At 65.1% G+C, this 42,390-nt stretch carries 40 protein-coding genes and 1 tRNA gene; 20 read left to right on the forward strand and 21 right to left on the reverse strand.

What is annotated here, in order from left to right:
* Positions 1–801 (forward strand): transaldolase family protein (locus tag Q0L30_RS19130; RefSeq protein ID WP_296659790.1); only part of this gene is annotated, 801 nt, incomplete at its 5' end.
* A gap of 324 nt (positions 802–1,125) precedes the next feature.
* Positions 1,126–1,557, forward strand: coding sequence for a VOC family protein (locus tag Q0L30_RS19135; protein ID WP_296659792.1), 432 nt, complete (start codon positions 1,126–1,128; stop codon positions 1,555–1,557).
* 21 nt (positions 1,558–1,578) lie between these two features.
* Here the strand turns inward: Q0L30_RS19135 and Q0L30_RS19140 are convergent, their stop codons facing one another.
* The 5 genes from Q0L30_RS19140 to Q0L30_RS19160 all read right to left on the reverse strand — a co-directional run bounded on the left by Q0L30_RS19140 (position 1,579) and on the right by Q0L30_RS19160 (position 6,581).
* On the reverse strand, positions 1,579–2,775 hold the full coding sequence (locus Q0L30_RS19140; RefSeq protein WP_296659795.1) for an FUSC family protein: 1,197 nt from the start codon (positions 2,773–2,775) through the stop codon (positions 1,579–1,581).
* Between the two features lie 148 nt (positions 2,776–2,923).
* The gene (gene mctP, locus Q0L30_RS19145) at positions 2,924–4,474 is read right to left on the reverse strand and encodes a monocarboxylate uptake permease MctP (protein WP_296659799.1); all 1,551 of its coding nucleotides are present in this window, start codon (positions 4,472–4,474) and stop codon (positions 2,924–2,926) included.
* Complete coding sequence (locus Q0L30_RS19150; protein WP_296659802.1) at positions 4,471–4,707, reverse strand: DUF3311 domain-containing protein; 237 nt, start codon at positions 4,705–4,707, stop codon at positions 4,471–4,473. Before Q0L30_RS19150 ends, mctP begins: the two co-directional genes overlap by 4 nt.
* 330 nt (positions 4,708–5,037) lie before the next feature.
* Entirely contained in the window at positions 5,038–6,015 is a 978-nt protein-coding gene (locus Q0L30_RS19155; RefSeq protein ID WP_296659804.1) for a spermidine synthase, read from the reverse strand.
* Between the two features lie 365 nt (positions 6,016–6,380).
* The gene (locus Q0L30_RS19160; RefSeq protein ID WP_296659807.1) at positions 6,381–6,581 is read right to left on the reverse strand and encodes a DUF3562 domain-containing protein; all 201 of its coding nucleotides are present in this window, start codon (positions 6,579–6,581) and stop codon (positions 6,381–6,383) included.
* Between the two features lie 306 nt (positions 6,582–6,887).
* Here Q0L30_RS19160 and Q0L30_RS19165 point away from each other — a divergent pair, with 306 nt between their 5' ends.
* The gene (locus Q0L30_RS19165; RefSeq protein ID WP_293033809.1) at positions 6,888–7,103 is read left to right on the forward strand and encodes a DUF3079 domain-containing protein; all 216 of its coding nucleotides are present in this window, start codon (positions 6,888–6,890) and stop codon (positions 7,101–7,103) included.
* Between the two features lie 123 nt (positions 7,104–7,226).
* Here Q0L30_RS19165 and Q0L30_RS19170 read toward each other — a convergent pair whose 3' ends face one another.
* Positions 7,227–7,847, reverse strand: coding sequence for a hypothetical protein (locus Q0L30_RS19170; protein ID WP_296659811.1), 621 nt, complete (start codon positions 7,845–7,847; stop codon positions 7,227–7,229).
* A 594-nt stretch (positions 7,848–8,441) separates the two neighbouring features.
* On the opposite strand from Q0L30_RS19170, the gene Q0L30_RS19175 reads away from it, so the two are divergent.
* Positions 8,442–8,720 carry a YlcI/YnfO family protein gene (locus Q0L30_RS19175; protein WP_296659814.1) on the forward strand — a complete coding sequence of 93 codons (279 nt, stop codon included), beginning with the start codon at positions 8,442–8,444 and terminating at the stop codon, positions 8,718–8,720.
* The gene (locus Q0L30_RS19180) at positions 8,717–9,025 is read left to right on the forward strand and encodes a type II toxin-antitoxin system RelE/ParE family toxin (RefSeq protein WP_296659817.1); all 309 of its coding nucleotides are present in this window, start codon (positions 8,717–8,719) and stop codon (positions 9,023–9,025) included. Before Q0L30_RS19175 ends, Q0L30_RS19180 begins: the two co-directional genes overlap by 4 nt.
* Before the next feature lie 84 nt (positions 9,026–9,109).
* Here Q0L30_RS19180 and Q0L30_RS19185 read toward each other — a convergent pair whose 3' ends face one another.
* From Q0L30_RS19185 to Q0L30_RS19200, 4 genes are all read right to left on the reverse strand, one after another.
* Positions 9,110–9,610, reverse strand: a complete 501-nt coding sequence (locus Q0L30_RS19185) for a DNA-deoxyinosine glycosylase (protein ID WP_296659819.1) — start codon at positions 9,608–9,610, stop codon at positions 9,110–9,112.
* A gap of 18 nt (positions 9,611–9,628) precedes the next feature.
* Entirely contained in the window at positions 9,629–10,300 is a 672-nt protein-coding gene (locus Q0L30_RS19190; protein WP_296659822.1) for a chorismate lyase, read from the reverse strand.
* A 141-nt stretch (positions 10,301–10,441) separates the two neighbouring features.
* Positions 10,442–12,367 (reverse strand): molecular chaperone HtpG, encoded by a 1,926-nt coding sequence (htpG, locus tag Q0L30_RS19195; RefSeq protein ID WP_296659825.1) that lies wholly within the window; start codon positions 12,365–12,367, stop codon positions 10,442–10,444.
* Positions 12,368–12,501: 134 nt separating this feature from the next.
* Entirely contained in the window at positions 12,502–14,010 is a 1,509-nt protein-coding gene (locus Q0L30_RS19200) for a PLP-dependent aminotransferase family protein (RefSeq protein WP_296659828.1), read from the reverse strand.
* 166 nt (positions 14,011–14,176) lie between these two features.
* On the opposite strand from Q0L30_RS19200, the gene Q0L30_RS19205 reads away from it, so the two are divergent.
* The 5 genes from Q0L30_RS19205 to Q0L30_RS19225 all read left to right on the forward strand — a co-directional run bounded on the left by Q0L30_RS19205 (position 14,177) and on the right by Q0L30_RS19225 (position 20,725).
* Positions 14,177–15,085 carry a DMT family transporter gene (locus Q0L30_RS19205; protein WP_296659831.1) on the forward strand — a complete coding sequence of 303 codons (909 nt, stop codon included), beginning with the start codon at positions 14,177–14,179 and terminating at the stop codon, positions 15,083–15,085.
* Positions 15,086–15,243: 158 nt separating this feature from the next.
* Positions 15,244–16,443 carry a PLP-dependent aminotransferase family protein gene (locus Q0L30_RS19210; RefSeq protein WP_296659833.1) on the forward strand — a complete coding sequence of 400 codons (1,200 nt, stop codon included), beginning with the start codon at positions 15,244–15,246 and terminating at the stop codon, positions 16,441–16,443.
* Between the two features lie 76 nt (positions 16,444–16,519).
* Complete coding sequence (locus Q0L30_RS19215; RefSeq protein ID WP_293046278.1) at positions 16,520–16,984, forward strand: RidA family protein; 465 nt, start codon at positions 16,520–16,522, stop codon at positions 16,982–16,984.
* Positions 16,985–17,155: 171 nt separating this feature from the next.
* Positions 17,156–18,034 carry a PhzF family phenazine biosynthesis protein gene (locus Q0L30_RS19220; protein ID WP_296659836.1) on the forward strand — a complete coding sequence of 293 codons (879 nt, stop codon included), beginning with the start codon at positions 17,156–17,158 and terminating at the stop codon, positions 18,032–18,034.
* Between the two features lie 333 nt (positions 18,035–18,367).
* Positions 18,368–20,725: an EAL domain-containing protein gene (locus Q0L30_RS19225; protein ID WP_296659838.1), complete on the forward strand. Its 2,358-nt coding sequence runs from the start codon at positions 18,368–18,370 to the stop codon at positions 20,723–20,725.
* Positions 20,726–20,888: 163 nt separating this feature from the next.
* Here Q0L30_RS19225 and Q0L30_RS19230 read toward each other — a convergent pair whose 3' ends face one another.
* From Q0L30_RS19230 to Q0L30_RS19250, 5 genes are all read right to left on the reverse strand, one after another.
* Positions 20,889–21,347, reverse strand: coding sequence for a CopD family protein (locus Q0L30_RS19230; protein WP_296659841.1), 459 nt, complete (start codon positions 21,345–21,347; stop codon positions 20,889–20,891).
* 186 nt (positions 21,348–21,533) lie between these two features.
* On the reverse strand, positions 21,534–23,849 hold the full coding sequence (gene parC, locus Q0L30_RS19235; RefSeq protein WP_296659845.1) for a DNA topoisomerase IV subunit A: 2,316 nt from the start codon (positions 23,847–23,849) through the stop codon (positions 21,534–21,536).
* 64 nt (positions 23,850–23,913) lie between these two features.
* Positions 23,914–25,899, reverse strand: a complete 1,986-nt coding sequence (locus Q0L30_RS19240) for a DNA topoisomerase IV subunit B (RefSeq protein ID WP_296659848.1) — start codon at positions 25,897–25,899, stop codon at positions 23,914–23,916.
* A 311-nt stretch (positions 25,900–26,210) separates the two neighbouring features.
* Positions 26,211–28,139, reverse strand: coding sequence for an ATP-binding cassette domain-containing protein (locus tag Q0L30_RS19245; protein WP_296659851.1), 1,929 nt, complete (start codon positions 28,137–28,139; stop codon positions 26,211–26,213).
* Between the two features lie 115 nt (positions 28,140–28,254).
* A complete protein-coding gene (locus Q0L30_RS19250) occupies positions 28,255–28,656 on the reverse strand; it encodes a DUF4399 domain-containing protein (RefSeq protein ID WP_296659853.1) in 402 nt (133 codons plus the stop codon).
* Positions 28,657–28,928: 272 nt separating this feature from the next.
* Between Q0L30_RS19250 and Q0L30_RS19255 the strand changes: the two genes are divergently transcribed.
* From Q0L30_RS19255 to Q0L30_RS19295, 9 genes are all read left to right on the forward strand, one after another.
* On the forward strand, positions 28,929–29,111 hold the full coding sequence (locus Q0L30_RS19255) for a rubredoxin (protein WP_296659856.1): 183 nt from the start codon (positions 28,929–28,931) through the stop codon (positions 29,109–29,111).
* A 183-nt stretch (positions 29,112–29,294) separates the two neighbouring features.
* Positions 29,295–29,369 (forward strand) — tRNA-Arg (locus Q0L30_RS19260).
* A gap of 69 nt (positions 29,370–29,438) precedes the next feature.
* Entirely contained in the window at positions 29,439–29,711 is a 273-nt protein-coding gene (locus Q0L30_RS19265) for a hypothetical protein (RefSeq protein WP_296659861.1), read from the forward strand.
* 250 nt (positions 29,712–29,961) lie between these two features.
* The gene (locus Q0L30_RS19270; RefSeq protein ID WP_296659864.1) at positions 29,962–30,225 is read left to right on the forward strand and encodes a hypothetical protein; all 264 of its coding nucleotides are present in this window, start codon (positions 29,962–29,964) and stop codon (positions 30,223–30,225) included.
* A gap of 112 nt (positions 30,226–30,337) precedes the next feature.
* Entirely contained in the window at positions 30,338–31,774 is a 1,437-nt protein-coding gene (gene dcm / locus Q0L30_RS19275; protein WP_296659867.1) for a DNA (cytosine-5-)-methyltransferase, read from the forward strand.
* Positions 31,775–31,867: 93 nt separating this feature from the next.
* Entirely contained in the window at positions 31,868–32,317 is a 450-nt protein-coding gene (locus tag Q0L30_RS19280) for a very short patch repair endonuclease (RefSeq protein WP_296659870.1), read from the forward strand.
* A gap of 170 nt (positions 32,318–32,487) precedes the next feature.
* Entirely contained in the window at positions 32,488–32,991 is a 504-nt protein-coding gene (locus Q0L30_RS19285; RefSeq protein WP_296659872.1) for a YbhB/YbcL family Raf kinase inhibitor-like protein, read from the forward strand.
* 125 nt (positions 32,992–33,116) lie between these two features.
* Positions 33,117–34,532, forward strand: a complete 1,416-nt coding sequence (locus Q0L30_RS19290) for an MFS transporter (RefSeq protein ID WP_296659875.1) — start codon at positions 33,117–33,119, stop codon at positions 34,530–34,532.
* A 227-nt stretch (positions 34,533–34,759) separates the two neighbouring features.
* Complete coding sequence (locus Q0L30_RS19295; protein WP_296659877.1) at positions 34,760–35,317, forward strand: hypothetical protein; 558 nt, start codon at positions 34,760–34,762, stop codon at positions 35,315–35,317.
* 171 nt (positions 35,318–35,488) lie between these two features.
* On the opposite strand, the gene otsA is transcribed toward Q0L30_RS19295, so the two are convergent.
* The 5 genes from otsA to Q0L30_RS19320 form a co-directional block, all read right to left on the reverse strand.
* Positions 35,489–36,913: an alpha,alpha-trehalose-phosphate synthase (UDP-forming) gene (otsA, locus tag Q0L30_RS19300; RefSeq protein ID WP_296659879.1), complete on the reverse strand. Its 1,425-nt coding sequence runs from the start codon at positions 36,911–36,913 to the stop codon at positions 35,489–35,491.
* Between the two features lie 213 nt (positions 36,914–37,126).
* Positions 37,127–37,351, reverse strand: a complete 225-nt coding sequence (locus Q0L30_RS19305; protein ID WP_293034192.1) for a hypothetical protein — start codon at positions 37,349–37,351, stop codon at positions 37,127–37,129.
* 207 nt (positions 37,352–37,558) lie between these two features.
* Entirely contained in the window at positions 37,559–37,810 is a 252-nt protein-coding gene (locus Q0L30_RS19310; protein ID WP_296659895.1) for a hypothetical protein, read from the reverse strand.
* A gap of 134 nt (positions 37,811–37,944) precedes the next feature.
* Entirely contained in the window at positions 37,945–39,348 is a 1,404-nt protein-coding gene (locus tag Q0L30_RS19315) for a sigma-54 dependent transcriptional regulator (protein ID WP_296659883.1), read from the reverse strand.
* 340 nt (positions 39,349–39,688) lie between these two features.
* On the reverse strand, positions 39,689–40,000 hold the full coding sequence (locus Q0L30_RS19320) for a hypothetical protein (RefSeq protein WP_296659887.1): 312 nt from the start codon (positions 39,998–40,000) through the stop codon (positions 39,689–39,691).
* Between the two features lie 447 nt (positions 40,001–40,447).
* Between Q0L30_RS19320 and Q0L30_RS19325 the strand changes: the two genes are divergently transcribed.
* Positions 40,448–41,533, forward strand: a complete 1,086-nt coding sequence (locus Q0L30_RS19325) for a sigma-54-dependent Fis family transcriptional regulator (protein ID WP_296659890.1) — start codon at positions 40,448–40,450, stop codon at positions 41,531–41,533.
* A 150-nt stretch (positions 41,534–41,683) separates the two neighbouring features.
* On the opposite strand, the gene Q0L30_RS19330 is transcribed toward Q0L30_RS19325, so the two are convergent.
* Positions 41,684–42,390: AAA-associated domain-containing protein (locus tag Q0L30_RS19330; protein WP_296659893.1), on the reverse strand; the 707-nt coding region annotated here is incomplete at its 5' end.

Here is a 42,390-nt window from a genome sequence, read left to right on the forward strand (position 1 = left end):
AAAACCGTGCGCGATCACGCGTCCGAATCGGTCGAATCGATCATCGACCATCTGCTGATCGCCTTCGGCACCGAGATCCTCAAGATCATCCCGGGCCGCGTCTCGACCGAAGTCGACGCGCGCCTCTCGTTCGACACGAAGAAGTCGATCGACAAGGCCCATCACATCATCGATCTGTACAAGGCAGCCGGAATCCCGCGCGAGCGCGTGCTGATCAAGCTCGCGTCGACGTGGGAAGGCATTCGTGCCGCCGAAGTGCTGCAGAAAGACGGCATCCGCTGCAACATGACGCTGCTGTTCTCGCTCGCGCAGGCCGCCGCGTGTGCCGAAGCGGGCGCGCAATTGATCTCGCCGTTCGTCTGCCGCATCTACGACTGGTACAAGAAGGCCGCGGGCCCGAACTGGGACGAAGCGAAGGACGGCGGCGCGAACGATCCGGGCGTGCAGTCGGTACGCCGCATCTACGCGTATTACAAGAAGTTCGGCTACAAGACCGAGGTGATGGGCGCGAGCTTCCGCACGACGAGCCAGATCGTCGAACTCGCGGGCTGCGACCTGCTCACGATCAGTCCCGATCTACTGCAAAAGCTCCACGACAGCACGGCAACGGTCGAGCGCAAGCTCTCGCCGGAAGCGTTCAAGGGCATGGAAATCGCGCGCGTGCCGGTGGACGAATCGTCGTTCCGCTTCCTCGTGAACGACGAGGCGATGGCGACCGAAAAACTCGCGGAAGGCATCCGCGCGTTCGCCGCCGACGCTGTGAAGCTCGAAAAGCTGATCGAGGAAGTGCGCGCGCACTAACAAGCCGATTTGCACGGGCCGCGCGCTCCTCTAGCGCGGCCGCTGCGCGATGGGCCTGCCGTAACAAGCCCGTCGCGCCTGTCGCGCCCGTCGTGCCTGTGAGGCCCTTCGTGTGCCCCGCAGCGCCACGGCTCGCGTGGCTGCACACCCCGCGCAACGCCCGTTCCCGGGCGTGTGCACCTCCTTTCGCTGGACCACTCGCTGGACAAAATCCACGCTGGCACGAACCTGCACGCCTAGAATCAGGACAGCGGCGCCCCCTGCCGTGCGATCCGGCCCTGGCTTTGGGCCGGCCAGACGTCCTATCCCACCAGGAAACCGACGATGCTGATCCAGCCCTATCTGTTCTACAACGGCACCTGCGACGAAGCGATCGCGTTCTACCGCGAGGCGCTTGGCGCGAAGGAACTGATGAAGATGCGCTTCAAGGAAGCGCCGCCCGATCCGGCACGCCCGATGCCGCCCGAATTCGCCGAAAAAATCATGCACGCAACGCTCCAGATCGGCGACGCGGAACTCATGATGTCGGACGGCGGCTGCATGACGAAGGAAGAGAAATTCCGGGGCTTCGGCGTTTCGCTGACTGCGCCGGATATCGCGACGGCCGAACGGTATTTCAACGCGCTCGCGAACGGCGGGCAAATAACGATGCCGTTCCAGAAGACCTTCTGGTCGCCGGGATTCGGCATGCTCGCCGACCGCTTCGGCGTGCCCTGGATGATCAGCGCGCCGCCGCTCGAGGCACCCGCCGCCTGATATCGGCCAACGCCGCGCGCCTCACACCATGCGGTGCACCGAGCCGCGCTCGATATTCCAGCGCGGCTCGGTTTCAAGCAACAACGCGCGCAGCAGATCGACCTGCTCCTCCACGCGCAAACCGAGCCAGTACGGCCCCTGCATTTCCGGCGCGAGCCGCACGGCCGATGTCTCGGGCAACGCATCGCCGGGCGCGCGGCGCTCGTCGGTGTGAGCGTGTGACTCCTCGCCATCGAGCGGGCGCAGCGCACGCGCCGCCACCTCGGGATGGCGCCCGCCGCCAAAGCGCAGCGCACGTGCCGTCGCGAGCAGCGACTCCCGCACCCGCGCGCCGCGTCCGGCGAACGCGACCTGAACGATCTGCTGCTCGTAGCGCTCCATGCCCGTCGTCATTATTTCCAGCGCGCTCAGGAGCGACCGGTGCAGCCGCTGGATGGTCTCCAGACGCGCGAGCGGCACATCGATCTCCTTGGCCACCGACGGCATCAGCGCGCGCAACTGCACGAGCCGGTCGTTCATGCGCATGAAGGCCGCCACCAGAATCTCGCTATCGGCAGGTTTGCCGCGCACGACCTGCGTGTAGACGTTCGCGCAATCGCGCAGATTGTCGGCGAGCCGGTAGCGCCACGAATACGTCGCGTGCAGCGGCAGCGCGAACGAGAACGCCAGCGCAATCACGATGCCGACCATCACGTTGAGCGTGCGCCAGAGTCCGGTGTCGATGAGGTTGTCCCCGTGGCCCGCGACGATGCACATCGTGATCGCCGTGAGGAGTGCGACGTAGCCGTATTTGCCGATCGCGTGCCACCCGCAGATGCCCGCCACCACCGACATCAGCACGTACGTCAGCACCGTCGAGTGCGTAAGCGCCTGCAAGCCGATGAGCGCGAGGCCGATGCCCGCGCCGAGCAGCGTGCCGAGCGAGCGCTCGGTCGCCTTCTTGCGGATATTGCCGTGATGCTGGAGCCCGCCGATCACCACGAGCACCGTCACCGATGCCCAGATGCCGTGCGGAATGTGGATGCCGCTCGTCGCGAGGATCGAGGCCATCATCGCGAGGCCCACGCGGATGCCGTGAATCAGGCGCGCGTTGCGGTAACGGTAGAACGGCGAGGCGAGCGCGCGCCAAATGCGCGCGAGCCGCGAGCGGGCGCGGCGCGGCGGCGGTACGGGCGGTATGGAACGAACGGCGGCGGGATTGGATTCGGACTGGGCCATGGCGCGAGCGGAACGTGAAGCGGCAAGGAACCGGACGCTGGTGAGCGCAGCGTCGCAGCGCCATCGTGCACCAGAAAAACGAATGCCCGCAACTATTCGTTGCGGGCATCGGTACCGATCGAGGCTGCTGGCGACAACCAGGCGCAGCTCAGCTTTCGAGCACGTCGAGATAGTCCTCCGGGCGCGTACGGTCCTCACCCTTTTGCATGCCGAACACATGCACGAGCACGGACACGACGACCGCCACCACGAGATTCACGACCAGCGACCACAAGGCCGCGTAGCCCGGGACGGCCATACCGAACAGATGAATCACGAAGATCGAGCTCTCGAGCTTCAGCGAAATGGCCATCGACGTGCCAGTTGCAATGCCCGCGGCCCAGCCGAGCAGCAGGCCACGGTAGTCGAGCTTGCGCGTGTAGAGGCCGAGCACGATGGCCGGCACCGTCTGGATGATCCAGATCCCGCCGAGCAGTTGTAACTGGATCGCGTACTTGAGCGGCAGCCCGATGATGAACGCCACCGCGCCGACCTTGACGATCAGCGAGACGAACTTCGCGACGTTGGTCTCCTGCTCGTTCGTCATCCGGGGGTTGATGAACTCCTTGTGGACGTTACGCGTGTAGAGGTTCGAGGCGGCAATCGACATGATCGCGGCCGGCACGAGCGCGCCGATGCCGATGGCAGCGAACGCCACGCCGACGAACCACGAAGGGAAAAAGTGCAGGAACAGCGCCGGGACCGCGAAGCTCGAACCGAACGCCTTGAAGTACGGCACGAACTCCGGCATGTTCTGCACGCCCGAGGCGAGCGCCATGAAGCCGAGCAGCGCGAGCAGGCCGAGCACGAACGAGTACGCGGGCAGCATCGCCATGTTGCGGCGAATCGAGTTGCCCGACGACGACGAGAGAATCGCCGTGATCGAGTGCGGGTACAGGAACAGCGCGAGCGCCGAACCCACCGCAAGCGTCGCGTAGGCGCTATAGCCGTTCAGGCTTGCCGCGTCCGGCGACTTGAGCAGCAGCTTGGCCGGCGGCACCGCGCCGAAGATGTGGCCAAAACCGCCCATCTGCGCGGGAATCACGATGATCGCCGCGCCGATCGTAATGTAGATGAGCACATCCTTCACGACCGCGATCATCGCCGGCGCGCGCAGACCCGACGTGTACGTGTACGCGGCGAGGATGGCGAACGCGATGATGAGCGGCAGGTCGCCGACGAAGCCCGTCGTATTGAAGCCGAGCGCGCCGATCACGACCTCGATCCCGACAAGCTGCAGCGCGATGTACGGCATGGTCGCGACGATGCCGGTCACGGCGATGGCGAGCGCGAGCATGCGGCTGCCATAGCGCGCGTTCACGAAGTCGGCCGACGTCACGTAACGATGGCGCTTCGCGATGGCCCACAGCTTCGGGAACACGACGAACGCGAACGGATAGATCAGGATCGTGTACGGCAGCGCGAAGAAACCCGTTGCGCCCGCACCGAACACGAGCGCCGGCACGGCGATGAACGTGTACGCCGTGTAGAGATCGCCGCCGAGCAGGAACCAGGTGACGAAGGTGCCGAAGCGGCGTCCGCCGAGGCCCCACTCGTCGAGGTGCGCGAGGTCGCCCTTGCGCCAGTTCGCGGCGAAGAAGCCGAGAATCGTGACGCCGACGAAGAACAGGATGAAGACTACGGTCGCGGTGATGTTCATTGCGTCCTCCCTGCGTCGCCGCGATGGCGGTTCTTCGTCATTTGATAGACGAACGCAGTGATAACCGCACTGATAAACACCCAGATGAGCTGATACCAGTAGAAGAACGGGAAACCCCACAGGGTCGGCTCGACCTTGTTGTACGACGGCACCCAGACCATTGCGATCCAGGGTATCACCAGCAGCCAGAGCCAGTGCTTGCTGCCCGTGGCGCTGTCAGCGTCCTTTGCCATGACGTCTCCTCATTGCTTTTAGTGGTAGCAATACCCGCGCCCCCCGTGGAGCGGCCGACGCCCTGCTCTTCGCTCGGCTGGCAAGGTCATCGAAAGCAAGAAAAAGAGTATCACGTTGCGATATGGGGTCAAGCCGGGGCCGACCCCAATCCCGACGCCGCTGTCAAGCGGCGATGCACGCAGACTGGCCGTTGCCGTTGCCCGCACGCAACCGGTAATAAAAAACCGGCCCGAGGCCGGTTTCATGAAGCTGGGTCGGCATCGCCGGGACGGGCGCGATAGCCGCCCGGCGAAGCGAATCAAAGCAAACCGAAGCGCAGGCGCGCCGGCTCAGATCGAGAACGTCTCGCCCGCCTGACCGCTCGATTCGCGCACCGCCTTCACCCACGCGTGCGCGGGCAGGCCGAGCGTCGTCTCCAGCACGCGCGCGCGCTTTTCCAGCGCCGCATACGTGACCTCGAGCGCGGGGCCCGAGAACGCGAGCGCCACGCGATTACCCTCGTGCACTTCGGGCAGCGCGATCACGCGGCCTTCGAACGCTTCATTCAGGCGCTTCATGTTGCGCACGAAACTTGGATGATCGCCGAAGAGATTGATCGTCGCGATGCCGGCGTTGGTCAGGCACAAGCGCACGGCGCGATAGAACGCCACGCTGTCGAGCACCGGGCCGCGCGCAGTGGCGTCGTAGACGTCGATCTGCATCGCGCCGATCGTGCCGTGATTCGCGCGGTCGTTCACGAAGTCCCACGCATCGAGTTCGCGCACGGTGAGGCGCGCGTCGTCGGACGGGAGTTCGAACATCGTGCGCGCGGCCACCACGACCGCCGGATTCAGCTCGATCGCCTCGACCTTTGCCGGACGCAGAAAGTGATGCGCAAATTTCGTGAGCGCCGCGGCACCGAGGCCGAGTTGCACGATGCGCGCGGGCGTCGCGAGGAACAACAGCCAGGCCATCATCTGCTGGGCGTATTCGAGTTCGATGTGATGCGGCTTGCGCAGGCGCATCGCGCCTTGCACCCACTCGGTACCGAAATGCAGATAGCGCACGCCGCCCTCCTCCGAGAATGTCACGGGCGCGAAACGCGGCTTGCGCGGCGCTTCGATGAGCGGCGCGCGATCGAGATCGTCGTCGGCGCGGCGCGCTCGCGCGGCCAGCTTCGTGGTCTTCGTGGCCTTCGTGGCCCGCGTAGTTTTGGCGCGCGGCGCGATTTCGGCTTCGGCCTCCTGCTCGGCGGCGTCGTTGCGGTCAGTGCTGGTCTGGCTGAAAGCGCGCGCCTCGGCCGAGGCGCGCTTGATAAGAGTCGTCATGTAAAAGATAGCTTACGAAAGAGGCGGTTTCCCGGGCGAACGAGAGCATAGCATTCACGGCCGAATGCACTCCCGAAGTGCTTCAACGGCCTGCAGCCATTTTGGGTACGCTTCGTTGCAAATGATCGAACGGCAAACGCGTAAAGACGGGTTCCCCGCTTCGCTGCGGCGCACAAGCGCCCACGCGAATTGTCGGGACCGTGACGGTTATCGAAGGCATTGCCTTCTTCAACGTCTTCACCGGGTCTTTTGCTTTTAGATCGGCCGGGGAAAGACACAAGACGCGTTCATCGACGATTGAGAACGTGCTATCCAGTCGCCGCCTCGATCACCTGCACCGCTTCTTCCATGTGGGGTGCAGAGACTCAGTGCGGATCGTGTTTCCACCGCCGCAGATTGTCCCGCACGCGACGGGCCACGAGGACCGGAATGTAATCTGTGATTCGGGCGCCTTCGCTATATTCCGCCCAGGTCTCTTCGTACATTCTTGAGACCGTCTCTACGGGGATATCGGTATCACTGGCAATCGACTGGACGATAAATTCGTCAACGTGGTGCGCGGCCATCTTTTTCTCCCGGCAATCGGAGTATCAGGCGCAGGAAATCAACTTACCGACCATGTATTTCCCACTACCTGCCTACATAACACTTTCACCCAAACCGGACCGGACAGCAAAGGGTTGTCCGGCGCCTTGAGGACTATCTCACCGCACGTTGAGCCGCGTCACATGCGTGCTCAACCAACTTGAAAAACGACGGAGAACGTCACCCGCGCGCATCGCGGGCGCGACGTTTTGACATGCATCAATGTCCGGGCGTATGAACGACAATTGTCTCCGTCGCCAATCGTCGAGATTGTTCAGGGACAAATCATGGCAAAGAAGTTTCCGATCCATCCACTACACCCCGAGCGTGTTTGCTGGGGCTGCGATCACTACTGCCAGGCCGACGATATGCGATGCGGCAACGGACAGAGCCGCACGCAACATCCGGTCGAGTTGTTGGGCGACGACTGGTACGAGCAAGGCGACTGGGGCCTCGATGTCGACCCATCGGAAAAGAGTGTGACGCCGGGGAAGATCGGCTGAGGAACCGGCTTGTGTTGAACATCTGGGTGGCGGTGGGCGGCGTAGCTGCCAACGCCGCCCGCGGTTTTCGCGCTGACACGTGAACGTCGGATCTGCCGCAGACACCGACGTTCACACAAACCGTCAAAGCTTCGCGGAATTCGACTGCTGTGCCGTTTTTGGCGCTTCCGGCACGATCGGCTGATTGTGCGTCCAGTTGATGAATCCATTCAGCATCGGGTGAAACAACGGATCATCCAGTCCTGCCATGTTGAAAGCAGTCATGTCGATCAGCAGAACGGTTTTTCCGGTGCTGGCATCGATCGCCTTCAGCGTTCCCTCGAAGTTGTAGCCGCCCTTGAACACCGCATTAGGCTCGACGATAAGGAACGGGCCGATCTCCTTGCTAAGGTTATTGAGTCCGACGAGATCCGACACGTTGGGGACCTTGCTGCCCAGGTTCCGTCCAATAACGATTGCCTGCAAGTCATCCTTTGTCACAACCTTCTTGAAGACGTGCATGTCTTTCAGGGCCGCCACAAAGAAATCTACAAATCGCTGGTTCGGAGTTTCCGCGTCGATCTTTAGATAGACCATCTGGGTGTAAGCCGGATCAAACTTCTCTTCTACGCGAACATCAGCAGCTTTCAATGCAGTGTGGGTTGAATACAAGCCGGATGTTGCATCCGGTTTCTCAACTTGCAGCGTCGTATTGCAACCTGCAAGCAGGCCGGCAAGCAATAGTGCAAAGGCGAAACGAACCACAAATCCTCCTCAAATTATCGATGTCCCCGACGCTATATCGGCAGGGGACGTAAAACCTTAAACCATACAAACCATGCACTGGCTATATGCCACCGATTACGGCGGAGGAGATTCGGAGGATCAATGCCCATTGCATTATTCAGCAGGTACTTCCAAAGCGATCATTCTCTGCACTTCCGATCAAATGGCTGCAACGAAAAGTACTGCGACATTTCGGACAAGATCCCCTTTCAAAAGCTTTCAATATCCGATCAGATCGCCTGCAGCAGCTGCCACCAAATGATTAATTCTTCCGCACAGGAAACAGAGATATGCGCAGGACTGCTTGATGACAAGTGGAAAAGTCGATAATTATCTGCGCACCCACCACCTGCCTTGAGTCCGACCTTCGCTGCCGCCCCACCGTTGAATACACTCGCACTTTGTTAGTGTTTGGGTCAATTTGACATCCGCGCCGCATCCTCAGTGGTCGAGTTTCGAATGCCACTTGTTTTGGCTACGTCGGCGAAACCTCGACCCCACCGAACGGCCGACTTGCCTCAAGACGGTCGGTGGCGGATAATGCATCGCAATTGCGATGCGCCGGGAGACATCATGAAATCTGCCACCTTTCCATCCATCCGGGTCGAGCCGGAGCTACGCGACGCTGCCGAAAGCGTCCTCGGCGAGGGAGAAACGCTTTCAGGCTTCGTCGAGCAATCGATCCGCGAGGGCATCGAGCGGCGTCGCAACCAAAGCGAGTTCATTGCCCGTGGCATCGCATCGCGCGAAGCGGCTAAACGCACCGGCGACTACCTGTCTGCTTCTGAAGTGCTGGAAAATCTGGAACGGCGGCTCGATGCCCTTCGCGCCAGGAAGGCGAAACCTCGATGACGTATAAAGTCCGGTTCACGCGTGCGGCTTCGAATGATCTGGACCGTCTTTATAGCTTCATCGTCGATCGCGACGATGCCGATGTCGAACTCGCTGCGCGCGCACTTGTGGCCATTACTGCCGGCATAGCGACACTTGAATCGTCGCCGTTTACTTGCCGCAAAGCGCATTCGTCCATGCCGTTTCTGCGGGAACTGATCATTCCGTTCGGCGCAACGGGATATGTTGCGCTGTTCGAAATCGACGGCGATCGGACCGTGACAATCCTTGCAGTGCGCCATCAACGCGAAAGCGATTACTACTGAGCCGGAGTTGTTGATACAGGAGGAGCGCTCGAAGCGAAATAGCGCGTTGCGCGCTGAGAAGGGACGTAACCTCGGGCCAGGAAGCTACATCGGCAACCACTGACGCAACACCTCCCACGTGCACAGCTTCGCGTCGTAAGACAGCGACGCGTACGCCGGGCTGCTCGACGGCAACCGGATGAGCCGATATCGATCCGCCGTCTCACCAAGCGCCCGCATCCCGATCTTCTCGGCGGTCCCGCCATTAAAGGCGATGGCGACCAGATTCGGCAAAGTATCGATAAGCGCGATCAAGTCGTTGCTTGCGTGGTCGCGTATGCGGCTGTCGAGGCTCCCAATTCGGCGAGCCTCAGCAACAACATCCCAAAGACCGATGTGATGATCCAGTAGCGCTCGCAACCGCGCTGCATAGTCGAGTTCGATTAGAGGCACGCCGATCGTATCGCCAACCAGATTAAAAAACTTGTTCTGTGGATTCGCATAGTACTGCCCGTGAGCGAGCGAAACCTCACCGGGCAAGCTGCCTAAAATCAGCACGCGCGTCATCTCATCGACGACAGGTGCAAAACACCGCTTGAAAGTCATGGCCCCTCCGGCAACGGCTCAACGCGACGCGGGAAGCTCGCGTTGCGCCGCGTGCGCACGCGAAGCGGTGTGATCGAGGGGGCCGCGTTCGCGTCCCGAGTGCACCACACGGTCGACATGTGCGGCACGCGCAGCATGAGCAAGACGCGCCCACAGCGCGGGCAGCATGCACTCGGTGACGAGCAAAGGCGCGCCGTGCCGCTCGAACACCGAGCGGCGCGCCGCATAAGCATGCGGTACCCATCCAGCTGTCGCATTCGCGGCGAGCGCATGCAGCGCGTGCCGCGCATTCACACGTCGGCTCACGAGCGCCGAGCGCGCCACGCCGCTGTCGCGATAGAGGAGTTCCGCCAGCGGGCGCGTGCGCAGGCTGCGCATCGCGCGCCACGCGCCGTGGCTCGCAGCAAGCGGTGTCGCACTGTGCGCGGCGACGAACGGCACGCCGTCGACCACGAGCACGATCTCGCGCACCCACGCGCTCGCGCGCGGAGCAAGACCCAGTGCCGCGCACTCGTCGGGCCACGGCAGCTCGACGGCCTCGTGGGTCACGCGCACCTCGACGTGTCCGAGCGTGCGCAAATGCGCGGTGAGCGAGCCGCCGCGCGTGAGCCAGTCTTTCTGATCGGCGCTGAAGCCGGGCATGGGCGCGACGCGCCAGTGCGCGTCGGCGGCATCGAATCGGATGGACATGGCGCGCATTATAGGCCGCGAATATCCGGCTTCGTGCAAACGCACGCAAAAGAAAAAACCCCTCGCGGCGCACAGGCCGCAAGGGGTTTAGAAGCACTTACGCCGCGCACGCCACGCAGGCGCGCCACGCGTGCTGCGCCGTCAACCCGCTCGCGCGAGCAGCAGCGTGTTGGTGCGCTTCACGAAGCTCGCGGGATCGTCGAGCGCGCCGCCTTCCGCAAGCAGCGCCTGATCGAAGAGCAGATGGCACCAGTCCGCGAAGTCGGCGTGATCGGCGGCCAACCCCTTCACGAGCGGGTGCTCCGGATTCACCTCCAGAATCGGATGCGATTCGGGCGCCTGCTGGCCCGCCGCCTTCAGCATGCGCTGCAGATAGCCGCTCATTTCGCCCTCGTCGGCCACGAGGCACGACGGCGAATCGGTCAGGCGGAACGTGAGGCGCACGTCCTTCGCCTTGTCCTTGAGCGTCTCCTTCATGCGCTCGACGAGCGGCTTCAACGCTTCGCTCACCTTCTCCTGCTGCTGCTTTTCCTCGTCGTTGAGCGCGCCGAGGTCGAGGTCGCCGCGCGCAACGCTCACGAGCGCCTTGCCGTCGAACTCATTGAGGTACGAGAGCATCCACTCGTCCACGCGGTCCGTGAGCAGCAGCACTTCCACGCCCTTCTTGCGGAACACTTCCAGATGCGGGCTGTTCTTCGCGGCTTGCCAGGTATCGGCGGTGACGTAGTAGATCTTCGTCTGCTCGGGCTTCATGCGCGCCACGTAATCGGCCAGCGAAACGTTCTGCTGGGCCGTGTCGCCGTGCGTCGTCGCGAAACGCAGCAGCTTTGCAATGCGCTCGCGATTCGCGAAGTCCTCGCCGATGCCTTCCTTCAGCACCTGGCCGAATTCCGTCCAGAACGTGGCGAATTTCGCCTTGTCTTCGTCCGTCGTATCGGCGTCCGTCTGCGCCGGATCGGCGGCTTGCGCCATCTCTTCCAGCATGGACAGCACGCGCTTGGTCACGCCGTCGCGAATCGCCTTGACGTCGCGGCTTTCCTGCAGGATTTCACGCGAGACGTTCAGCGGCAGGTCGCTCGAATCGACCACGCCCTTCACGAAGCGCAGATAGGCGGGCAGCAGCTGTTCGGCGTCGTCCATGATGAAGACGCGCTTCACGTAGAGCTTCAGCCCGCCGCGATGCTCGCGGTTCCACATGTCGAACGGCGCATGCGCGGGCACGTACAGCAGTTGCGTGTATTCGCTGCGGCCTTCGACCCGGTTATGCGTCCACGCGAGCGGATTCTGGTGATCGTGCGCGAGATGCTGATAGAACTGCTGATACTGCTCGTCGCCGATCTCGCTCTTCGAACGCGTCCACAACGCGCTCGCCTGGTTGATGGTTTCGAACGCATCCTTCGTGACCATCTCGTTCTTTTCGGCGTCCCATTCTTCCGCTTTCATTTCGATGGGCAGGCCGACGTGATCCGAATACTTCTGGATGATCGTCTTGAGCTTCCACGAGGAGAGCAGCTCGTCCTCGTCTTCGCGCAGATGCAGCGTGATCGTCGTGCCGCGCGATGCGCGCTCGATTGCCTCGACCGAGAATTCGCCCTCGCCCGCGCTTTCCCAGCGCACGGCCTGCGACGCGGGCAGGCCCGCGCGGCGGCTCTCGACGGTGATCTTGTCCGCAACGATGAAACCCGAGTAGAAACCCACGCCGAACTGGCCGATCAGCGCCGCGTCCTTTTGCTGGTCGCCGGACAGCTTGCCGAAGAATTCCTTCGTGCCCGAGCGCGCGATCGTGCCGAGATTCGCGACCACTTCGTCATGGCTCATGCCAATGCCGTTGTCGTCGATCGTGACGGTGCGCGCGGCCTTGTCGTAACCCACGCGGATACGCAGGATCGCATCGTCTTCGTACAGCGCGCTGTTCGCGATCGCCTCGAAGCGCAGCTTGTCGGCCGCGTCCGATGCGTTCGAAATCAGCTCGCGCAGGAAGATCTCCTTGTTGCTGTACAGCGAATGGATCATCAGGTGCAGAAGCTGTTTCACTTCCGCCTGGAAGCTCATCGTTTCTTGAGCCATGTTCGAGGGTCCTTTTTCGTTGCAATGCGGGTGTAAGAGGTTCGGCGCCGCGTACGGCGACGGTGCGCGGCGCGCCGTGCGCAGACTTGGGGACGCACGGCGCGTATTTCAAGGGCCAGCCTCGTGTGCCAGCGTCACGTTCCGGCAGCCGTGCCGCGCCGCGCGACGCGGTCCAGATAGTTCGTCAGGAACGACGAAAGCGCCGGATCGCCGCAGTTCGCGACGTTAAAACGCATCCAGGTGGTCGGCGACTGGTGCGGCGAAAAGAGGCTCCCCGGCGTCAACAGAAAGCCCGCTTCGTGCCCGGCCGCGGTGAGCGCATCGGCGCAGACGCCCGTGTCGGCCCACAGGAACATGCCCGCTCCCGGCGCAGTAAAAAGGCGCATGCCCGTGCGTTCGAGCATGCGCGCGGCCTTGTCGCGCACGCCGTCGAGCCGTGCGCGCAGGCGCTCCACATGGCGCCGGTAATGCCCTTCGGTGAGCACGCGATAGAGCACGCGCTCGTTGAGTTCGGGGCTCGTCATGCCCACCAGCATCTTCTGGTCGCTCACCGCCTGCACGACATCGCGCGCGGCGGCGATGAAACCCACGCGCAGGTTCGGCGCGAGCGTCTTCGAAAAGCTGCCCAGATAGATCACGCGGCGCAACTGATCGAGGCTCGCCAGACGCGTGGCCGGATAGCCTGCCGGACAGAGGTCGCCGTAAATGTCGTCCTCGACGACGATGAAGTCGTACTGCTCCGCGAGCCGCAGGATGCGAAACGCCTGCGCGGCCGTAAGCGAGGTGCCGGTGGGGTTTTGCAGCACCGAGTTGATGACGAGCATCTTCGGCCGCCATGTCGTCACGAGCGACTCCAGCGCGTCGAGATCGGGACCCTCGGGCGTATACGGCATGCCGACGAGCCGCGCGCCTTGCGACGCGAAGCGCCCGAACATCTGGAACCACGCGGGGTCTCCAACCACCACGGTGTCGCCCGGCTGCACGTAGAGGCGCGCGAGCAGATCGATGGCCTGCGTGACGCCCGACACCATCACGATCTGGTCAGGCGTCGCGCCAATCTCGAACTCGGCAAGGCGCGTCTGCAACTGCTGGCGCACGGGCAGGAAACCCTGCGGCGAGCCGAAGCCGAGCATCTGCGCGCCGCTCTGGCGTCCGAGCGAGCGCAGCGCGCCCGCGATCAGTTCGCCGTCGAGCCAGCGCGCGGGCAGATAGCCGAGACCCGGCCCCTTCTCCGGATGCGTCGAAGTCTGGAGCATGTTGCGCAGCAGCCAGACCACGTCGAGGGTGGGCGGCAAAATCGGCTCAAGCGGCTCGCCTGCGTCGGCCGGGCCGTTCACGGCGTTCACGGACTGCGTGCGGCGCTCGATGGCCGTCACGTTGGCGAGCCGCTCGCGCACATAAAAGCCCGAGCCGCGCCGCGAGTCGAGATAGCCCTGCGCGACAAGCCGTTCGTAAGCTTCGACCACCGTGAAGCGCGACACGCCTTTGTCGAGTGCGAGCTTGCGGATCGACGGCATGCGCATGCCGGGGCGGAACACGCGCTCCTCGATGCGGCGGCGGCCCCACTGCACGAGCTGGTCGACGAGCGTGAGCGTAGCCGCGTCGTGCGGCGCCGGAATCTGGTCGAGTGGAACGGAGGACATGGCGGCTCCCAACTGTACCGAACACTATCGGGCCGATTGTACCGTTACTGTCAGACTCCCTACCGGTACATTCGATGTCATGCCTACCGGCAAGGGTCGGGTCTGCGCATCCGGAAACTGTCCGGATCTGCCGATCCAGGCGCTGCCGCTCACCGACACTCGAACAATGAAAGCACGCGAAACCCAGGGCATGCTGCTCGGCCTCCTCGGCGTCATCACCTTCAGCCTCACGCTGCCGATGACGCGCATCGTCGTCGCCGAATTCCATCCGATCCTCAACGGCCTCGGCCGTGCGCTCGCCGCCGCCGTGCCCGCCGCGGTGCTGCTTGCCGTGCGCCGCGAAAAGCGCCCCACGTGGCCGCAGGTGAAAAGCCTCGCCGTCGTGTCGCTCGGCGTGATCGTCGGTTATCCCGTGTTTTCCGCGTGGGCGATGAAGACCGTGCCCGCCTCGCACGGCGCCATCGTCAACGGTTTGCAGCCGCTCGCCGTCGCGATCTACGCCGCGTGGCTCTCCCACGAGCGGCCCTCGAAGGCCTTCTGGCTCAGCGCGCTCACCGGCAGCGCGCTCGTCGTCGCATTCGCGCTGCAGGCGGGCGGCGGCGCGCTCCATGCGGGCGATGCGTGGATGCTCGTGGCAGTCGGCATCGGCGGGCTCGGTTATGCGGAAGGCGCGCGGCTCGCGCGCGAGCTGGGCGGCTGGCAGGTGATCTGCTGGGCGCTCGTGCTGTCCGCGCCGTTCCTCGCGCTGCCGGTCGGCTGGCTCGCCTTCCAGCACCATCTCGCGCACCCCGGTCCGGTCGCGCTCAAGACGTGGCTCGCGTTCGGCTACGTCACGCTGTTCTCGCAGTTCATCGGCTTCTTTGCGTGGTACGCCGGGCTCGCGATGGGCGGCACCGCGCGCGTGGGCCAGGTGCAACTGCTGCAGATTTTCTTCACGATGGCATTCTCGGCGCTGCTGTTCGGCGAGCAGATCGCGCCCGCCGCATGGCTCTACGCGGCGGCCGTCATCGCCACGGTGATGCTCGGCCGCCGCACGGCGATCCGCACCGCGCCGCTGCCCGTACGCGCCGCCTGAGGCATTTCGAGGCTGCGCGTCATCACACAACAGCGCGTGTCTGATTGCACCACACATCGCGCACCACACACTGCGCACCACATATCGCGCACCACATATCGCGCACCCAATATCGCGCCACACGCGTTTTATTCGACAACCCTTTACAGGAGACTTTCATGGATCAAAGCGAACTTCAGGGCGCCCGCGCCTGGCAACTGTCGGAGCGCGCCATCAAGCTCACAAGCTCGGCGATTCGCGAGATCCTGAAGGTCACCGAGCGCCCCGAGGTCATTTCATTCGCGGGCGGCCTGCCCGCACCGTCCACCTTCCCCGCCGAGGCCATGCGCGCCGCGGCCGACCGCATCCTGCGCGACAGTCCCGCCGCCGCGCTCCAGTACAGCGCGACCGAAGGCTATCTGCCGCTGCGCGAATGGGTGGCCGAGCGCTACTCGGTGGGCGGCGCGAAGATCCGTGCATCGCAGGTGCTCATCACGACCGGCTCGCAGCAGGCGCTCGATCTGCTCGGCAAGGTGCTCGTGTCGCCGGGCAGCCCCGTGCTGGTCGAGACGCCCACCTACCTCGGCGCACTCCAGTCGTTTTCGCTTTACGAGCCGCACTACGTGCAGGTGCCGACCGACGACCTCGGTCTCGTGCCCGAGGGTCTCACGCCTGCACTGACCGCAGACGCGCGCCTCCTCTACGCGATTCCGAATTTCCAGAACCCGACCGGCCGACGCCTGCCGCTCGAGCGCCGCGAAGCGCTCGCCGCGTTCGCGCAGCACGCACCGTTCCCGGTGATCGAGGACGATCCGTACGGCGCGCTCGACTACGCGGGCAAGCCGCTGCCGACGCTGCTCTCGATGGCGCCCGAACACATCGTTCATCTGGGTTCGTTCTCGAAGGTGCTCGCGCCGGGCCTGCGCGTGGGCTACATCATTGCGCCCGAGGCGCTGCACTTCAAGCTGGTGCAGGCCAAGCAGGCGAGCGACCTGCACACGCCGAGCTTCACGCAGCGCATCGTCCACGAGGTCGTGAAGGACGGCTTTCTCGACACGCACATCCCGAAGATTCGCGCGCTCTACCGCGACCAATGCGAGGCGATGCACGCGGCGCTCGCGCGCTACATGCCCGAAGGCGTAAGCTGGAACAAGCCCGAAGGCGGCATGTTCGTCTGGGTGAACCTGCCCGCGCACATCGACAGCATGAAGCTGCTCGAAGAAGCCATTGCGCAGAATGTGGCCTTCGTACCGGGTGCGCCGTTCTTTGCAAATGAAGCAAAGCACAATATGCTGCGCCTGTCGTTCGTCACCGTGCCGCCAGAAAAGATCGACGAAGGCGTGGCGAAGCTCGGCGCACTGATCCGCGCACGAGCCTGACGACGAATACATTTCCCCTGTTTCCACGGCTTCATGAAGCACCATCAAGCACAATTACGCACAAGGATTTTTGATCATGGCTGACATCAACGTCTACGACCGTCTCGAACAACTCGGCATCACCCTGCCGCAGGCAGGCGCGCCCGCCGCGGCCTATGTCATGAGCGCACAAAGCGGCAACACGGTGTACGTGTCCGGCCACATCGCCAAGAAGGACGGCAAGGTCTGGGCCGGCAAGCTCGGCGAGAACCTCACCACCGAAGAGGGCAAGGCCGCCGCGCGCGCGATCGCCATCGATCTCATCGCCACGCTGCACGCCCACACCGGCGACCTGAACCGCATCAAGCGCATCGTCAAGCTGATGAGCCTCGTGAACTCGACGCTCACGTTCACCGAGCAGCACCTCGTCACGAACGGTGCGTCGGAGCTGATCGCCGATGTGTTCGGCGAGAAGGGCAAGCATGCACGCTCGGCGTTCGGCGTCGCGCAGGTCCCGCTCGGCGCGTGTGTCGAGATCGATCTGATCGCCGAAGTCGCGTAAGCCTCCGGCCAGTTCGCTTGCAGCATCCGGGCCTCGTGCGTTGCGCGAAGCCCGCCGGTTTTGACACATGCCGTGCCCGCCAGCGCGCGCCCGGCATGCTGAACGCCACGCCATTGCAGTTTCGCGTCGCGCAGCGCTTGCGCCCTCACTTCTTCGCCGGTGCTTCCCGCCATGACTTTTCGCAGCGTCCGCTTCAAACAGGTCGACGTGTTCACCTCGGTGCCGTTCAAGGGCAATCCGCTCGCCGTGGTGTTCGACGCCGACGCGCTCGACACCGCGCAGATGCAGGCCATCGCGCGCTGGACCAATCTCTCCGAAACCAGCTTCCTGCTCGCGCCCGGCGACGCGCGCGCCGACTATCGCGTCCGCATCTTCACGACGCGCGGCGAGTTGCCCTTCGCGGGGCACCCGACGCTCGGCACCGCGCATGCGCTCCTCGAAAGCGGCTATGTGCCGAAGACGCCGGGCCGCCTCGTGCAGGAGTGCGGCGCCGGTCTCGTCGAACTGGCTGCGCGCGAAGAAGGCGCCTGGGCATTTGCCGCGCCGCCCGTGCGCGTGACGCGGCTTCCGGTGGCGCAGTACGACGCGCTGCGCGCCGCATTGCGCTCGGATGCCATCGATTTCGACGCGGCGCCCTGTGCCGTGAACAACGGCGCGCCGTGGCTCGTCGTGCGTTTTGCATCGGCCGATGCCGTGCTCGCACTCGCGCCGGACCTGCAGGCGTTTGCGGCCATCGCCGAAGGCGTGGGCGCGCACGGCCTCGCCGCTTACGGCCCGCACGCGGCCGGCGGCCCGGCCACGTTCGAAGTGCGCTGCCTGATGACGGGCCTCGGCAATGGCGAAGACCCGGTCACGGGCAGCGCCAACGCCGCCATCGCCATGTTGCTCGAACAGCAGAACCGGCGTCCCGGCACACGCTACACAGTGCGCCAGGGCACCGTGATGGGACGCGACGGCCGCATCGCGATCGACTACGACGACGAGGCTCACAAGGTCTGGATCGGCGGCGTATCGCTCACGGTCATCGACGGTACCTGCCGCCTGCCCTGAACAACTGATCACGTGCGCAACTGAGCGCGCGACACATTCGGGCGCACACGCGAACGATGCGTCATCAAACATCTATGCAGCACGCGTCGACATCGTGGGCGCACGGCAACAGGCCTCGCGTATACCCCATCCGCTAACCCTTCCGCAAACAATTCTCAGCCTTTAATATCGCGACATCGGGTGCCGAAACGCGCCCCGCGTCACCGTTCAGCGCGCCTCGTCCGCGCGCGTCTCGACCTTTCCCCAGAGCATGCTGCAGATGAATCCGAGCGCTTCGTTGCTGTCCCGGCTGCCGCACCCGCGTCGAGCCGAATCACGCGTGCACCGATCGGGATGAGCCCGGCCGGGGGTCCGTTTTCGCGCGAGCCGGGCCTGCAGGCAACGCCCGCGCCGGCCTTTGCGCGCCCTCGCACGCTGCTGGCGATCCCGCTGCTCGGCGTACTCGTCCTCATCCTGCTGTGGGCCGTGATCTTCACGCGCCTCGCGGTCGAAAAGGACGCGACGACGCGCGAGGCCACGGCGTCGGCGGCGCTCCTTTCCGCCGCACTCGAACAGCACACCGTCAAGGCGATTCACCAGGTCGACCAGATCACGCGCTTCGTGAAGTACGAGTTCGAGAAATCGCCGCGGACCTTCAATCTCGCGAAGACCGTCGAAAAGGGCGTCGTGCAGAGCGACTCGCTCGTGCAGGTCTCGCTCATCGACGAACATGGCACGCTCGTCGCGAGCACCGTCGATCCCGATCCGAAGCCGGTCGATCTTTCCGACCGCGAACACTTTCGCGTGCACGAGCACGAGAACGACGACCAGCTTTTCATCAGCAAGCCCGTACTCGGCCGCATATCGCGCCAATGGACGGTGCAGATGACGCGCCGCCTCAATCATCCCGATGGCTCGTTCGCGGGCGTCGTGGTGGTCTCCGAAGATCCGGGCTACTTCACGAGCGACTTCTACAACAACGCGGCCATCGGACGCGACGGCGTGATCGCCGTGATCTCGGACACGGGCGCGGTGCTCGCGCGCCGCACCGGCAACGCGCGACACCCGAGCGGCGCGTTTTCAGCGAGCGGCGTGTACCCGATTTCCGAGCACGTTTCGGGCACCTACGTCGATCCGCTCGACCACGTCACGCGCATCGTGTCGTATCGGCATATCGACGGCTATCCGCTCGGCGTGCTCGTGGGACTGTCGCAAGCCGAAGAGTTCGGCGACTTCCGTCACACGCGCAACGTCTATCTGCTGATGGCGACGTTCATCTCGCTCGCCATGCTGTCCTTCCTTGCGGTCGCAACCGGCTTGATCGGCAAGTTGCTCGGGCGCGAGCGCGAGATGTCGCAACTCGTGCAATACGATCTGCTGACCGGGTTGCCCAACCGCTACGCCACGCTGCAGCAACTGCGCTTCGAAGTTTCGCAGCCGGGCAACGTCGGCCACCTTGCGATCCTCTTCATCGACCTCGACAACTTCAAGACCGTCAACGACACGCTCGGCCACAACGCGGGCGACATCGTCTTGCAGATGAGCGCGGCACGGCTTGCCGAGGCGGTCGGACCGGGCGGCACGCTCGCGCGCATCGGCGGCGACGAGTTCGTCGTGATCGTCAAAGGGGACGACATCGAGAAACGCGCGGTCGCCATCGCCGAAACGACGAGCGCGGCGTTCACCGAACCGTTCGAGGTGCGCGGCAGCACGTTCGTGCTGCATGCGAGCACGGGTATCGCGCTCTACGCGGTTGCGCACGAAAGCGAAATCGATCTGCTGAAGAAGGCCGACCTCGCGATGTATGCCGCGAAGGAAGCGGGCCGCAACTGCTTTCGCTTCTACTCGCCGCAGCTCGCGCATCGCGCCGACCATCTGATGAAGTGGGAACAGCAATTGCGCGTGGCGCTGGCCGAGGGGCAGCTCTTCCTCGCGTACCAGCCGAAGATCGATCTGCGGCGGCGCTGCATCACCGGTTTCGAGGCGCTCGTGCGCTGGAACCATCCGCAGTACGGGCTCATCGCAGCGAACGAATTCATTCCGGTCGCGGAATCGACGGGGCTGATCGTGCCCGTCGGCGACTTCGTGATCCAGACGGCCTGCGCGCAACTCGCCCAATGGCAGCAACAAGGTTATGAAACGCTCACGCTCGCCATCAATATTTCGGCAGTCCAGTTCTGGCGCGGCGATCTCTACGAAACCGTTTCGCGCGCAATCGAGGAAACGGGCATCGCCGCGCACCGGCTCGAACTGGAGATCACCGAAACGGCGATGATGGAGTATCCCGATCTCGTCTCCGAGAAGATCTTCGCGTTGAAGCGCCTTGGCGTACGCGTGGCGCTCGACGACTTCGGCACGGGCTACTCGTCGCTCTCGTATCTGAACCGCTTCGCTGTCGATACGCTCAAGGTCGATCGTACGTTCGTGCAGGCGATTCCGGCCGACCGCAGCGTCTGCGTGATGGTTTCGGCAATCGTGAATCTGGCGCGCTCGCTCGGCCTCACGGTGGTGGTCGAAGGCACCGAGACCGAAGAACAGATTGCGTGGCTTGCGGCGCTCGGGCCGATCGAGGCACAGGGTTACCTGTTCTCGCGTCCCGTGCCGGTAGAAGGCGTGGCCGCGCTCATCGAGCGCTTTGGCGTGTGCGGGAGTGCGCAGCCCGCCGAAGCGGCCCGGCACAATGAGCGCCTGAGCGACGAACCGCATCGATAAACGCGCCGCAGCGGGCGCTTCATTCGGCGAGTCATTCGGCGATTCATTCGACGATTCGCCGCAGTGATTAGCCGCAGTGATTCACACTAGCCGTGCGGCTTCAAGACGGCAAAACGCGGGCCGGCAAACAGCACCGGACCCGCGCAGCAAAACAACCAATCGATCAGAACCCGCGTCCCGACACGGCAATGCCGATCGTCAGCACACCCAGCACGAGATTGAACATGACGAGCCGGCGCACGGTAACCACCGCGCGTGCGCCGTCCGGCCAGCGCTGCGCCTGCACGGCACGGCGAATGGCCGGAAAGGCCACGAAAATGATGTGACCGAAGAGCAGCATCATGATCGAGCCGAGCGCCGCCATCGCGTTCAGTTGCCAGGGCGCCCCGGCGCCGCCGAACACCATCAGCATGTAGCCGCCGGTCAGCAGAATCACGATCACCGCGGCTCCGATCCAGTTGAAGAAGCGCTTGTGCACGGCCTCCCAGAGCGGCAGCCGAAGCTGCGGCGAGAGATCTTCGAGCGCGGGGCGCAGACAGAAGAGTGCGAACACCATGCCGCCCACCCAGACGGCAACACTCAACAGATGCAAAAAGAGCGCGATTCCGAGCGCGTGATTCATGCTTCCGATTCCTTTTGTAATCTTGACGGGACGGCAGTACGCCTGCGAACAACGCGAGAGCGTTAGCGCGCGATTATTTCATGTCGCGTAAAGGCACGTTCGGAGTGTGGGCACCGGTGTCGCGCTCGCGCATCGCACCGGCGTCGCCCTGCTCGTTACTTCCCTGCCCCTTACATTTACTGCGCTTTACTGCTGCAACACCGGACGCAACGAAAAGATCTGCTTGAGCTTCGAATCGGGCGCGCGGCCCTTGCGCGCGCGCTTGCCGACCTGCGGCGCCAATACCGGCCCCGCCATCAGATCCTCGCCCGGCTTGCCGCCGCGCCCCGTGCCGACCAGCACCACGCCCGCCGCGCCGATCGCGAGCGCCTGCACGAGCTTCTCCTTGTCGTCGAGCTGCATGAGCGTCACGCCGCGGCCGCCCGCGGAAAGCGTCTTCATCTCGTCGAGGCCGAACACGAGCAGCCGCCCGCCCGACGACAGACACGCCACCTGGAGCGCGCCCGGCAGCACCGGCATCGGCGCAAGCGGCACCGCGCCTTCGTCGATCGTCATGTACGACTTGCCCGCCTTCACGCGGCTCACCATGTCGCCGATCTTCGCGATGAAACCAAAGCCGTTGCTCGACGCGAGCAGCAATTGCTGGTCCGCGCCGGCCGCGAAGTAATGCAGCAGATGCGAACCCGCTTCGAGTTCGATGAGCGACGTGACCGGCACGCCGTCGCCGCGTCCGCCCGGCAGTTGCGCGATCGAAATCGAATAGACGCGGCCATTGCTGCCCCACGCGATGAGCGTATCGGGCGTGCGGCACTGGAATGCCGCATAGAGCGCGTCGCCGGCCTTGAACGTGAAGCCCTGGCTGTCGAGCCCGTGGCCCTTGAGCGCGCGCACCCAGCCCTTCTGCGACACGACCACCGTAACCGGCTCGTCCACCACGCGCACTTCGAACGACGCGCGCTTTTCCTGCTGGATCAGCGTGCGGCGGTCGTCGCCGTATTGCTTCGCGTCGCCTTCGATTTCCTTCACGATGACGCGCTTCATCGACGCTTCGTTCGCGAGCAGCTCTTCGAGCTTCGCCTTTTCGTCGCGCAGCGCTTCGAGTTCCTTCTCGATCTTGATCTTTTCGAGCCGCGCCAACTGGCGCAGACGGATTTCGAGGATGTCCTCGGCCTGGCGGTCGGACAGACCGAACGCCGAGATGAGCGCCGCTTTCGGCTCGTCGGACTCGCGAATGATGCGGATGACTTCGTCGATGTTGAGGAAGACGATCATCCGCCCTTCGAGGATGTGGATGCGCTCGTCGACCTTCGTCAGGCGATGCTGCGTGCGGCGCGTGACTGTCGCGAAGCGATAGCCGATCCACTCGTACAGGATCTCGCCGATGCCCTTCTGGCGCGGACGGCCATCGGCGCCGATCATCACGAGATTGAGCGTGGCGTTCGATTCGAGGCTCGTGTTCGCGAGCAGCGAGTTCACGAATTCGCTCTGGTCGATGCGGCTCGTCTTCGGCTCGAACACGAGGCGCACCGGCGCGGCCTTACCCGATTCGTCGCGCACGGCGTCGAGCAGCGCGAGCATCGACTGCTTGCTCTGCAACTGCTCGGGCGTGAGGGTTTTCTTGCCGAGCTTGAGCTTCGGGTTCGTCAGCTCCTCGATCTCTTCGAGCACCCGCTGGCACGACGTGTTCGGCGGCAGCTCGGTCACCACCAGTTGCCACTGGCCGCGCGCGAGATCCTCGATCTTCCAGCGCGCGCGCACCTTCAAGCTGCCGCGCCCGGTTTCGTACGCCGCCGCGATTTCCGCTTCGCTCGAAATGATCTGGCCGCCGCCCGGGAAATCCGGCCCCGGCAGCTTGTCCATGATCTCGGCGTGCGTGATCTGCGGATTGCGGATCATCGCGACCGCCGCCGCCGCGACTTCGCGCAGGTTGTGCGACGGAATTTCCGTGGCGAGACCCACCGCGATGCCCGACGCGCCGTTCAAAAGCAGCATCGGCAAACGCGCGGGCAGCGTCTTCGGCTCCTCGAACGAGCCGTCGTAGTTCGGCATGAAGCCGACCGTGCCCATGTCGATTTCGTCGAGCAGCAGCTTCGCGATGGGCGTGAGGCGCGCTTCCGTGTAACGCATCGCCGCCGCGCCGTCGCCGTCGCGCGAGCCGAAATTGCCCTGGCCGTCGATGAGCGGATAGCGCATCGAGAAGTCCTGCGCGAGCCGCACGAGCGCGTCGTACGCCGACTGGTCGCCGTGCGGGTGATATTTACCGAGCACGTCGCCGACCACGCGTGCCGACTTCACGGGCTTGGCGTTGTCGCCGAGGCCCATCTCGTTCATCGCGAAGAGAATGCGCCGCTGCACCGGCTTCTGGCCGTCGCAGACATCGGGCAGCGCGCGGCCCTTCACGACGCTCACCGCGTAGTCGAGGTACGCGCGCTCCGCGTAGTGGCCGAGCGTCAGCGTGTCGCCTTCGGCGCCGCCCGTCACTTCAGCAAAAAGATCGTCCATATTCAGTCAGTCCGTATTCCTGTCCAGACGTGTGTGCAAGCGTGTGCGAACCCCGGCACGCGCGTCAGATGTCTGCTTCGACCTCGTTGCCCTTCTCTTCGAGCCACGAGCGGCGCGACGCCGCTTCGCCCTTGCCCATCAGCATCGTCATGCGCGCGACGGTGGCTTCATAGTCGAGCTCGCCGAGCGACACCGGCGACAGACGCCGCGTGTCCGGGTTCATGGTCGTGTCCCAGAGCTGCTCGGCGCTCATTTCGCCGAGGCCCTTGAAGCGGCTGATGGTCCATTGCGTGTCACGCACGCCGTCCTTGCGCAGCTTGTCGAGGATCGCGTCGAGTTCACCTTCGTCGAGCGCATAGAGCTTCTGCGCGGGCTTCTTGCCGCGCGCAGGCGCATCGACGCGAAAGAGCGGCGGACGCGCCACGCACACGTGGCCGCGCTCGATCAGTTGCGGGAAGTGCTTGAAGAACAGCGTGAGCAGCAGCACCTGGATGTGCGAGCCGTCGACGTCCGCATCCGAGAGGATGCAGATCTTGCCGTAACGCAGGTTCGAGAGATCGACGGTGTCGTCGGGGCTGTGCGGATCGACGCCGATCGCCACCGAAATGTCGTGCACCTCGTTGTTGGCGAACAGGCGGTCGCGCTCGGTCTCCCACGTGTTGAGGACCTTGCCGCGCAGCGGCAGGATCGCCTGATATTCCTTGTCGCGGCCCATCTTCGCGGAGCCGCCCGCCGAATCGCCCTCGACGAGGAACAGCTCGTTGCGCGCGATGTCCGTCGATTCGCAGTCGGTGAGCTTGCCGGGCAGCACGGCCACGCCGGAACTCTTGCGCTTCTCGACCTTCTGGCCCGCGCGCGTGCGCGCCTGGGCCTGCTTGATGACGAGTTCGGCGAGCTTCTTGCCGTGCTCGACGTGCTGGTTGAGCCACAGTTCGAGCGCCGGGCGCGAGCACGACGAAACGAGCTTCACGGCGTCGCGGCTATTCAGGCGCTCCTTGATTTGCCCCTGGAACTGCGGATCGAGCACCTTCGCCGAGAGCACGAACGACACGCGTGCGAACACGTCTTCGGGCAGCACCTTCACGCCCTTCGGCTGAAGGTTGTGCAGCTCGACAAAACTCTTCACGGCCTGGAACAGACCGTCGCGCAGGCCCGATTCGTGCGTGCCGCCCGCGGGCGTCGGAATCAGGTTCACATACGATTCGCGCGTGAGCGAGCCTTCCTCGCTCCACGCGACGACCCAGGCGGCGCCTTCGCCATCGGCGAAGGTGTCGTCGCCGGTGCGCGCGTTATCGGCATAGAGCTCGCCTTCGAACAGCGGGATCACCAGATCGCTGCCGCCCATGCCTTCGAGCAGATAGCCGCGCAGGCCGTCTTCGTACTTCCAGCTTTGACGCTCGCCCGTTTTCTCGTTGATGAGTTCGACTTCGACGCCGGGCAGCAGCACCGCCTTCGAGCGCAACAGACGCTGCAACTCACCGAACGGCAGATTGGGCGAATCGAAATACTTCGGGTCGGCCCACGCGGTCACGCGCGTGCCGCTCTTCTTCTCGTCGCGCGCGGCGTTGCGCGTGGTGAGCGGCCTCGCCACGTTGCCGTCGGCAAAGCCGATTTCGGCGACCTTGCCGTCGCGCCAGACGGTGACGTCGAGGCGCTTCGAAAGCGCATTGGTCACCGACACGCCGACGCCATGCAGACCGCCCGAGAACGTATACGCGCCGCCGGCGGCCTTATCGAACTTGCCGCCCGCATGCAGCCGTGTGAACACGATTTCGACGACCGGCACTTTCTCTTCGGGATGCAGGCCGAATGGAATGCCGCGGCCATCGTCCTCGACGGAGACCGACTGGTCGGCATGCAGCGTCACCGTGATGCGCTTGCCATAGCCGCCCAGCGCTTCGTCGGAGGCGTTGTCGATGGCTTCCTGGATGATGTGCAGCGGATTTTCGGTGCGCGTGTACATGCCCGGCCGCTGCCGGACGGGCTCGAGGCCCTTGAGCACTTTGATCGACGCTTCGCTGTACGCGGCGCTTGACTTCTTCGTAGACATGGTGGTCCGTCGGATTTCCGCCCAGATGTCCACAGCCTCTGTGGACATCTACGTGGATAACGCGTTGAGTTTTCAAAAAAAGCGAAACGAAACAACGGGATGAACTGGCATGCCCGCCGCGCAGGCAGATGCGCGGCGAGCCGATTCGCCAGGTATTGTACTGATTTGGTGCTGCGCGGCAATTTGGTTCGGAGCCGGGTAAGGTGAATTTGCCGGCCCGGCAACGCTCACACCCGATGTAAAAAAGCGGCCTTTTCGAAAGGCCGCCTCGCGAGATGCTGCTTGAACCTGCTACTTGCGCTTACTTCCGCTTACTTGCGCTTGCTCTCCAGCTCCTCCCACCGTTCGAGCGCGACGAGCAGTTCCTCGTCGATCTGCGCATAGCGCTCGGTGAGCCGCGCGCCCTCCTGGGCATCCCTCACGAAGATCGAACCCTCCTCGATCTGGGCGCCGATGGCTTTTTGCTCCGTCTCCAGCGCCTCGATCTGCGCGGGCAGCGCCTCCAGTTCGCGCTGCTCCTTGAACGAGAGCTTCACGGTGCGCTGCGCGTTGCGCCCCGCCGCGCTGTCCTTCGGCGCAGCCGCAACCGGCGCGGCGTCGCGCGGCGCGCGCGCTTCGGCGATCTCCTGCGAGCGCGCGCTCTGCGTCTGCCAGTCGCTGAAGCCGCCCACGTACTCGCGCCACAGCCCGTTGCCCTCGGACGCGATCACCGACGTCACCACGTTGTCGAGAAACGCGCGGTCGTGGCTCACGAGCAGCACGGTGCCGTCGTAATCGGCGAGCAGTTCTTCGAGCAGTTCGAGCGTCGGAATGTCGAGGTCGTTGGTCGGCTCGTCGAGCACCAGCACGTTGGCGGGCCGCGCGAACAGGCGCGCGAGCAACAGACGGTTGCGCTCGCCGCCCGAGAGCGACTTCACCGGCGAGCGCGCCCGCTCCGGCGCGAACAGGAAGTCGCCGAGATAGCTCATCACATGCTTTTTCGCGCCGTTGATCTCGACCCAGTCGCTGCCGGGGCTGATCGTGTCGGCGAGGCTCTTTTCGAGGTCGAGCTGCGCGCGCATCTGGTCGAAGTACGCGACCTGCTGGTTCGTGCCGACGCGCACCGTGCCCTCATCGGGCGCAAGCTCGCCGAGGATGAGCTTGAGCAGCGTGGTCTTGCCCGCGCCATTCGGGCCGACGAAGCCGATCTTGTCGCCGCGCATCACGATGGTCGAAAAGCGGTCGACGATGGTTCGGTCTGCGTAGCGTTTCACGACATCGGTGAGTTCCGCGACGATCTTGCCCGACTTCTCGCCCTGCGCGACGTCGAGCCTCACGTTGCCCAGCACGTTGCGGCGCTCGGCGCGCTCGTTGCGCATCTGCACGAGACGCGCGATGCGCCCGACGCTGCGCGTGCGCCGCGCCTCCACGCCCTTGCGGATCCACACCTCTTCCTGCGCGAGCAGCTTGTCGAACTTGTCGTTCTCGACGCGCTCCACTTCGAGCTGCTGCGCCTTGCGTTCCTGATACTGCGTGAAATTGCCCGGATACGAGAGCAGACGCCCGCGATCGAGTTCGACGATGCGCGTCGCCACGCGGTCGAGGAACGCGCGGTCGTGGGTGATGAAGAGCAGGCTCGCGCGCTGCGAGACGAGCAGGTCCTCCAGCCAGCGGATGCCGTCGAAGTCGAGGTGGTTGGTCGGCTCGTCGAGCAGCAGCACGTCGGGCTGCACGACGAGCGCGCGCGCGAGCGCCACGCGCTTTTGCATGCCGCCCGAGAGCGCGCCCACGCGTGCGTCGCCGTCGAGGCCGATCTGCGCGAGCGTCGTCGACACGCGCGTGCGCCAGTTCCAGGCATCGGCCGCATCGAGCGACGACTGCAGCGCGTTCATGCGCGCGAGCAGCGCATCGTGCTCCACGCCTTCGGGCGTGTCGGCGAGACGGTGCGCGACGACGTCGTATTCGTCGAGCAGCGCGCGCACGCCTTCGAGCCCCGAGGCGACCGCATCGAACACCGATGCGTCTGCATCGAACTCGGGTTCCTGCGGCACATAGACGGTCGAAAGATGCTGCTGACGCGTGATGAGGCCGTCATCGGGCTTGGCGAGTTCGGCGACGATCTTGAGCAGCGATGACTTGCCCGCGCCGTTGCGGCCGATCAGCCCGACGCGCTCGCCGGGTTCGAGCGAGAAGTCGGCGTGATCGAGGAGCGCGACGTGACCGAACGCGAGTTGCGCGCCGGTAATGGTGTAAAGCGACATGACTGGGGAACGATGCCTGCGTTGGACCTGAAGCGCGCATTGTACCGGGGTGGCGGGACGCGGCCCCCGCGGCCCCCGCTCCCCCGGCGCTTTGCTGCACGCGAGAGCGGCAGCGCTACTTCACGTGGACCGTGATCGTTTGGCTCCACTGGGGCCCGTACGAGTGGTGCGCGCCGTCGGCGAACTGCGCCGTGAGCGTGTGATCGCCGGGCGGCAGCGTGATGTCGGCTTCGGTCTGTCCCTTGCCGTAGTGGAGCGACTTGTCGTTGACCGGCACCACCTGGCCTTGCGGCAGCGGCCCGCTGTCGATCAGCAGGTGATGGTGACCGGTGCTGGGCGTGGTCGTGCCCGCGGGCGCGACGGTCATGCCGTCGACGTCGAATTTGACGTGCACCGGATTGCTCACCGTCGCACCGTCCTTCGGCGCCACGAAATAGACGCCTTCGGCGCGCGCAACGCCGCTCACCGCAAGAAAGGCCGCGAGCGCCGCGCCCGCCAGCCAAATGTTTCTGACCATCGTCGTTCTCCTCGAAAGTAGGTGGACCGACCGGCGCCGCACGATGCGTCCAGGCCCGCACGACGCCTGCGGATCAGGATACACCGCACCGGCAAACGCTCGCGCCGCAGACGGCCGCCGCCGCGCAACGTGACTTTCGTCCGCGGGCGATGGGATTTTCCGGTCGTTTTCCGGTAACATCGCGGGCCGCCTGCCGCCTCAAAGGACACCCCAAACGGTCCGCAAAAGGGGACGCATGAAAGGCATCACATCGAACGGATGGAAGGTCTGCTGTGAGCGAAGTCATCGAATACAAAAGCTGGGTCTGCCTGATCTGCGGCTGGGTCTATAACGAAGAAGAAGGGCTGCCCAACGAGGGCATCCCGGCAGGCACGCGTTTCGCCGATATCCCCGCTGACTGGCGCTGCCCGCTGTGCGACGTGGGCAAATCGGATTTCGCCGTCGTCGAATTCTGATCGCCCTGACGGCCACCGAGGCGCCCGCCGCCGCGTCATTCTCGGGCCGCGGCGCGTTTGCTATACTCCACGTCCTGCATCGCGATTCGCCATCGGCGCGAACGCGCGCGTGCTCCGCGCCATGACGGGTGACTTGGGAAACATGGCGAACAGGCGGAGCCTGCAGTCATGCGTCCCGCACGCCTCCCTGTAGTTCAATGGATAGAACAAGTGCCTCCTAAGCGCTAGATGCAGGTTCGATTCCTGCCAGGGGGACCAGCCGCCCGCAACGCGCGGCCTCCACCCATCCGGACGGCTGGACGCCACTATCCCAAGCAGAGATCCTCCATGGACATCAACAAGCAACTCGCCGCCCTCACCGCCTCCGAACTGCAGACGGCCGGTGCGAGCCAGGCCAGCGCGATTGCGCTCAGCGTCGTGCTGCGTCATCTGAATTCGCCGGAGCTCGCCCGGCTCCTCACGTCGGCGTTCGAAAACCATCAGGCCGTCATGCTCCAGACGCCGTGGCCCGAGCAGATGCTGCAGTCGTTCGAAGCAACCCGCCGCTTCCTCGAAGCCGCCGCGCAACCGCAAGCGGATACGCCGCCGAGCGCCGAATAAATTGCACAAGCCAATCGCACAAACCGCATAAACCTGCACCAGCCGCGCAAGCCGCAAAAGCCGATTCGCGCGGCAGCCGCACCGCTGGCCCACCCGCCGCATCGGCCATTGCGCACGTCGCCGCGTTGTTCCGCGCGTTAATCCGCGAGTTGCTCCGGGTAAACAGGGAGACACGCGGCCCTCAAGCTGCGGCGGCCGCTGCCGTTATAGCGATATGGACTCCAATCGTCCCCCCGTCGCCGGTCATCTCATGTCGAACCTGATCGACCAGGACATCGCACACATTCGCCGCGTCGTGCCGCTCGCGCTGAACGGCGACCTCGCCGGTCCAATCCTGCCCGCACGTTACTGGCGCCGACGCCTGTTCCACTTGCTCGACACCGGCCTCGTCAGCAAAGGCCAGCTCAGCGAAATCGACAGTCTCCTCGCCCTGCTCGACGAATACGACCGGAGCGCGGCGCAACCGGCGACCGCCTCGCAACAGGAAACCACGGGCCGCTCCGGGCGCGCCTGATCGATCCGTCGATCCATCCTCCGGCCGCGACGCGGCAGGCTGAGCAATCCCACTGCGCGACTTGCACGCCGCTTACGGAATCCCTGGTGCCGCGGGTCGCCTGTCGGTCATAATGTCCGCCAAAATACCCAGAGAGGATTCCGTGTCCACGGCCCATTCGCGAGACCTGCTGCGGCAGGCACGTCAACGCTTCACCCAGCAACAGATCGCCGCGCATGTCGGCAAGGACGTCAAGACCGTGCGCCGCTGGGAAAAGGGTGAAACGCCCTGCCCCGCCATGCTCGACGCCGCATTGCGCGAACTGTTGTCCGGCAGCGAGCGCGCCGCCGGAACGCCTGCGCGGTTCCGGTTCGTCGACCTGTTCGCCGGCATCGGCGGCATTCGCCTCGGCTTCGAGGCGCAGGGCGGCGAGTGCGTGTTCACGAGCGAGTGGAATCCGTTCTCGAACAAGACCTACCTGGAAAACCACGGCGATCGCCACGCGATCACCGGCGATATCACAATCGTCCCCGCCGCCGACATCCCCGATCACGACGTCCTGCTCGCCGGGTTCCCGTGCCAGCCGTTCTCGATCGCGGGCGTGTCCAAGAAGAATGCGCTCGGCCGTCCGCACGGTTTCGAGTGCACGACCCAGGGCACGCTGTTCTTCGATGTCGCGCGGATCATCGCCGAGAAGCGCCCTGCCGCCTTCCTGCTCGAAAACGTGAAGAACCTGCTCTCGCACGACCGCGGCCGCACGTTCGACGTGATCCTCCAGGTGCTGCGCGACGAACTGGGCTACGACGTTCACTATCGCGTGATCGACGGACGCCATTTCACGCCGCAGCATCGCGAGCGCATCATCATCGCCGGATTTCGCGAGCCCGCGGCGTTCACGTGGGACGCGCTCGCCCTGCCGGAAGAAGGCCCGCGTCTCGCGTCGATCCTCCATCGCACCGACGGCACGGAGCCGGTGCTCCCCGCTGACGGCGATCGTTTCTTCGATCACCGCGCGCGCCGCGTGCAGCCGAAGTACACGCTCACACCCGGCCTCTGGCAGTACCTTCAGCAGTACGCCGAGAAGCATCGCGCAGCGGGCAACGGTTTCGGTTACGGCCTCGCGTTTCCCCACAGCGTCACGCGCACGCTATCGGCGCGCTATCACAAGGACGGCAGCGAGATCCTCGTCCACCAGGGCGAAGGCGTGCGCCCGCGCCGCCTCACGCCGCGCGAGTGCGCGCGGCTGATGGGCTTTCCCGACACGTTCCGCATTCCCGTCAGCGATACCCAGGCGTACCGGCAGTTCGGCAACAGCGTGGTGATGCCCGTGATGCGCGAAGTCGCGCGCACGATGATGCCGCACCTCGATGCGGCGCTCGGGCGGGCGGGTGCTGCGGGCGACGCAAAAACCAGCGCTCGCGGCGAGGCGAAACCGGCTGCGGCGCGTAAGGCAATGCCCAAGACGGCGCGCAAGGCAGCGGACGAAGGAGTGGACGAAGTGGTGGGCAAAGCGGTGGGCAAAGCGGCGCCCACGACGCGGCGCAAGCGGCCAGCCACCGAAGTCGCCTAAGCCACCTAAACCGCCTAAGCCACCTAAACCGCCTAAGCCACCGGAGCCACCGGAGTTACGACTAACCAACGGACGGCGCACAGACCTCATGCCATGACAGACGTCGTCGATTCCGCCACCCGCAGCCGGATGATGTCCGGCATCCGCGGCCGCGACACGAAACCGGAGCGCACGATCCGCAGCCTCCTGCACCGGCGCGGTTTTCGCTTCCGGCTCGACGTGCGCGAGCTGCCGGGCCGTCCGGACATCGTGCTGCCGCGCTATCGCGCCGTGGTGTTCGTGCACGGCTGCTTCTGGCACGGCCACCACTGCGCACTCTTCAAGTGGCCGCAGACACGCCCCGAGTTCTGGCGCGAGAAGATCGCGCGCAACCGCGCCAACGACGCGCGCGCACTCGCCGCGCTCGCCGCGCAGGGCTGGCGCGTCGCGGTGATCTGGGAGTGCGCGCTGCGCGGCGCCGGTCACGATCCGCAGGCCGTTGTCGAGCGGCTCGACGCGTGGCTGAAGGACGGCGTATCGGCCTGGTTCGAAGCGCGCGGATAAATGTGCGGAAAAACGCGCGAATAAGCGTGCGGACGAGCGCACCGGGCTGCCAGACTTCGCTGTCAGGCCCAGCCATGGCGCGTGCGTGGCGGTGATAAACTCACTCGACCGATTCGGCCGCGCCCGCAGACGCATCGACGGCTGCAACACACAAGAAGGAGGTAAGGAGGATGGCTGATTTCCGACTCTGGTCCGACGATTTTCCGAGCAACGGCTTCATGCCGAAGGCGCAGGAATTCGACGATCGGGCCTTCGGCGTCGACGGCGACAACGTCTCGCCCGCCCTGCAATGGGAAGCGCCGCCCGAGGATACGCAAAGCCTCGCGCTGACCGTCTACGATCCTGACGCGCCCACCGGCAGCGGCTTCTGGCACTGGATCGTCGTCAACATTCCGCCCGATGTGCGCTCGCTCGCACGCAACGCGGGCAAGGCCGACGGCAGTCTGCTGCCGCAAGGCGCGGTGCAGGTGCGCAACGACTACGGCACGGTCGGCTTCGGCGGTGCGGCGCCGCCGCGCGGCGACCAGCCCCATCGCTACATCTTCCGCGTGCATGCGCTGAAGGTCGCGCAACTGCCGGTTACGCCGGAAACGACCAATGCGGTCGCGCGTTTCATGACGCACCTGAACGAACTGGACTCGACCACCTACGTCGGGCTCTACGAACTGAAATAACGCTGTGCCGCAGGGCGGCGTGCGCGCAGGCCATGCGCCGGACGCCGCCCGAGCCTGGCGCCTCGTGCCCGCTCGCGCTCGCTCGTTTGCGAACCGCCCGCGAGGCGACGCGCGCCCAATCATCGATGCCCACCAATCCTTCGCTATCCGGACCATCCGCCGCCGCCCTCGCCGAAGCCGAGCCCGGGCTGCCGCTGCCGCAGCGCTATCACGCGATCATCGTGGTTGCGCTCGGCATCACGCTCGCCGTGCTCGACGGCGCAATCGCCAACGTCGCCCTGCCGACCATCGCGCGTCACCTGCACGCCAGTGCCGCCAGCTCGATCTGGATCGTCAACGCGTACCAGCTCTCCGTAACCATCTCGCTCTTGCCGCTCGCGTCGCTCGGCGACCGGATCGGCTACCGGCGCGTGTACCTGTCGGGGCTCGCGCTCTTCACCATCGCGTCGCTCGGTTGCGCGCTCGCCACGTCGCTGCCCGAACTCGCGCTCGCGCGCATGGTGCAGGGCTTCGGCGGCGCCGGCATCATGAGCGTCAACACCGCGCTCGTGCGCATGATCTATCCGCGCAGCAAGCTCGGCCGCGGCGTCGCCATCAACGCGATGGTCGTCGCCATCGCCTCCGCGGTCGGCCCGACCATCGCCTCGGCCGTGCTCTCCGTCGCTTCGTGGCCGTGGCTCTTCGCGATCAACGTGCCGATCGGCGTCGCCGCGTTTGCGTTCGGGCTGCGCACGCTGCCCGTCAACGATCCGCATCGCGCGCCCTACGATTACTGGAGCGCCGTCCTCAACGCACTGGTGTTCGGCCTGCTGATCTTCGCCGTCGACGGTCTTGGCCACGGCGAGCGCGGCGCCTGGGTCGCCGTCGAGTTCGCGGCCGCAATCGCGTTCGGCTGGTACTTCGTGCGCCGCCAGTTGAGCCAGCCTGCGCCGCTCTTGCCCGTCGATCTGCTGCGCATTCCGGCTTTCTCGCTTTCGGTCGGAACGTCGGTGTGTTCGTTCTGCGCGCAAATGCTTGCATTCGTCTCGGTCCCGTTCCTGCTGCAGGACACGTTCGGTCTCTCGCAGGTGCAGACCGGCTTTCTCATGACGCCGTGGCCGCTCGTGATCGTCGCGGCCGCGCCGCTCGCGGGCTGGCTGTCCGACCGCTATCCGGCGGGCATCCTCGGCGGCATCGGGCTCGCGCTGTTCGCGCTCGGCCTGTTGCTGCTCGCAACGCTCGGCGGGCATCCGTCCGCGTTCGACATCGGCTGGCGCATGGCGCTGTGCGGCGCGGGATTCGGCACGTTCCAGTCGCCGAACAACCGGCAGATGCTCTCGTCCGCGCCGCGCGAACGCTCGGGCGGCGCGAGCGGCATGCTGGGCACGGCGCGTCTCACCGGACAGACGCTCGGCGCCGCGCTCGTCGCGCTGATCTTCGGCATTGCGCCGCAACACGGGCCGACGCTCGCCCTCTATGCGGCGACGGCGTTTTCCGCCGTTGCCGCCGTCATCAGCATGCTGCGGCTCATACCGGGCAGCACGGCGACGGCGAAGACGTAACGAAAACACGACGGCAACACAACGACAACGCAACGGCAACGCAACGGCAACATCACGCCGCCGTAGCGCCCCCGTTTTACGCCCGCGCGTCGTTCGCACTCGTGCGCGCCGCCGCTGTCCAAACGGATAACGGCGCGCCGATTCATGTCGATACGTATCGCTTCGTGTCGATTCGTGCCGCCGCGATCTTCCCTTCACGGTGTTCAATCAAACCCAAGGGGATTTCCATGTCATTGATCGTCGCTGGACGGTTCACGACCTTCCCCGCCGCCGAGGCCGTCGCCGAGAAGCTCTTCGCACGCGGCTTCGTCGAGGAAGACGTGAACCTCTTCTTCGTCAATCCGCGCGGGCAGCACGCCCGTCACGCGATCCACACCGCCACGCCGCAAGGCCCCGTCCTCCTGTCGCCGCATTTCACGCGCAACTTCACCGCTGGCGCGGTGGCGGGCGCCGTGGTCGGCGTCGTGCTTTTCGCGGGGCTGTCGGGCTCGCTGCCGGTCATGGTGATGGCGGCGGGCGTCGGCGCGTGGATCGGCGCGTGGATCGGCATGAGCGCGAGCCGGCAGCACGCCGCCGAGCATCACGAGCGCGTGCTGCACGAAATGCGCAGTTCGGGCGTGCTGCTCGCGGTGCACGTGAGTCCGGAGAACCAGGCCTCGGCCGCCGATGTGCTGCGCGAAGCCGGTGCAGCCGACGTCGAGCGTGCCTCGGGCCGCTGGCAAGGCGGCCATTGGGCCGACTTCGATCCGACCCGCACGCCCGAGCCGTACGGCAAGGCGGCTTAGACACGCCGGGCGCGCCTGACACGCGCGAGCGCTGCAACGCAACACGGCGGCCCGCAGGCCGCCGCGTGAGTGAGCGTGTGTGCGTGCGTGTGTTTGTGCGTACGCCACTGCGTCGCGCCGAGGCGCACGACAAAACGCACTACGTCGCGGCGGCTCAGCACAACCGAGCCGTCATCCAGCCTTCGCCGGTGCAACGCTGCGCGCCCTGGCCGTGACCGACGCGGCCGTCGCGACGCTGCGCAGATCGGCGAGGAACGTATCGCGCCACACCGAGAGATTGTTCTCGCGCAGCGAGGCCATCATGTCCGTGTAGCGCGCGTGACGCTCGCTGCGCGGCATCGAGAGCGCGCGTTCGAGCGCTTCCGCCGTCTGGTTCAGATCGTAAGGATTGACGACGAGCGCGCCCGGCATGTGCTCCGCCGCACCCGCGAACTGCGAGAGCACGAGCACGCCCGGATCCTCGGGATTCTGCGACGCCACATATTCCTTCGCGACGAGATTCATCCCGTCACGCAGCGGCGCGACATAGCCGACGTGCGCCTGCCGGAAGAGCCCCATGAGCAGATTGCGCTCGTACTTGCGGTTGAGGTACTGGATCGGCGTCCAGTCGAGTTGCGCGAAGCGGCCGTTGATGCGGCCCGCATCGCCTTCGAGGTTGCGCCGGATGGCCTGATAGGTCTGCACATCCGAGCGCGTCGGCGGCGCGATCTGCAGGAGCGACACGCGGCCATGCCAGCCCGGCCCGTTCTGCAGCATGCGCTCGAAGGCCTGGAAGCGCTCCGCGAGCCCCTTCGAATAATCGAGCCGGTCGACGCTCATGATGAGCTTGCGCCCGCGCATGGCGTCGCGCAGGCTGCGCACGGGCTTGCGGTCGGAGAACTGCGCTGCGGAGGTCGCGATCGCGTCGGGATAGATGCCGATCGGGTAGGCGCCCACCTTCAGGAAACGTCCCCACGCGTGAACCATGCCGTCGTCGCTCGCGCTGCCGTGGCCGCCGCGCTCGACGTAGTCGAGGAACGCCTGGCGGTCGGCGTCCGTCTGGAAGCCGACCACGTCGTAGTGGCACATGAACTTCATCAGCTCCTCATGCGGCGGCACCGAGCGCAGCACCTCGGGCACCGGCAGCGGAATGTGCAGGAAAAAGCCGATCGGATTCTTCACGCCGAGATCGCGCAGGCAGCGCGCAAACGGGATCAGGTGATAGTCGTGAACCCAGATGATGTCGTCGGGTTCGATCATCGGCTGAAGCTGGCGCGCGAGCGCCACGTTCACGCGCAGATAGCCCGCGTAATCCTGGCGCTCGTAGCGCGCGAGGTCGTTGCGGTAATGGAAGGTCGGCCAGAGCGTGGTGTTCGAAAAGCCCTTGTAGTACTGGTCGTAGTCACGGCGTGTGAGGCCGACCGTCGCGTAGGTCACGTTGCCTTGCTGCTCAATGGCCGGATGCGACGGCGCGGTGACGGTCTCGCCGCTCCAGCCGAACCACACGCCGCCGGTTTCCTTGAGCGCATCCAGCACGCCGACGGCGAGCCCGCCAGCGGCGGGCCGCCCTTCCTGCGTCGGCGCAACGCGATTCGATACCACGATCAGTCTGCCCATTGCGGCTAACCTCCTGTTTCGTTGTTTCTGTGACGATATCGATCTGACGATTGCAAGACGCGTGCCACGTGTCCGTCAGCCTGGGTGGAAACACGCTTTCGGCAGCGATAGAACAAGCGCATCCCGCGCAGCGGACGCGCCCTGCGCAATGGCACAAACGTCTGGAAACGGCTGGAAATGACTGGATGACGCGCTGTGGGGGCCGGATGAAACTCACGCGTCCTGTTCCGACCCGAGATCGCGCTGGTAATCGAGTCCTTCAGCGCGCGCACCGCCCTGGTTGTGCTCGCCATCGGGCGGCACGCCCGGCGCCGTGCGGTTCTGCCCGGCCGGATCGGGTGCGCCCATGGTGGGCGGGTAGTTGCCAGGCTGATCGCCGTCACGCGGACCGCGCTTGCCCGAATGACGTGCCGAACGACGCAATGCGGGATGTCTCATGTCCATGCCTCCAGCGCCAGGCCGCTACCTGGCGGCAGCGCGTGTTCATAGTCTAGGGTTCGTCGCGTGAAATTTCCGGTAAAAATGGCGAAAGTTTTGTAACTCGTACATAAAAGCGTAAGAGCCGCGCCGATGCGGGTGCGCGATGTGCTTTCCGGCGCGGCGCGCACGCCAACCCGGCCAGCACGGCCGGCGAGCCCGGCGCATTCACGCGGCACAGCCGCGCTGCGCGGGGTTGGCAGTCCGGATCCGGCGCCTATTTGTTTGCGGCGATTGCGGCGATTGCGGCGCCTCGAACGGCTCGGGCGGCGGATCGCCGATCGGCGGCCCGTCCGGCTCGTCCGGCTCGCCCGGCGGCGGGTCGTCAGGCTGCGGGGTATGCGCGAGATACGGCTTCGTGCCGGTGTGGCCGGTATGACCTGTGTAGCCTGTGCGGCCTGTAAATCGGCAGTGGGGCATGGCTCACTCCTCGAAATGTCTCCCTCTGCTCAACAGCGCAAGGGACATACCATGAACCAGGCGGGCAAAAGGCGCCGGGCCAGGCGCAAGCAGCCCGATCCGCGGCCTGCCGGGGCCGCCGCAGGGCCGCGTGCTCAGGCGTCCGCGCCACCCGTCACGTGCGTGGGCGCCTGATCGTCCGCTTCGCCCTTGCCGCGCTCGTTGCCATATTCGACGAGCCGGTTATAGAGCGTCTTCAGGCTGATGCCGAGAATCTCCGCCGCCCGCGTCTTCACGCCGCCGCATTGTTCGAGCGTGGCGAGAATCAGTTGCCGGTCGGCGTCGGCGAGCGAGGTCCCGAACGGAATCGTCACGGCCGTCCCGGCCATCGACTTCGACAGCGAGATCTGCAACGGCACTGCGGCGGTGAGGTCGCCATCGGCGCTCGCCATGATGTGCGCGCGCTGCACGTAGTTCTTCAGCTCGCGCACGTTGCCGGGCCACGGGTACGCGGCCAGCATTTCGCGCACGGCAGCCGGAAACTGCCGCTTCGTGCCGTGGCGTTCGTTGAGTTCGTCGAGAAACGACTGGGCGAGCAACCCGACATCCTTGCCGCGCTCGCGCAGCGGCGGCAGGTTGATCGGGAAGACGTTGAGCCGGTGATAGAGGTCGAGGCGCAGCTTGCCTTCGGCCACGGCCTGCTCGGGATCGCGGTTGGTCGCCGCGATGAGGCGCACGTCGGTCTCGATCTCCCTGGTCGTCCCGACACGCATGAACATGCCCGTTTCCAGCACGCGCAGGAGCTTCACCTGAAGCTCGACCGGCATTTCGGTGATTTCGTCGAGAAACAGCGTGCCGCCGTTCGCGCGTTCGAAATAGCCCTTGTGCTGCCGGTCCGCGCCGGTAAACGAGCCGCGCTCGTGGCCGAACATCTCCGATTCGATCAGGTTCGGCGAAATCGCGCCGCAGTTGACCGCGAGGAATTCCTGCTTGCGACGCAGGCTCAATTGATGAATGGTCTGCGCGGCGAGTTCCTTGCCGGTGCCCGACTCGCCGACGAGCATCACCGACGCGGGCGTCGGCGCCACCCGGCCGATCTGGTCGTAAACCTCCTGCATCGCCGCCGAACTGCCGAGCATCAGACCGAAACGGCCCATGCGGCGCAGCTCGCCGCGCAACGTGCCGATTTCCGCCTTGAGGTCGCCCGCGCGCGGCAGCCGGTTCAGGATCGCCTTTACGCGCTGCAGGTTGATCGGCTTGACGAGGTAATCGATCGCGCCGGCCTTGAGTGCGTCGACAGCCGTCTCGACGCTCGCATGGCCGGTGATGACCACGAGTTCCACGCCCGAGCGCGGATCGAGATCCTGGAACAGCTCGGTTCCGCTGCCGTCCGGAAGTTTGAGATCGGCAAAGACCACATCCGGCATCTGCCGCACCAGCTGGATGCGCGCCTCGCGCAGATCGCCGGCCTGTGCGGTGGTGAGGCCGTCGTCGCCCACCACGGCGGCCAGTGCCTCGCGGGTTCCCGCATCGTCATCGACAATCAATACATGTGGCATCGCGTCTCGTCAGCCCTCGAATGTGAATGGCCCCGCGCAACCGCGCGTCGCGGCGTGCAATCGAAGCCATAGGAACCGGCGCCGCACAGGCGCGGCGCACGCAGTCGTAGCGTGGTGGAGTACGAAACGGTCGGGTACGGCACCGAAGGCGGCGCAGGCGTGCTTTAGCTGCAACTATGCAACAATCCCGCAGTTATTGACTGGCCTAGACCCAGATTGTTGTTGATATGACCATTATAGAACGATTCGAGATAGATGCGCGTCCAGCCTCGCGCGGCCGGGCAGCAGGGTGCCCGTCGTAGAAGATTCAAGCTGGGTTCACGCCGGAAGCGCGTGCGGCTTAGGCGTTACCGTGCGGAAACGGCCAGGGCGCACCGGCCGCACCGTTGCTCTGACCAGACGCGGCTGCGCCCGATGCCCTGGCGCCCGACATACCCGAGACGCCCGCGCTGGAGGCAGCCGCCCCGGCCGCGCTGCCGCCGTCGGCGTCGAGCGCGCCGCCCTCGCCTTCCCAGCGGCTCAATTCACGGTGATAGCTCATACGCTGCGCCCGATGGCGCTGCGACCAGCGCCAGGCCATCATCCCGGCCGTCGCGCCGAGCGCGCCAACGGCGAGCAATGCGCCCACCAGATTCGTTCTGTTCGTCGACATGTCGCGTCCTCCGGATCTTGCCGTGCATCTTGCTGTGAATCTTGCTGCGTAGCGTCCCGGTCAGCACCGGAATCGTGCGGTAAGGCACCGCCCGTATACCGTCGATCCGGGCGAGCGTCGCGAGTTCCACAGCAGGATTCGTGCCGGATGTGCGAAGATCGGCCAACATCGCACCGACATACGTGTACGCCAAGGTAACGGCGCGATAACGGCAAAGCGCGAACGTCCGTCGGACAGTACGTCGATTGCCCTGCGGCGTGTCACGGTGGTTAAATATTCAGGCGATGCAAACCATGCGGCCGTCGGCGCGGCTTCTCCCGTGCCAGTCCTGGACGGCCATGTCCGAACCGCGCCTCGGCCGCTCGCCGCATGAAGTCATGACGGCATGACCGCATGACGATGCAGCCGCTCAAAGGCGTAAGCCCCCTTTTCAGGACGGAATAGCTTATGGCGCAAATCGAGCCGGGCTCGCCCGCCGCCGATCGCAACACGCGCAACCAGCGCGACAAGCGCAACGAAAGCGAGGACCACGGCGCGCGCGTCGCCGGCCTGGAGTCGTTTGGGCGGCTCTACGGTTCATCGCCGGTGATGCGGGAACTCTATGCGCAGATCGGATGCGTGGCGGCCACGGACGCCACCGCGCTGATCGTCGGCGAATCGGGCACGGGCAAGGAACTCGTGGCGCGCACCATCCACGATCTGAGCGCGCGGCGCGACGGCCCGTTCATCCCCGTCAACTGCGGCGCGATCCCCGACGATCTGATCGAGGCCGAACTCTTCGGCCACGAGAAAGGCAGCTTCACGGGCGCGGTGCAGGCGCGCGATGGGCACTTCGAGCACGCGCGCGGCGGCACGCTGTTCCTCGACGAAATCACCGAAATGTCGTTGCTGCACCAGGTGAAGCTGCTGCGCGCGCTCGAAACCGGCGACTACTTTCCGGTGGGCGGCAACGAGGCGATCCACGGCGACGTGCGCGTCATCGCCGCGACCAACCGCGATCCCGTCACCGCCGTCAAGGAAAGCTGCCTGCGCGAAGACCTGATGTACCGCCTTGCCGTGTTTCCGCTGCGCGTGCCGCCGCTGCGCGAGCGCGGGCACGACCGCGAACTGCTGGCGCAACTGTTTCTCGCCGAACTCAACGAGCAGGAACGCTCACAGAAGGCCTTCAGCAAGCGCGCGCTCGAAGCGGTGCGCAACTGGTCGTGGCCCGGCAACGTGCGCGAGTTGAAGAACGCCGTCTATCGGGCGTTCATCCTCGCGGAAAAAGCGGTGGAGATTACCCATCCGCAGCTGGTGCCGCGTGTAAAGAAGCCGGTCACGCAGGGCGATGCGATGAGCGTCTGGATCGGCACGCCGCTCGCCGACGCGCAAAAGCAGATCATCCTCGGCACACTTAAATATTGCGGCGGCGACAAGCGCCTTGCGGCGCGCACGCTGGGCGTGAGCCTCAAGACGCTCTATAACCGCCTCGGCAGCTATGGCGCGGACGACGGCATCGACGATGAAGACGACCGCGTGCGCGAAAGCCGTTGAGGGAGGCTGCATCGGCGCGATGCCGCCAGCGCAAGGATGAATCGAGCGCCGGGGCGCGCTTGAACCCATACGCTTTCGCCCCGCACCCGTGAAAAAAACGGCCGCCGAAGCGACCATTGAGCGACCGTTTTTCCGTATGCGGCGAAGCGCTCAGGACTCGACGTCCTCGAGGCTGAAGATTTCCGACTGGTCGTTGTACGAAAAGATCTCGCCGTAACGGCCCCAGTCGATCACCGTATCGAGCGTCTCCTCGGCGGCGCCGTCGGACAAGAAGTCCTCCAGTTCCTGCTCGAAGCGCACGCGCGGCGCACGATGCCCCGGCCGCTCGCCGAGCACCTTCTTGATACGCGCCGCGAGCGGGACGTTGCGCAGCAGATGCTCCGCGAACATCATCTTGCGCTCCTGCGTGCCGAACTCGGCGAACACGCGCGCGGGCGGCGTGAGCAGCACGTCGCCTTCGCGCACGTCCGCGAAACCGAGGTTCTGCAGCACTTCCGCGATCGGGAACAGGTCGTCGACTTCCAGATGCAGCGAGCGCGCGATTTCCGGCATGTCGGCGCGGCCATGGTACGGCGCGGCCGCGAGCGTTTCGATCAGACCGGCCATCAGGTTGGTCGACACGCGCGGCAGCCAGCTGCCGAGCTCCAGCCCCTTCTTGGTCGTCTCGCCGGTCTGGCGCGCGGTCATCTTCGCGTAGATGTCGTCGACAAGCTTGCGGAATTCCGGGTCCAGACGATTGCGCGGATGCTTGAACGGCACCTTGATTTCGGCGACGACGCGGCCCGGATTCGACGACAGCACGAGAATGCGGTCGCACATGAACACCGCTTCTTCGATGTTGTGCGTGACGATCAGCA

The sequence above is a fragment of the Paraburkholderia sp. genome, from assembly GCF_024281035.1.
In the GTDB taxonomy this organism is placed as follows: domain Bacteria; phylum Pseudomonadota; class Gammaproteobacteria; order Burkholderiales; family Burkholderiaceae; genus Paraburkholderia.

What these genes read in the sequence shown, in the direction of transcription:
- Q0L30_RS19185 (WP_296659819.1), bottom strand. Translation starts at nt 9,610, where the DNA reads ATGACTTTCAAGCGGTGTTTTGCACCTGTCGTCGATGAGATGACGCGC.
- Q0L30_RS19135 (WP_296659792.1), top strand. Translation starts at nt 1,126, where the DNA reads ATGCTGATCCAGCCCTATCTGTTCTACAACGGCACCTGCGACGAAGCG.
- Q0L30_RS19180 (WP_296659817.1), top strand. Translation starts at nt 8,717, where the DNA reads ATGACGTATAAAGTCCGGTTCACGCGTGCGGCTTCGAATGATCTGGAC.
- Q0L30_RS19245 (WP_296659851.1), bottom strand. Translation starts at nt 28,139, where the DNA reads ATGTCGCTTTACACCATTACCGGCGCGCAACTCGCGTTCGGTCACGTC.
- Q0L30_RS19175 (WP_296659814.1), top strand. Translation starts at nt 8,442, where the DNA reads ATGAAATCTGCCACCTTTCCATCCATCCGGGTCGAGCCGGAGCTACGC.
- Q0L30_RS19225 (WP_296659838.1), top strand. Translation starts at nt 18,368, where the DNA reads ATGAGCCCGGCCGGGGGTCCGTTTTCGCGCGAGCCGGGCCTGCAGGCA.
- Q0L30_RS19290 (WP_296659875.1), top strand. Translation starts at nt 33,117, where the DNA reads ATGCCCACCAATCCTTCGCTATCCGGACCATCCGCCGCCGCCCTCGCC.
- Q0L30_RS19270 (WP_296659864.1), top strand. Translation starts at nt 29,962, where the DNA reads ATGTCGAACCTGATCGACCAGGACATCGCACACATTCGCCGCGTCGTG.
- Q0L30_RS19250 (WP_296659853.1), bottom strand. Translation starts at nt 28,656, where the DNA reads ATGGTCAGAAACATTTGGCTGGCGGGCGCGGCGCTCGCGGCCTTTCTT.
- Q0L30_RS19285 (WP_296659872.1), top strand. Translation starts at nt 32,488, where the DNA reads ATGGCTGATTTCCGACTCTGGTCCGACGATTTTCCGAGCAACGGCTTC.
- Q0L30_RS19165 (WP_293033809.1), top strand. Translation starts at nt 6,888, where the DNA reads ATGGCAAAGAAGTTTCCGATCCATCCACTACACCCCGAGCGTGTTTGC.
- Q0L30_RS19210 (WP_296659833.1), top strand. Translation starts at nt 15,244, where the DNA reads ATGGATCAAAGCGAACTTCAGGGCGCCCGCGCCTGGCAACTGTCGGAG.
- Q0L30_RS19295 (WP_296659877.1), top strand. Translation starts at nt 34,760, where the DNA reads ATGTCATTGATCGTCGCTGGACGGTTCACGACCTTCCCCGCCGCCGAG.
- Q0L30_RS19240 (WP_296659848.1), bottom strand. Translation starts at nt 25,899, where the DNA reads ATGTCTACGAAGAAGTCAAGCGCCGCGTACAGCGAAGCGTCGATCAAA.
- Q0L30_RS19160 (WP_296659807.1), bottom strand. Translation starts at nt 6,581, where the DNA reads ATGGCCGCGCACCACGTTGACGAATTTATCGTCCAGTCGATTGCCAGT.
- Q0L30_RS19315 (WP_296659883.1), bottom strand. Translation starts at nt 39,348, where the DNA reads ATGCCACATGTATTGATTGTCGATGACGATGCGGGAACCCGCGAGGCA.
- Q0L30_RS19305 (WP_293034192.1), bottom strand. Translation starts at nt 37,351, where the DNA reads ATGAGACATCCCGCATTGCGTCGTTCGGCACGTCATTCGGGCAAGCGC.
- Q0L30_RS19155 (WP_296659804.1), bottom strand. Translation starts at nt 6,015, where the DNA reads ATGACGACTCTTATCAAGCGCGCCTCGGCCGAGGCGCGCGCTTTCAGC.
- Q0L30_RS19140 (WP_296659795.1), bottom strand. Translation starts at nt 2,775, where the DNA reads ATGGCCCAGTCCGAATCCAATCCCGCCGCCGTTCGTTCCATACCGCCC.
- Q0L30_RS19230 (WP_296659841.1), bottom strand. Translation starts at nt 21,347, where the DNA reads ATGAATCACGCGCTCGGAATCGCGCTCTTTTTGCATCTGTTGAGTGTT.
- Q0L30_RS19190 (WP_296659822.1), bottom strand. Translation starts at nt 10,300, where the DNA reads ATGTCCATCCGATTCGATGCCGCCGACGCGCACTGGCGCGTCGCGCCC.
- dcm (WP_296659867.1), top strand. Translation starts at nt 30,338, where the DNA reads ATGTCCGCCAAAATACCCAGAGAGGATTCCGTGTCCACGGCCCATTCG.
- Q0L30_RS19205 (WP_296659831.1), top strand. Translation starts at nt 14,177, where the DNA reads ATGAAAGCACGCGAAACCCAGGGCATGCTGCTCGGCCTCCTCGGCGTC.
- Q0L30_RS19310 (WP_296659895.1), bottom strand. Translation starts at nt 37,810, where the DNA reads ATGCCCCACTGCCGATTTACAGGCCGCACAGGCTACACAGGTCATACC.
- Q0L30_RS19220 (WP_296659836.1), top strand. Translation starts at nt 17,156, where the DNA reads ATGACTTTTCGCAGCGTCCGCTTCAAACAGGTCGACGTGTTCACCTCG.
- parC (WP_296659845.1), bottom strand. Translation starts at nt 23,849, where the DNA reads ATGGACGATCTTTTTGCTGAAGTGACGGGCGGCGCCGAAGGCGACACG.
- mctP (WP_296659799.1), bottom strand. Translation starts at nt 4,474, where the DNA reads ATGAACATCACCGCGACCGTAGTCTTCATCCTGTTCTTCGTCGGCGTC.
- Q0L30_RS19215 (WP_293046278.1), top strand. Translation starts at nt 16,520, where the DNA reads ATGGCTGACATCAACGTCTACGACCGTCTCGAACAACTCGGCATCACC.
- Q0L30_RS19265 (WP_296659861.1), top strand. Translation starts at nt 29,439, where the DNA reads ATGGACATCAACAAGCAACTCGCCGCCCTCACCGCCTCCGAACTGCAG.
- htpG (WP_296659825.1), bottom strand. Translation starts at nt 12,367, where the DNA reads ATGGCTCAAGAAACGATGAGCTTCCAGGCGGAAGTGAAACAGCTTCTG.
- Q0L30_RS19280 (WP_296659870.1), top strand. Translation starts at nt 31,868, where the DNA reads ATGACAGACGTCGTCGATTCCGCCACCCGCAGCCGGATGATGTCCGGC.
- Q0L30_RS19200 (WP_296659828.1), bottom strand. Translation starts at nt 14,010, where the DNA reads ATGTCCTCCGTTCCACTCGACCAGATTCCGGCGCCGCACGACGCGGCT.
- otsA (WP_296659879.1), bottom strand. Translation starts at nt 36,913, where the DNA reads ATGGGCAGACTGATCGTGGTATCGAATCGCGTTGCGCCGACGCAGGAA.
- Q0L30_RS19320 (WP_296659887.1), bottom strand. Translation starts at nt 40,000, where the DNA reads ATGTCGACGAACAGAACGAATCTGGTGGGCGCATTGCTCGCCGTTGGC.
- Q0L30_RS19325 (WP_296659890.1), top strand. Translation starts at nt 40,448, where the DNA reads ATGGCGCAAATCGAGCCGGGCTCGCCCGCCGCCGATCGCAACACGCGC.
- Q0L30_RS19150 (WP_296659802.1), bottom strand. Translation starts at nt 4,707, where the DNA reads ATGGCAAAGGACGCTGACAGCGCCACGGGCAGCAAGCACTGGCTCTGG.